The sequence below is a fragment of the Pseudomonas sp. TWP3-2 genome (assembly GCF_049897765.1).
GTDB lineage: Bacteria > Pseudomonadota > Gammaproteobacteria > Pseudomonadales > Pseudomonadaceae > Aquipseudomonas.
In genome coordinates this window covers 1-55787 of record NZ_JAFCWW010000018.1, presented here as the reverse complement: position 1 = coordinate 55787, position 55787 = coordinate 1, and the positions used below count along the sequence as shown (strand labels likewise).

Below are 55787 nucleotides of genomic sequence, written 5' to 3'. Positions count from 1 at the left end.
AGTCTTTTATTGGGGAGGTTAAGTCGGGAGCGATGTCCACCAATTTTGCGAAGGTTGCTAGCGAACCCGGTAATACGTGGTTGTACCAACTTGATCTAGATGGTGAGGCAATTAATTGCGAAAAGGCCAAAGTTGAAATTGGGTTAATGCCAGGTGTCATTCAAACATTAAATGTAAAAGCTTTCATCGATGATACTAAGGTTAGAGTTCGAGTAAGAACTACCATTGAACTGAATTTCTCGCTGTTAGGGGATATTTGCAATAAGCTCGGAGTAGGTGTTGTTGTAGGAACCCTGAGGACGGGCTCGGATCGTTGATTTTTAAAAGTTGAAGTCGCGATTCTACGCGTCATCGAAGGAGAAATTATATGCTCTACCCTAGATCTATATCGGTCTAGCTGACTCGATCGACATGCGCCGGGCTCAGCCATGCGCACTTTGGTCATTTCGATTGCGGGTGAATTCTCAATCAGCACACCGCTCGGCGCCAGCAAACTGCTCAGGGTTTGTCGCCCATAATGAATGGTCATTGCCGTATTGCCGCTTCGCTTCGATGCAGAACCCTGTCACGCGCTGCATAAATCGAGGCGGCCGCGAGCCGTTTTCAATCAGCGCCTTCCTGGTGACTGGAAATGCCATACCTTTGTTAACCGGAATAAGGTGACAGATTTATTTTAATAGGGCACCGCATCTTGATGCGGTCAACTTTGCGATTTGCAAATGGTCACTTCCCCTACGGGCGCCGCTCATTCTGTCTCGGGGCATTCAAAGTTCCACGAATAGATTTTCATGTCTTCGAGCTCTTCGCCCACCGTCCCGACTCCCAGGCACACACTGTTTTTTTTGTAATTAAAGCTGCAGTATCGAACGCCCTCTGTGCATGATTCGATTTCAATGAAGCCTTCTCGCATGAAAACGTTCTCGACCCCGTACTCTCCGGAATAAGTTGAGTTCGCTTTCCAGCCGTTTTCGATCAATGCCTGCCGGGCGACTGAAAATGACATGCCTCTCTTTATCGGAACGTCTGTCGCGTTGGCAAATGCGCTTGCACTGCATAAAAAGCTGATCAGAAGGGTGTGCAGTTTCATTTTTGGCGCGCCTGGCCTTGCTTGTGTTGGAGGGGGCCGGAATTATCCCCTAGAAGTGCCGCTCGTCGGCATCATCCACTGAAATAGTGTGGATATTTAACAGCTTACGGTTTTTATTAACCAGCCAGTTATCAAAAATACGTTGTTACACAACCAACATTTCAGTAATATCCGCCCCGCGTTCACCACCACGGTTTATGCATTTTTAAATCCCAAGCTTCCATCAGCTGCTTGGGATTTTTTTTGCCTGCGATTTGCCTCTCTCCGATTTTCGCTCCAGACCGACACTCAACGGCCGCGAGCGAATCCCTGCTTTTTCGACTACTACTCTCAGGCTGATTTCTAAGTCCGTCCGACGGGAGTCTATCGATGCTTTCTCATTGGTTTCTTGCAGCTATTCATCTGCTGGCATTTGCCTTGGGCTTCTGGGCCGTGCTGACCCGTGGCACTGCTTTCAGTCGCCTGGCGGCTGGGGCGGGGGAGGCTCGGCGTGTGTTGATCGCCGACAATCTGTGGGGGCTTTCTGCTTTGGTGTTGCTGGTGACTGGCGGCATGCGCGCCTTCGGCGGTTTTGAGAAGGGCACTGACTATTATCTACACCAGCCGCTATTTCATTTGAAGATGACTTTGTTCGTGTTGATTCTGCTGCTGGAGCTTGCGCCGATGATCACGTTGATCAAGTGGCGTATCGCACAGTCGCGCAGTGCACCGCTGGACATGCGGCGTTTGAAGCTGTTTGCGCGAATCAGTCATGTCGAAGCGCTGCTGATGGTGCTGATGGTGATTGCTGCTACGGGCATGGCGCGAGGCGTCACATTTGGGTAGGTGAGCGCGATTCCGAGCGATGTATCAGAAACGTCCGACAGCCAGTCATGGGAATGGCAGGTAACATCGGCTGCGAAAAGGGGAGTAGGGCGGGAGAGATGACAACGCAGGCGCCGTGACCTGTGGGGCGGGAAGCAGATGGCAATACGGCGCTCGAATCTTTAGCCAGTCATCACGCGAAGGCAAACGAACTGGCTACTGACTGCAGGTTTCAGGGGGTTTGTGGCTTGTCCGGAGCGGTCAGGCCAGCCTGAATGCGCTGGTAGATTTCTTCACGGTGCACGGCAACGTTTTTCGGGGCGTTGATGCCGATCCGAACTTGCTGGCCGCTGACGCCGAGAATGGTGATGGTGATGTCATCACCAATATTTATGCTTTCACCGACTTTGCGGGTGAGTATCAGCATGGTCTTCTCCTTGATTGCTTTGTAGGGCACCTGATTCAGACAGTGCAGAGGTCGGTGGTACGTATAGATTAGTGCGAAGTCTCACAATTTGGGTGCCTCATTCTGACGCGCAGATGCGGCATTAATTCCCAGCGCGTAACTATACAGGGGGAGCAATCATCAATCTCGTTGTTTTGTGCCCATTTTGCGGGGGCTTTGGCAGTATTTGCGATGTTAAGATCGCTGCTTTGAGAATTTCGAGGAAAACGTTGTGCGCAAACTGGTCTGGGTAATCGCGGCACTGGCATTGGCGGGATGTGGTGAAGGTAAAAGCGTGGACGCGCAGAAGCCGAAATCCGCAGCGGTAACGGCGCCTGCTGTCGCCGCAGGTCCGCAGTGGGATCTGGAAGTGCGTGGCGAAACTCCCCAGGCTGTCAGCGATCTCAGCGGTTGGCTGATCGAACATGGCTTTGTCACCAGTGTCATTCGCGATGCCAATGGCAAAACCCGGATTCTGGTCGGTCCGTTCAATTCGCAGGCGGATGCTGAAGCGCGTCAGGTGCAATTGAGCGCGGCGCTGATCAAGGCGAAAAAACAGAATATTGAATCGCTGATCCTTGAGCGTCCGGCCGCACAATAAACGGACCATTCAGCGGAGCTGACTAAAGCGGATTCCAAGCGGCTCGTTTTCATGGGAGTCACTGATGAATTCCTCAAGGAGCTCCGCATGGCCTCCGCCAATCCGTACAAGCTGTTTGACGTGATTTTGCGTCAGAAAACCCAGCTGACGCCGCATTTGATGCGGATCACGCTCGCCAGTCCGGCAGTCACCGAGATGGCGACTTGGGCGCCCGATCAACGAGTGAAGTTGTTTTTCCCCGCCACCGATGGTTCGCCTGCCAAACTTTCTCAGGGTGAGGGCTGGTATGCGCGTTTCCGCGCGATGCTGGCTGACCGCCGCCCCGCGATGCGCACTTACACCATCCGCCACTTGCGCGCCGCACAGGGTGAAGTGGATATCGATTTCGTTCTGCACGGTGAAACCGGCCCGGCGTCTCGTTGGGCGTTGCGCGCGCAACCTGGCGAGTCGATGCAAATCCTCGCGCCGGACAGGGATTTTTCTGCGCAGGACGCGGGTGGTTTCGAGTGGAAGCCGCCACAAGTTCTCAAGCAGCTTTTACTGGTGGCCGATGCAACTGCGCTGCCTGCTGCGATGGGTATTCTCGATGAACTCGCGGTGCTCGCTGAGCCGCCGCAGACCCAGGCGTTTTTTGAAGTCGAAAGCCACCAGGACATGCTCGCAGTTCCCGACTGGCCCGGGCTTTCGGTGCAGTGGCTGATTCGCGAGCAAGCGCTGGCTGGCTCGTTGATGGTGGAGGCGGTGCGGCAGGCAGCATTACCTGCCGGCGCATCATCTGTCCGTCAGGCAGTCGACTTGGCCGACGTCGATATCGATGAAGAAATTCTCTGGGAAACTGCCGGGGCGGCCACTGAGGGATTTTATGGCTGGATCGCCGGCGAGTCCGCTGCGGTCATGAATCTGCGCAAGTACCTGATCAAGGAGCGCGGGATCCCGCGCGAATCGCTCAATCTGATGGGCTACTGGCGTTACAACAAGGCTGGCAGCTAGACACAATAAAGGCCTCGTTTGAGGCCTTTGTTTTATGCGCTCGATCAGCCGCAGGATTTCATGTTCACCGGGCCGACGAACTCGTTGCCGCGTCCCATCACGCACGCCACGCTTTGATTACGCTGACGCTCCCAGTCTTGCACCGGATAGGTCTTGTTCCACGCTTCGTACAATTGCCGATCCTGTTTCGACAAGCGCAAACCGTATTGTTTGCTCATGTAGAAATAAGTGCGGGCGATCATGCCGCGAATCGAAGGGCGGGGCATGACCTTCTTCGCCTTGAAGTCGACCTGGGTCAGGCAGGAACCATACTGGCCCTGCTGCACCGGCAGCCAACCGAAACTGAAATTGCTGCGATCGCCGTTGACCTCGCCAATGCTCGGTACCAGGTTATGCAAGTCGGCTTCGGCTTTCTGATAAGTCGGATCGTAGCGCGTGCAGTTTTTGCGCCCACCTTCCTGCCAGCATTGACGCTGATGGCCGATTTGCCAGGCTGGAACGATGTGCTCCCATTCAATCCGTGAGGCGCGCTTGGCGTTCTTGCGCGGCACATAACCGCAAGCGGCCAGATCGACTCTGTTGCCGGTGTACTTGCACCCGCAATAAAACTCGGTGGACTGCGGCGCGTACAGCTTCCAGGCGACCTTCTTGGCTTCAGAGAATGTCCGGGGTGCGCCAGCGTTGGCGCCCATGGAAACGAACAGCAACAGCACAGCAATAAAACGCAAACTCATTAAATCAATCTTCCTTCGGCACAACCCAGAAAATCTGCACGCCGCCATCGTCGCGATAAGCGAGGGTGACGTTGTCGTTCTCGTCGATTTCTTCCAGCAACTGCTCCCATTCATCCACGGGTTCATCCGGCAGACGAAAGATCAACGCAGCCTTGGCTTTTTGTGCGGTGGGGGAATTGATGATTTTTTGCACGCGAATGCCCATGCGCGCATAGGTGTCAGGAGCATCAGAGGAGGTGGCCACGAGGTTATCCTTATTAAGCTGTACGTGCATACAGTATTTAACTGTAGGCATTTTCGCAACTGCTTAAAATTCAAGAAAATCCTCTGACAGCGGTTTTCCGCTTTTGATGTAACTCGAGTCCGATTTTTTTGCAGGATAGAGGTGAAGCGCTTGTAGGATTTTGCACCACTCGCCGGCGTGGCCAGTGGCGCAAAAAAAGCCCGATCAGGAGGCGATCGGGCGAGGATCAATCAATATTCCCAGAACATCCGCTGCAGTTCTTTGCTGTCGTTGGTCTTGGTCAGTGCGACCATCGCCAGGATGCGCGCTTTCTGTGGGTTCAGGTCGTGAGCCACAACCCAGTCGTACTTGTCGTCAGGCTGTTCAGCGTTACGCAGGACGAAACCACCGGCATTGACGTGGGACGAGCGAATGATCTGCACGCCGTCTTTACGCAGGGCTTGCAACGCCGGAACTACGCGCGAAGACACCGAACCGTTGCCGGTACCCGCGTGGATGATCGCTTTGGCGCCGGATTGCGCGAAGGCTTTGTAGGCGGTATCGCCCACGTTGCCGTAGGAATAGGCGATTTCTACATCAGGCAGACTCTTGATGTCTTTGATGTCGAATTCCGAATCCATGGTGTGGCGCTTGGCTGGCAGGCGGAACCAGTAGGACTTGCCTTCAACGACCATGCCCAGTGGGCCCCAGGCGCTTTTGAAGGCTTCGGTTTTGATGTTGATCATCTTGCTGACGTCGCGACCGGACTGGATTTCATCGTTCATGGTCACCAGCACGCCTTTGCCGCGCGCATCTTTGCTGCTGGCAACGGCTACTGCGTTGTACAGGTTGAGCATGCCGTCTGCCGACATCGCGGTGCCTGGGCGCATCGAGCCGACAACGATGATTGGCTTGTCGGTTTTCTCTACCAAGTTGAGGAAGTAAGCGGTTTCTTCCAGGGTGTCGGTGCCGTGGGTGATGACGATGCCATCGACGTCTTTGCTGTCGGCCAGTTCGGCTACGCGGCGACCCAGTTGCAGCAGGTTTTCATTGGTGATGCTTTCCGAGGCGATCTGCATGACTTGTTCGCCACGCACGTTCGCCAGTTTGTTCAATTCCGGAATGCCGGCGATCAATTGTTCAATGCCAACCTTGGCCGCCTGATAGGTGGCGCTGTTAGCTGCGCTGGCGCCAGCGCCGGCAATGGTGCCGCCGGTGGCCAGTACTACCACGTTGGCCAGTTTGGTCTGGGCTTCAACTTCTTTTGCTTGAAGAGCGGTGGGCAGGAGCAGCAGGAGGGCCAAAGCGCCCGGAATGAAGGTTTTGAAAGCAGATTTCATTATTTTTCTCTCTAGTAGTGAGACGGTGCTGATGCAGGTTCATCTAGATGCGCCCCTTCGCGATCTGAGGGGCGCAAGTAAGGGAGCAGGATCTGTACCATCCGTACTGTGCTTGAGGGAAATGTTTAACCTGATGATTTGCATCAATATTTTGTCGTTGGGTAAAACGTGGCAAGCATTAAGAGTCCGGTATTCCGAACAACAACGCCTTTCACGTTCGGCTCTCCGAAAAGGCCTGCATGATCAGTCGGACATACACGGTTGCCGATTGCGGATTCTCTGCTAAAGAAACCACCCGAATGGCCGATGTGCTCCCTAAGGAATCTATTTTTTTCAGGAGTTCATATGTCGTTGACCGTCGGTTTTCCTCATCCCAACACCATCACCATCGGTGGCAAGACGCCGGCTGCAATTGATGCCTTGAATGAGGCCGCTGCCAAGGAGTCGGACCAGTTGCTGGGCAAGGAAGAGGTCAAGACCAATCAAGTCAGAACCGGCGGCCCTGCGCAGGAAGAACCTCAGGTCGAGAGCGGTGGCAATCAAAGTATCACCGTGAAAATGCTGCTCAAGCGCATGCAGGAACTGCAAAAGCAACTGCAAGAACAGCAGCAGCAACTGGCCGCCGCGCAAGCTGCGAGTTATCCGACCCCTGAAGCCAAAGCTACCCAGGTGATGGCTATTCAGGGCCAGATCGCCGCCACCAGCGGTGCACTCGCCCAAGTAGCGGCGAGCCTGGTGAAGGAGCTGACCAAGAGCGCGGGCGGCGTGATCAACACTACGGCGTAAGATGCGCGGCGATTCTGGTGAATCGCTTAACCAAAAAAGCCGATTTTCTAACGTTGACAAATCTCGGCAGGATTCGCATAGTTCGGTCTACGCAAACGTTTGCGCGGCCTCCACGATGGGCTACAGTCATCGGGGACGCAGCGAAGCTTACGCCAGCGCAAGCGTTGCTCACAATAATCATAAGATCGGAGTGAACCCATGAAGCTGCCATTCGCTGGACGTCTTCTCGCTGTCGCCATGCTGGCTGCCGCATCCGCTGCACTGCCTGTCTCCTCGGCCTTCGCCGAAACCCCGGAAAAACCTAAAGTCGCGCTGGTCATGAAGTCTCTGGCCAACGAGTTCTTCCTGACCATGGAAGACGGCGCCAAGGCCTACCAGAAAGAACACGCCGCCGATTTCGACCTGATCTCCAATGGCATCAAGGACGAAACCGACACCGCCGGCCAGACCCGCATCGTCGAGCAAATGATTCTGGCCAAGGTCAATGCGCTGGTGATCGCGCCTGCTGACTCCAAAGCCATGGTGCCGGTGATCAAAAAAGCCATCGATGCCGGTATCACCGTGATCAACATCGATAACCAGCTCGACCCGGCCGTGGTCAAAAGCAAAAACCTCACTGTGCCTTTCGTAGGCCCGGACAACCGCAAAGGCGCGCGTCTGGTGGGTGAGTACCTGGCCAAGCAACTGAAGGCTGGTGACCAAGTCGGCATCATTGAAGGTGTATCGACCACCACCAATGCCCAGGCGCGTACCGCTGGCTTCAAGGACGCGATGGAAGCGGCGCAGATCAAAGTGGTCTCGCTGCAATCCGGTGATTGGGAAATCGACAAGGGCAACAAGGTTGCCGCTTCGATCCTCAGCGAATACCCGGACGTCAAAGCCCTGCTCGCCGGCAACGACAGCATGGCCGTCGGCGCCGTGTCCGCTGTGCGTGCAGCCGGCAAGGCTGGCAAAGTGCAAGTGGTCGGTTACGACAACATCAATGCCATCAAGCCAATGCTCAAAGACGGCCGCGTGTTGGCGACTGCCGACCAGTTCGCTGCCAAGCAAGCGGTGTTCGGCATCGAGACTGCACTGAAAATCGTCAAGGGTGAGAAGGTCGACACCGGCACCAATGGCGTAGTCGAAACGCCAGTCGAACTGGTCACCAAGTAAGCCTTCTGGCGACACAAATGGCGCTCGTCCGTCCGGGCGAGCCCATGGAGATTTCTTATGTCAGTTTCCGCTCCGAACGCTGTCCTCACGGTCAGCGGTATCGGTAAGACTTATGCGCAGCCGGTGCTCTCGGACATCGACCTGACGCTGATGCGCGGTGAAGTGCTGGCACTGACCGGCGAGAATGGCGCCGGTAAAAGCACTCTGTCGAAGATCATTGGCGGGCTGGTCACACCGACCACCGGCCAGATGCAGTTTCAGGGCAAAGACTATCGCCCCGGCAGTCGGACTCAGGCTGAAGAGCTTGGCGTACGCATGGTCATGCAAGAACTCAATCTGCTGCCGACGCTGTCGGTCGCAGAAAATCTGTTTCTCGACAATTTGCCGAGTAACGGTGGCTGGATCAGCCGCAAGCAATTGCGCAAGGCTGCAATCGAGGCAATGGCGCAAGTCGGTCTCGATGCGATTGATCCGGATACCCTTGTTGGCGAACTGGGCATCGGTCACCAGCAAATGGTCGAAATCGCCCGCAACCTGATCGGCGATTGCCACGTGCTGATCCTCGACGAACCGACCGCGATGCTCACGGCTCGCGAAGTCGAAATGCTCTTCGAGCAGATCACCCGCTTGCAGGCGCGCGGCGTTTCGATCATCTATATCTCGCACCGCCTCGAAGAACTGGCGCGCGTGGCGCAACGGATCGCCGTGCTGCGTGACGGCAATCTGGTCTGCGTCGAGCCGATGGCCAATTACAACAGCGAGCAACTGGTCACGTTGATGGTCGGTCGTGAACTGGGCGAACACATTGATATGGGGCCGCGCAACATCGGCGCGCCTGCATTGACGGTCAAAGGCCTGACCCGTTCCGACAAGGTGCGCGACGTTTCCTTTGAGGTGCGTGCCGGCGAGATCTACGGTATTTCCGGATTGATCGGGGCAGGGCGCACTGAGCTGCTGCGCTTGATTTTCGGCGCGGATATCGCCGACAGCGGCACCGTGGCGCTTGGTTCGCCAGCGCAGGTGGTGAGCATTCGCTCGCCGGTCGATGCGGTGCGCAATGGCATTGCCTTGATTACCGAAGACCGCAAGGGCGAAGGTTTGCTGCTCAGCCAGTCGATCAGCGCCAACATCGCGCTGGGCAACATGCCGGAGATTTCCAGCGGCGGTTTCGTAAACAATGCTGACGAAATATCTTTGGCGCAACGGCAGATCGCTGCCATGCGTATCCGCAGCTCCAGCCCGACACAACTGGTGTCCGAGCTGTCCGGCGGCAACCAGCAAAAAGTCGTGATCGGCCGTTGGCTCGAGCGTGATTGCTCGGTGCTGCTGTTCGATGAGCCGACCCGCGGTATCGACGTCGGTGCCAAGTTCGACATTTATGCCTTGCTCGGTGAATTGACCCGTCAGGGCAAAGCGCTGGTGGTGGTGTCCAGTGATCTGCGTGAATTGATGTTGATCTGCGACCGCATCGGCGTGCTGTCCGCCGGGCGCCTGATCGACACCTTCGAGCGCGACACCTGGACCCAGGATGACTTGCTTGCCGCCGCGTTCGCCGGCTACCAAAAACGTGATGCGCTGCTCAACGAAGCCGCGCCTAGGGATCTCCCATGAAAACTGCATCTTCCGCCAGCAAACGTAGTGGCAATTTTTACGGGCTGGGCACTTATCTTGGTCTGGCCGGAGCCTTGCTGGCGATGATCGCGCTGTTCTCGGTCATGAGCAGTCACTTTCTGTCGTACGACACGTTCAGCACGCTGGCCAACCAGATTCCCGATCTGATGGTGTTGGCGGTGGGCATGACGTTCGTGCTGATCATCGGCGGCATCGACCTGTCGGTGGGTTCAGTGCTGGCGCTCGCCGCATCGACAGTCAGCGTAGCGATTCTCGGCTGGGGCTGGAGCGTTTTGCCGGCTGCATTGCTCGGCATGGCCGTGGCTGCATTAGCCGGCACAGTCACCGGTTCGATCACCGTGGCGTGGCGTATTCCGTCGTTCATCGTCTCGCTCGGCGTGCTGGAAATGGCCCGTGGCCTGGCGTATCAGATGACCGGCTCGCGCACTGCTTATATAGGTGACTCCTTCGCCTGGCTGTCGAACCCGATTGCCTTCGGCATTTCGCCGTCGTTCATCATTGCCTTGCTGGTGATCTTCATCGCCCAGGCAGTGCTTACCCGCACGGTGTTCGGTCGTTATCTGATCGGCATTGGCACCAACGAGGAAGCCGTGCGTCTGGCGGGGATCAATCCAAAGCCCTACAAAATTCTGGTTTTCAGCCTGATGGGGTTGCTCGCGGGTGTCGCTGCACTGTTCCAGATTTCGCGTCTGGAAGCGGCGGATCCAAACGCCGGTTCCGGCCTTGAGCTGCAAGTGATCGCTGCGGTGGTAATCGGTGGCACCAGTCTGATGGGCGGGCGCGGTTCGGTCATCAGCACCTTCTTTGGTGTGCTAATCATTTCCGTACTGGCGGCTGGTCTGGCGCAGATTGGTGCGACCGAGCCGACCAAGCGCATCATCACCGGTGCAGTGATCGTCGTGGCCGTGGTGCTCGATACTTATCGCAGTCAACGCGCAAGCCGACGGGGCTGAACCATGGCAACAATCAAGGATGTGGCGGCGCTCGCGGGGATTTCCTACACGACCGTGTCCCACGTGGTGAACAAGACCCGGCCGGTCAGCCAGGAAGTGCGGCTCAAAGTCGAGGCGGCCATCAAGACCCTCGATTATGTGCCCAGCGCCGTGGCGCGCTCGTTGAAGGCCAAGACCACCGCGACAATCGGTCTGCTGGTGCCTAACAGCCTCAACCCGTACTTCGCCGAGCTGGCGCGGGGCATTGAGGATTACTGTGAGCGCAACGGTTACTGCGTGATCCTGTGCAACTCCGACGACAACCCGGACAAGCAGCGCAGCTACCTGCGCGTGCTGCTGGAGAAACGCATCGATGGCTTGATTGTCGCCTCCGCTGGCGGTGATCGTGGCCTGGCTGAAGGGCTGGCTGCAGTGAAAACGCCGATGGTCATTGTCGACCGCAGCCTGGACGGTGTGGATGCGGACCTGGTGCGGATCGACCACGAATACGGTGCGTACCTGGCCACTCGGCATTTGCTGGAGTTGGGGCATCGCGACATCGCCACCATCGGCGGTCCGGCAGATACCCGCGTGGCGCAAATGCGTCTCGCGGGTTTCCGTCGGGCGATGCAGGAGGCTGGTGTCGAAGTTGTGCCTGAGCGTGTGCTGGAAAGCGATTTCACCAGCACCGGCGGTTACAACGCAGCGGCATTATTGTTGGCGAACAACCCGCCCAGCGCGATCTTCGCCGGTAATGACATGATCGGTATCGGTGTGCTGCGCGCGGCTGCCGAACGCAATGTGCGGGTGCCGAGCGCACTGTCGGTGATCGGCTTCGACGACATCCAGATGAGCCGTTATGTGTATCCGGCACTGACCACGGTCGGCCAGTCGATCCTGCAACTGGGTGAGATGGCTGCCGAAGTGCTGCTGCGAAGGATCGCCACCCCGAGTCTGGCGACTGATCAGAAGATCGTGACCCCGAGTATTGTCCTGCGAGAATCGACCGCGCCGCTGTCCGGCGTGTTCACCGAGTACCGCTGAAACCGAATTGACGAGTAGTGATGAATGCCAGCAAAAGTAGTGGTAATAGGCAGCCTCAACATGGATCTGGTGACTCGTGCGCCACGCTTGCCTAGAGGTGGTGAAACGCTGATCGGCCATTCGTTCGCAACCGTGTCCGGCGGCAAGGGCGCCAATCAGGCAGTCGCCGCTGCGCGCTTGGGTGCAAAAGTGGCGATGGTTGGCTGCGTCGGTAACGATCCCTATGGCGTGCAATTGCGTGAGGCGTTGCTGGCTGACCACATTGATTGTCAGGCTGTCAGCGTGGTCGAGGATTCCAGCGGCGTGGCATTGATTGTGGTCGATGACAACAGTCAGAACGCGATCGTGATCGTCGCCGGTGCCAATGGTGCTTTGACGCCTGCGGTGGTGGATCGATTCGACGCGGTATTGCAGGCAGCGGATGTGATCATCTGTCAGTTGGAAATTCCCGATGCCACGGTTGGCCATGCGCTCAAGCGCGGTCGTGAGCTGGGCAAAATCGTCATCCTCAATCCAGCGCCGGCCAGCCGTCCGTTGCCAGCGGATTGGTATGCATCGATCGATTACCTGATTCCCAACGAAAGCGAAGCGGCTGCACTCAGTGGTTTGCCAGTGGACTCGCTGCAAACGGCAGAAGTCGCTGCCAGCCATCTGATCTCGATGGGCGCCGGCAAAGTGATCATCACTTTGGGGGCTGAGGGTTCGCTGTTCGCGAACGGCACAAGCTTTGAACATTTCCCTGCGCCCAAAGTGAAAGCGCTTGATACCACGGCGGCGGGGGATACCTTTGTCGGTGGTTTCGCCGCTGCGCTGGCGTCCGGCAAAACCGAGGCCGAGGCCATTCGTTACGGGCAAGTGGCGGCCGCGCTGTCGGTGACCCGTGCTGGCGCGCAACCTTCGATTCCCACTTCATCCGAAGTTCAGGCATTTAAACCCGTATGAAAAAGACTCCTTTGCTCAACGTCGCGCTCTCGCGGCTGATTGCCTCCCTTGGTCATGGCGACAAAGTGGTCATCGGCGATGCCGGCCTGCCGGTGCCGCCGGGTGTCGAGCTGATTGATCTGGCTCTGACCCATGGCGTACCGGATTTCGTCAGCACCCTGAAAGTCGTGCTCAGCGAAATGCAGGTCGAGAGTCATGTATTGGCCAACGAAATCTTCGACAAGAATCCGGGCGCGCTCACCACGCTGAACGAGCTGAATGATGCAGGTGCTCTGGGGCGACGCGATTTGCTCAGTCATGAGCAATTCAAGGTTCTCAGCCGACAGGCACGAGCGATTGTTCGTACAGGAGAATGTCAGCCGTACTGCAACATCGTGTTGGTCGCCGGGGTAACATTTTAACCGGGCGTCACGCCCAAATTTAATAAGCACAAGGAATGCGCCATGCACCGCTATGCTCAGAAACTGCACCAACTGATCCGGAGTCTGCTGCTTTTGTCCCTGATTACCGCGACCGGCGCCCAAGCGGCGGAAAAAATCGATCTGATCATCGACACTGACCCAGGTGCCGACGACGTGGTCGCTCTGCTGTTCGCTCTGGCTTCGCCGGAAGAACTGAACATTCGTGCGCTGACCACCGTGGCCGGCAACGTGCGTCTCGACAAGACTTCACGCAATGCGCGACTGGCTCGTGAGTGGGCAGGGCGCGAGGAAGTGCCGGTGTACGCCGGTGCACCCAAGCCGCTGATGCGCACGCCGATCTACGCCGAGAACATCCATGGCAAGGAAGGCCTGTCGGGTGTCACCGTGCATGAGCCGAAAAAAGGCCTGGCCGAAGGCAATGCGGTCAACTACTTGATCGACACGCTGAAAAACGCCAAGCCGCACAGCATCACCATCGCCATGCTCGGTCCGCAGACCAATTTGGCGCTAGCGCTGATCCAGGAGCCGGAGATCGTTAACGGCATCAAGGAAGTGGTCGTCATGGGCGGCGCTCACTTCAACGGTGGCAACATTACGCCGGTGGCCGAATTCAACCTGTTCGCGGATCCGCAAGCGGCTGAAGTGGTGCTTAAAAGTGGTGTGAAGATGACTTACCTGCCGCTGGACGTTACGCACAAGATTCTGACCAGTGACGCACGCCTCAAGCAAATCGCTGCGCTGAACAACAATGCGGGCAAGATCGTTGGCGATATCCTCAATGAGTACGTCAAAGGCGATATGGAGCACTACGGCATCCCGGGTGGCCCGGTACACGACGCGACTGTCGTGGCTTATCTGCTCAAGCCTGAGCTGTTCACCGGTCGTTCGGTGAATGTGGTGGTCGACAGCCGTGAAGGCCCGACCTTCGGCCAAACCGTCGTTGACTGGTACGACGGCCTTAAAGCGCCGAAAAACGCCTTCTGGGTGGAAAATGGCGACGCACAAGGCTTCTTCGATCTGTTGACCGAGCGTCTGAAGCGCCTTAAGTAATCAGGTCGACAACCCGCAGGTGCCAGCTTGCGGGTTTTTTCTGGCCGATCTAGTCGGTCGGATATCTCTCGAAGATCTGCGCGATGAACTGCTGGGCCGCTACGGTCCCCAGTTCTTTCACCAGTAGATCGATGCCTATAAGCGCCAATTCTTCTGTGCTCCCCGGGCTATAAGAGCTGTGTCCGTCTGCCCATTTGGCTTTGATGTCGGCGTCGATGCTTACGGTGGTCATGATCGTGCTCGAAAAGTCGGAAGGTCTGGGTTTCGAGTTAACCATTTTGTCAGGCGTTTGGCACTGCGACTTAGGCATGAGCGCAGGGCTATGCGACACTTGGTCATTGACGAATAGACCCAGGATTGAGTTGTGCAGATCGATTTGAATTCTCCCGATGGCCTGACGCTTGAGTCGGTGCGCCAGTTACTGGCATCGGCCAGCGATGATGAACACACCCAGCTGCGGGTGACCAAGGGTGGTATCGCGTATCTGTCGTCTGGGGTGACTGGCGGCCAGGATATCGACGAATTGCTGTTTCGCCTCGAAACGTGGGCCAAGGGTTCGGGCTATGTGGGAAATGTCGCGGCCAGCGACGAGGTCTGGGTCATGCAGATCTACAATGCGCTCAAGGACAATTGGCCGAATCCGCCATTCGACTACATCGACGTCTATTGAGTCGCGTTAATATTCAGTGACGATTGTGTGGTTAAGCATCTGTCGCTGGTCAGGCACACTCGCCATTTTTCCGATCGTGGGGCAGGGTGATGGCTCTCGCCGCGAAGCCAAACGCCGAAGTGGCGGTCGCACGATCTCAGTTCATCTATTGAAAGAAGGAGGCTTCATGCCTTGGAAGCTCGCGTCACTGGGTACTTTTATGGCCGTTGCCCTGCTGGCCGGTTGCAGTACTAGCTCGAGTGAGTCGGCAAAGGATCCAGTGGCGACCGAATCCGGTCACAGCCGCTGCGAAGCACAGGCTGCGCAATTCGCTGTTGGCAAAAAGGCTTCGCCCGAATTGCTGGAGCAGGCACGTACCAAAGCCGGCGCGCAAAATGCCCGTTTTCTCAAGCCTGATGACATGGTTACCCTGGAATATCGGTCCGATCGCCTGAATCTAAACACCGATAATGCATTGATGGTCACGCGCATCAATTGCGGCTGATCGCTGGCAGGCTTTTTTAGCAGGCATAAAAAACCCCGTCACATGGACGGGGTTTTTTTAGTGCGGCTGAAAATTACTCAGCGCGTACTTGTGCAGCTTGCATACCCTTTTGGCCTTTCTCAGCCACGAAGGAAACGGTCTGGCCTTCTTTCAGGCTTTTGAAACCGTCGCTTTCGATAGCTTTGAAGTGTACGAACAGGTCGTCACCGCCACCTTGAGGAGTGATGAAGCCGAAGCCTTTTTCATCGTTGAACCACTTAACGGTGCCGGTTTGGCGATTAGACATGGTGTATCTCCAAGAAACATATATTTTTCAGTACTGTGCTGCTCAGGCCAACTGGGCACACGGGGATATCATAGTCGAAATGTTCGCTTTGGTAGCCCCCCGGACGTGCTGTTTGCCAATCAGTCGTGTTTTCTTCATTGCCTGTTTCGGCTGAAAGCCCCGGTTTTAAAGGCTTCCAGCGAAACGTAAAGACTATAAAAAAACCTGTAAAACCTGCATAAATCGAGTGAAAAAGCTCAAATCAGGTGCTTTTTCTCGCGTTTCGGCAGGTTCAAAATGAATTTTTTGTCACTTTTTCGCCGGGGTATTGGCCTTGCATTTGGCAATCTGGCCCAACGCTTTCTGTTGCAATTCAGGCGTGGCCTTGTTGTCCATCAAAGCCTGAATGTCACTGGCCGGATAGGATTTGATGGCGTCAGCGCCACATGCGCAGTGAGATTTCGCCGCAGCAGCGCCGATTTGCGCAGTGGCCGCCTGCGTGCATTGGGCCATGTATTTGTCACGCTCGCCCTTTGGCCAGTCGGCGTGGGCGCTCAATGGCAGCAGGAGGGCGAAAGGGGCGACTACTGCAAACAGGGTATTCAGACGCATGCGAGGATGCTCCTTGTGGGTCAATGTCTTGTTATCTGAGGGCTGAAGGGCCGATCAAGTTCAGCACTGTGGCATAAAACAGATGATTTGCCTTCCAGCAGAAGTCGAGCACATCGGCGACCGTTCATCTGTGCTAGCATGCCCGACTCGGGCGTTTGCAGGCTCCGGATGACCTTCAGTCCCGGTAGCGGCAACGTACGAAAACCCCGATTTGAATCCCAGTCACTCTGGTTCGATTTTCCGGTTGGCCGCAAGGCTCCTGCCGCTGTAAGGCAGGCGTTCGTCATTGAATGGCCTGGATCGGATCTTGTACTGGCTCATCCCAACCCACGTGACCTTTGGTAGGGGTCACCACTAGGAGAGGAGGCGCCATGCCAACTATTACTCTTCCCGACGGCAGTCAACGTTCATTCGATCACCCGGTTTCCGTAGCCGAGGTCGCCGCATCCATTGGTGCCGGTCTGGCCAAAGCCACCGTAGCCGGCAAAGTCAATGGTCAGCTGGTCGACGCCAGCGACATCATCGACAGCGACTCAACGCTGCAAATCATTACGCCAAAGGATCAAGAGGGGCTGGAGATCATTCGCCACTCTTGCGCCCACCTGGTTGGCCACGCGGTCAAGCAGCTGTACCCGACGGCCAAAATGGTCATCGGCCCGGTCATTGACGAAGGCTTCTATTACGACATCGCCTTCGAACGTCCTTTCACGCCGGACGACATGGCTGCCATTGAGCAGCGCATGCAGCAACTGATCGAAAAAGATTACGACGTGATCAAGAAAGTCACTCCGCGCGCCGAAGTGATTGAAGTGTTCAAGGCCCGTGGCGAAGACTACAAGCTGCGTCTGGTCGAGGACATGCCGAACGAACAGGCCATGGGTCTGTACTATCACGAAGAATACGTCGACATGTGCCGCGGCCCGCACGTGCCGAACACGCGTTTTCTGAAATCCTTCAAACTGACCAAGCTGTCCGGCGCCTACTGGCGTGGCGATGCCAAGAACGAGCAGTTGCAGCGCGTTTACGGCACGGCCTGGGCTGACAAGAAACAGCTGGCAGCCTATATCCAGCGCATCGAAGAGGCTGAAAAACGCGATCACCGCAAGATCGGCAAGCGTCTGGGCCTGTTCCACACTCAGGAAGAATCCCCGGGTATGGTGTTCTGGCACCCGAACGGCTGGACTCTGTACCAGGTGCTTGAGCAGTACATGCGCAAAGTGCAGCGCGATAACGGCTATCTGGAGATCAAAACTCCTCAGGTCGTTGACCGCAGTCTGTGGGAGAAATCCGGACACTGGGCCAACTACGCCGACAACATGTTCACCACTCAGTCGGAAAACCGCGACTACGCCATCAAGCCGATGAATTGCCCGTGCCACGTGCAGGTGTTCAACCAAGGCCTGAAGAGCTACCGCGAGTTGCCGATGCGTCTGGCCGAGTTCGGTGCCTGCCACCGTAACGAGCCGTCGGGTGCGCTGCACGGCATCATGCGTGTGCGTGCGTTCACTCAGGATGACGCCCACATCTTCTGCACAGAAGAGCAGATGCAGGCCGAATCCGCCGCGTTCATCAAGCTGACCATGGACGTGTACGCCGATTTCGGTTTTAAAGACATCGAGATGAAGCTGTCCACTCGTCCGGAAAAACGCGTTGGTTCCGACGAATTGTGGGATCGCGCCGAAGCTGCACTGGCCGCCGCCCTCGACAGCGCGGGCCTTGCGTACGATCTGCAGCCGGGCGAGGGTGCGTTCTACGGTCCGAAGATCGAGTTCTCGCTCAAAGATTGCCTTGGCCGCGTCTGGCAGTGTGGTACTCTGCAGCTCGATTTTAACCTGCCGATCCGTCTGGGAGCCGAATACGTCTCCGAAGACAACAGTCGCAAGCACCCGGTAATGTTGCACCGGGCGATCCTCGGATCCTTCGAGCGTTTCGTCGGAATCCTGATCGAGCACTACGAGGGCGCGTTCCCTGCGTGGCTTGCTCCGACCCAGGCAGTGATCATGAACATCACTGACAAACAGGCCGATTTTGCCGCCGAGGTTGAAAAAACTCTCAACGAAAGCGGATTTCGTGCCAAGTCTGACTTGAGAAATGAAAAGATCGGCTTTAAAATCCGCGAGCATACTTTGCTCAAGGTCCCCTTTCTCTTGGTTATCGGAGATCGGGAAGTCGAGATGCAGACTGTCGCTGTGCGTACTCGTGAAGGTGCTGACCTGGGCTCGATGCCCGTCGCCCAGTTCGCTGAGTTTCTCGCGCAAGCGGTTTCCCGGCGTGGTCGCCCAGATTCGGAGTAATTACTATTAAGCGTGAAATGAGACAAGATAAACGAGCTGCACCGAAAGCCCCGATCAACGAGAATATCTCGGCACGCGAGGTTCGGTTAATTGGGGCTGAAGGTGAACAGCTTGGGATTGTGTCAATTGAAGACGCGCTTCTTAAGGCTGAAGAGGCCAAACTGGATTTGGTGGAAATTTCCGCCGATGCAGTACCCCCTGTTTGCAAACTGATGGATTACGGCAAATCGATCTTCGAGAAGAAGAAGCAGGTTGCCGCAGCCAAGAAAAACCAGAAGCAGATTCAGGTTAAAGAAATCAAGTTTCGTCCAGGGACGGAGGAAGGGGATTACCAGGTAAAACTGCGCAACCTGGTACGTTTCCTGAGTGATGGGGACAGGGCCAAGGTATCCTTGCGATTCCGCGGCCGTGAGATGGCCCACCAGGAGCTGGGGATGGAACTCCTCAAGCGAGTTGAAGGTGACTTGCTCGAGTACGGTTCGGTCGAACAGCATCCTAAGATGGAAGGACGCCAACTGATCATGGTCATCGCCCCGAAAAAGAAGAAGTAATCATCAGGGCACGGCAGGCCTTCTGATTATGTTTATCAACTGAATGCGGAGTATCCGAACATGCCAAAAATGAAAACGAAAAGTGGTGCTGCTAAGCGGTTTCTGAAAACTGCTAACGGTATCAAGCACAAGCACGCTTTCAAGAGCCACATCCTGACTAAAATGTCGACCAAGCGTAAGCGTCAACTGCGCGGTAGCAGCTTGCTGCATCCGTCTGACGTGGCAAAAGTCGAGCGCATGCTGCGCCTTCGTTAATTTTAGTCAAGAATAGAGGAAGTAACTCATGGCTCGTGTAAAGCGTGGCGTCATTGCCCGTAAGCGTCACAAAAAAATTCTGAAACTTGCTAAAGGCTACTACGGTGCACGTTCGCGCGTATTCCGTGTTGCCAAGCAAGCGGTAATCAAGGCAGGCCAATACGCCTACCGTGACCGTCGTCAGAAAAAACGTCAGTTCCGCGCTCTGTGGATCGCTCGTATCAATGCTGGTGCTCGTGTTAACGGTCTGTCCTACAGCCGTTTCATCGCTGGCCTGAAAAAAGCGTCCATCGAGATCGACCGTAAGGTTCTGGCTGATCTGGCAGTGAACGAAAAAGCGGTGTTTGCCGCGATTGTCGAGAAAGCTAAAGCCACTCTGGCTTAAGTACCCCCGACAATCACCCGGCCTCACTTCCGTGGGGTCAGGTGGTAAACGTCATAAATAGGGGAAGAGCCTTCAAGCTCTTCCCCTATTTTGTATCTGGAGTCTGTACATGGAAAACCTGGATGCGCTGGTCTCTCAAGCACTAGAGGCTGTGCAAAGCGCTGAAGACATCAATGCCCTGGAGCAAATCCGGGTTCATTACCTTGGTAAAAAAGGTGAATTGACTCAGGTGATGAAGACCCTGGGGAATTTGCCGGCAGAAGAGCGCCCACAAGTCGGCGCGCTGATCAACGTTGCCAAGGAGCGTGTTACGGACGTTCTCAATGCGCGCAAGGCACTGTTTGAAGAGGCCGAGCTGGCCGCCAAACTGTCCGCCGAGTCCATTGATGTGACCCTGCCTGGTCGTGGTCAGACCTCTGGTGGTCTGCATCCGGTAACGCGGACTCTGGAACGCATCGAGCAGTTCTTCACCCATATCGGCTACGGCATTGCCGAAGGCCCTGAGGTCGAAGACGACTATCACAACTTCGAGGCGCTCAACATCCCAGGCCATCACCCGGCCCGGTCGATGCACGACACCTTCTATTTCAATGCGAACATGTTGTTGCGCACCCATACCTCGCCGGTACAGGTCCGCACCATGGAATCGCAGCAGCCGCCGATCCGCATCGTCTGCCCAGGCCGCGTGTATCGCAGCGACTCCGATATTACCCACTCGCCGATGTTCCACCAGGTTGAAGGCCTGCTGGTCGATCGCGACATCAATTTCGCCGACCTGAAAGGCACCATCGAAGAGTTCCTGCGGGTGTTCTTCGAAAAAGAACTCGCAGTGCGTTTCCGTCCTTCGTACTTCCCGTTCACCGAGCCGTCCGCTGAAGTCGATATGGAATGCGTGATGTGCAGCGGTAAAGGCTGCCGCGTCTGCAAGCAGACTGGCTGGCTGGAAGTCATGGGCTGCGGCATGGTGCACCCGAACGTGCTGCGCATGTCCGGCATCGATCCGGAAGAGTTCTCGGGCTTTGCTTTCGGCATGGGTGTCGAGCGTCTGGCCATGCTGCGTTACGGCGTGAACGACTTGCGTCTGTTCTTCGACAACGACTTGCGGTTCCTCGCGCAATTTCGCTAGTCGTAACGAATTTTTAGGAGAGCAGGATGAAATTCAGTGAACAATGGCTGCGCGGCTGGGTTAGCCCGCAGGTAGATCGCGACGCGCTGGTTGCCCGTCTGTCGATGGCCGGTCTTGAGGTCGATAGCGTTACGCTGGCCGCCGGTGTATTCAGTGGCGTAGTGGTAGGCGAGGTGTTGAGTACCGAGCAGCACCCGGATGCCGACAAGTTGCGCGTGTGCCAGGTCAGCAATGGCGTGGAAACTTTCCAGGTCGTGTGCGGAGCGCCAAACGTGCGTCCGGGCCTGAAGATTCCGTTCGCCATGATCGGTGCCGAGCTGCCGGGCGACTTCAAGATCAAGAAGGCCAAGCTGCGTGGCGTTGAATCCAACGGCATGCTGTGCTCGCAAGCCGAGCTGCAAGTCGGCGAAGGCAACGACGGCTTGATGGAGCTGCCGGCCGATGCGCCGGTGGGCGAAGATTTCCGCGTCTACCTGGATCTGGAAGACGCCAGCATAGAAGTCGACCTGACCCCTAACCGCGGCGACTGCCTGTCCCTGGCCGGTCTGGCGCGTGAAGTCGGCGCTCTGTACGACGCGGTAGTGACTCGTCCGGTTGTGGTTTCGGTCGCTGCAGCGCATGACGAAGTGCGCCCGGTTGAAGTGTTGGCGCCGGCCGCGTGCCCGCGCTACCTGGGGCGTGTCATTCGTAACGTTGACCTGTCCAAGCCGACTCCGCTGTGGATGGTCGAGCGTCTGCGCCGTGCCGACGTGCGCAGCATCGACGCTGCTGTCGACATCACCAACTACGTGATGCTTGAGCTTGGTCAGCCGCTGCACGCCTTCGATCTCGCCGAAATCAACGGCGGCATTCGTGTGCGCATGGCGGAAGAGGGCGAGAAGCTGGTGCTGCTCGACGGTCAGGAAGTCAGCCTGCGTAGCGATACGCTGGTAATTGCCGACCACACTCGCGCTCTGGCTATTGCCGGTGTGATGGGTGGCGAGCACAGCGGCGTGTCTGCAACGACTCGTGACGTATTCCTGGAAAGTGCCTTCTTTGACCAGATCGCTGTGGCGGGCAAGGCGCGTTCTTACGGTCTGCACACCGATGCTTCGCATCGCTACGAGCGTGGCGTGGATTGGCAGCTGGCCCGTGAAGCCATGGAGCGCGCCACTGGCCTGCTGCTGGAAATTACTGGCGGTGAAGCTGGCCCGATCATCGAGACCGTCAGTGAGCAACATCTGCCGTCGATCGCGCCGATCACTCTGCGTGCGCAACGCATCACGCAGATGCTCGGCATGGAAATGGATTCGGCTGAAATCGAGCGTCTGCTCAGTGCTTTGGGTCTGAAGATCTCCGCTGACGGAGCAGGGCAGTGGCGCGTAGAAGTGCCAAGCCATCGCTTCGACATCAGCCTGGAAGTCGATCTGATCGAAGAACTGGCGCGTCTGTACGGTTACAACCGTCTACCGGTTCGCTATCCGCAAGCGCGTCTGGCGCCACAAGCCAAGGCTGAAGCGCGCAGCGACCTGCCGGAACTGCGTCGTCTGCTGGTAGCCCGTGGTTATCAGGAAGCGATCACCTACAGCTTTATCGATCCGAAGCAATTCGAGCTGTTCAGTCCCGGCGTTGAGCCGCTGTTGTTGGCGAACCCGATCTCCAACGATATGGCCGCCATGCGCTCGTCGTTGTGGCCGGGCCTGGTCAAGTCGTTGCAGCACAACCTGAACCGTCAGCAAGATCGCGTGCGTCTGTTCGAAAGCGGTTTGCGCTTCGTTGGCCAACTGGACGGTTTGAAGCAAGAGCCGATGCTCGCTGGTGTTGTTTGCGGTAGCCGTCTGCCAGAAGGCTGGGCGCAAGGTCGCGACACGGTCGATTTCTTCGACGTCAAGGCTGATGTGGAAGCGGTACTCGGTTTCGCTGGTGCGCTGGATGCGTTCACATTTGTACCGGGCAAACACCCGGCGCTGCACCCGGGCCAAACCGCGCGCATCGAGCGCGATGGTCGTGAAGTCGGGTACGTCGGCGCAATTCATCCTGAACTGTCGAAAACTCTGGGTCTTGACCGTCCAGTCTTCGTTTTCGAGCTGGTTCTGGCTGAAGTGGCGTCCGGTAAAATGCCTAAATTCCAGGAGTTGTCGCGCTTTCCTGAAGTGCGTCGTGACCTTGCACTGATTGCACACACAGATGTTGCAGCCTCGGCTGTATTGGACGTAATCCGTGAAAATGCAGGCGAATGGCTGACAGACCTCAGGCTATTTGACGTGTATCAGGGTAAAGGTATTGATCCTGATAGAAAAAGCCTTGCAGTCGGCTTGACCTGGCAGCATCCATCGCGCACTCTTAATGACGATGAGGTGAATTCGACGACGCAAAATATCCTCACCTCGCTCGAACAAAGGTTGAACGCCACGTTAAGGAAGTGACGTATGGGGGCTTTGACGAAAGCTGAGATGGCGGAACGTCTGTATGAAGAGCTGGGCCTGAACAAGCGGGAAGCCAAGGAATTGGTAGAACTGTTTTTCGAAGAAATCAGGCACGCTCTTGAAGACAACGAGCAGGTCAAATTGTCCGGTTTCGGCAATTTCGACCTTCGGGACAAACGCCAGCGGCCTGGCCGCAACCCGAAAACGGGGGAAGAAATCCCGATCACGGCTCGCCGTGTGGTCACCTTTCGTCCAGGGCAGAAGTTGAAAGCCCGAGTTGAGGCTTATGCTGGAACCAAGTCATAACGACGAACTACCCGTCATCCCGGGCAAACGCTACTTCACCATTGGTGAAGTCAGCGAGCTGTGTGCCGTAAAGCCACACGTGCTGCGCTACTGGGAGCAGGAGTTTCCTCAACTCAACCCCGTCAAACGCCGCGGAAACCGCCGGTATTATCAGCGCCAGGATGTGCTGATGATCCGGCAGATCCGCGCGCTCCTTTACGATCAAGGGTTCACCATCGGCGGTGCGCGACTGCGCTTGTCCGGCGATGAAGCCAAAGACGACACCACTCAATACAAGCAAATGATTCGGCAGATGATTGCCGAATTGGAAGACGTACTCGTGGTTCTCAAGAAATAATTTTCTGCTTTTGAATCCTTCCAGTTTTCAAAAGCTTGCGCTATATTCTTGAGCGTTCTTCGAGTTGAAGAGCGAGTTTCACGCCTAGTCGGGGCGTAGCGCAGTCCGGTAGCGCACTAGCATGGGGTGCTAGGGGTCGAGTGTTCGAATCACTCCGTCCCGACCATATAATTCAATGACTTAGGCCAGTGTTCGCAGCATTGGCCTTTTTCATGCGCGTGACGTTTGCGTGACTTCTCCATTTTTCACGCCTGCTTCCTGTGAGTTCGCGCCGCTTTTGGCCCTTTTTTGCGCTGCCATTGGCACCAATCCTGTCTGATATTTCTCTTCCTTTCTCAGCTTTTTCGCAAGTCAGATAGCCTTGCCAAAAGCCCTGTTTTCGAGCGATTAGGGCGTTTTTTCTCACCGGCTCCGCGGCGCTAAACCCTGGAAGCTCAGTTCCGATTCTTCGTTCTTAAAGGTCACCATCCAACATCCGCGAAACAGGCTGTACGTCACGCGGGCCGTGCCTTTGAAGACGGACTTCCGATTGTGCGCTAGGAAGCGGAACAGAGCGCGGGGAGGGCGCATCTGTTCGAATTGATTGCTGACGGGCTGTGGGCCTTCTGAAGACCCTTTGATCACAAGGCCCAGGGGCCGATTTTGAAGCAAACAATCGCGTCCGAGAGCCTGCCTCAATACCTCCAAATTCGACGTTTTTGAGCCCGAACCGCAGTGCCAAACAGACCGCAAATTCACCCGACTTCTTGCTGTTTTGGTGACAAGCCATTTTGCAGGTAGTTGGCACCGATTGAGTGCCGCTGAACCCTCGAAAGATCCGTCGGCCGCGACTTCTAGCGGTCGGCTCGGAATCTCTTGCAAGGTTCTGGTCGGTGCCAAATCCGCTGCTAACTCACAAACAGTTTTTAACTGGCACTGGTCGATTCCGAGGATCTGACCATGCCGTGGCGAGAGCTGAAACCTATGGACCTGAAAGTGATGTTCATCGCCGACTATTTGTCTGGTCGGCTCAACTTCAGCCAACTCTGTGCGGCCCACAGCATCAGTCGCAAGACTGGTTACAAGTGGGTAGCCCGCTACAACGCGGATAGCATTAATGGCTTGGCGGAGTGCAGTCGTAAGGGCAACTCTCAAGCGCAGGCTGTGCCGTTTGCGATCAAAGAGGCCATTCTTGAGCTACGGCGCCAAGGGTAAACCACGCCAGGCCCGAAATTTCATATTGTCATCCTTGACTTCAGCCAGTTGCGTTCTGGCTAGGTCAATTGTCTATTGCTAACGGCTCAAGTTGCGTAGTGCGCTCATTTTTCGCATGGCGTAGAGATTTTAGAACGTACGGTGCAACGTATTGTGAGCCATATATAGATAGATGGTTCGTGTCCTTGTATAGAGCTTTTCCGCCCTTTGCGGCGTAGCAATTGTCGGAGTCGCAGAGCTGCAATGACAAGTCAATTATATGTACATTAATAAAGTCTTTGGCTACGCGTTGAACAATTTCGTTATATGCGGAATTTACACTATCCTGATCGTAAACCTTTCTTGGGAATGAGCAGTCCTCATTCTTTTCGGTAATTCTAAAAGGTCTTGCGACACATGCCGATGGGTCAAATGGCAGGTTTGGATTGTCTAGAACTACCACGATATTTTTGTTTGCGTCAGATAGCATTTTAAAGGATCTTCTCATGCCTGATTCCAGGACTTTTCTGAAATCTTTCTCGCTAGGGTTTCGAATGTCGACGGCGTCGTCGTAAGAGCACCGTGGGTTATGAGCAAGAAGTACGTTTACTACGGTGCTGTCTTTCGAAGCGTAATCATATGCCTCATTGATGAGACGATAGGCATTCGCGCGAACCTTCGTGGCGGTTTTATCCTTTTGTGCAGTAGACGTATCATAAAATGGCGCAGCACAACTGGCCGGAAAAACAGCTAAGCCCTGCTCAGCTGTGGAGTAGGTGCTTAGACCGGCAAACAGATGTGCTGCATGTGAGTCGCCTATAACCGCGCTAGTGATTGTGCCGTCCTGGATCAGGCATGGGTTATCAGTCATATTGGTCCAGTCAGGAAATCTAGTTGCGCAGTTCGCCAGCGAAATTGCAGTATTTTTCTCGATTGCTCGGGCTATTTCGTTTTTAGTCTCCAGCGGGGTAGCAGCTGGGTATTTGTATGATGCAAATCCGCCAAGCACGATAACTATCATCAATCCGACAAAAGCAGGGGTTTGACGTGGCTGCTTTAGTATTCTGGCGCGAAGCGGCTTTTCAACTAATGAATAAGTAATCCAAGCTAGTAATAGTGATGCAGCGACCGCTGCCGATCTTATCTCGATACCAGGTGCTTCACTTTGAACTATGCGGGCAAATGCGAGCAAAGGCCAATGCCAGAGGTACAGCGGAAAGCTGATCAAACCTATTGCTACAGCTGTCCGTGTTGAAAAAATTCTTCTGTTGATTATAGAAGAAGGTCCTGCGGCTATCAGGAGGACGGAACCAAGCACAGGAAGTATTGCGCGCCACCCGGGGAAGTGATCGCTCGACTTGTAGCTAAATAGTGCGAAAAATATGAGTGCGAGCCCGGCAGCGCTTAGCACTTCATTGAGCCGGGAATGCTGTCCTTCGACCTTCGATACCCACCACGGCTGCAAACATGTCCATGCCAGCAATGTGCCTGCCAAAAGTTCCCATGCGCGGGTCGGCAGTAAGTAGAATGTGGCATTTGGATCTATACCTATAAAGTAAAGATTCAAAATCAGTGATAGTAATCCAATCGCGAGGATTAGCCTGATAGCGCTAAATCCTATCTTCCAGGCCGCCCAAAGTATAATAGGGAATAACAGGTAAAATTGCTCTTCAATTGCCAGAGACCATAGGTGTAATAATGGTTTCAGTTCTGCTGCGGTGTCGAAATATCCGCTTTCGTACCAGAGTGTGAGATTTGCGACAAATCCTGCACCCGCTGCGATGTGCTTGGATAGTTCGGTCATTTCATCCGGTAATAGGACAAACTTTCCAATTATCCAACAAGATATTAGTACTAGGGTTAAGGCTGGAAAGATTCGGCGTATCCTTCTGGCGTAAAAATCTGAAAAGCTAAACGTACCTCGGTCAATGCTTTTAAGTAGTATTGTCCCGATTAAAAAACCAGATATTACAAAGAATATATCAACGCCTACGAATCCTCCTGGCACCAGAGTCGGGAACGCATGAAAAATCACAACAGAAATAACAGCCAGCGCGCGAAGGCCGTCTATATCACGTCTGTATTTTATATTGGGGTTTGTCATTGACATTGGCTCAAGTTGTTACTAGCTGCAAAGCAGAGGGGCAGAAGGTCGCGATAGTGCCATTATTCTGCTTCTAAGGGAACTCCGATAAACTCGCCGTAACGGGCAGCAAATTGAAAACAGCTGTGGCGTTTAGCGATATTTGCTGCGAAAGGGAATTTTGTTCGGTCGGCGGAACCGCACGACCGACGACGAAACCGGCCAAGAGCCAGAGCGTGACATCAGGTGCCGCTGCCGGCGGACGATGATGTGCCGATCGAGGAAGAAATGACGGATGTGGACGCCGCCAAATCTGTTTCGGGAGAACATCCCTAGTCGTAGAAATCAGGTCTGTCACGAGAGTGGATCAGCGAGATCAATGCAATGCAGGCATGAGAGTCTCATGCCCTGAGGTTGCACAGACAAAGAAAAGCCCGCGTGGGGAGCGCGGGCTAAAGTGATCATTAAGGAGCTGTCTGCACTTTATGCGACTGCAGATGAAAAAAGTGTGAAAGCCCTTACGGAATATACCTTCAACTGCCCTCAACTGCAGATCGACGGTTTCATGCCAGTGAACATCGAAAAAACTCCTGCAATGCGGCAATCTGCTGGCCCCTTAAAATTCTTCCTCCCGGCAAAATCGCCTTTTTTCAAAAGGTTAGGCTGGCTATATGCGGACGACTGTCATAACCGTTGCAATGCTTTCGCTGGCTGTATTTTCGCTGAGCGCCCACGCTCGAGAACTCGATAAGAGACACCGATTTGCCTGTACCTGGGGCGCGGATATTGCGGCGGGCGCGCAGCAAGCCAAGCTCTCGGGCGTGTCCTTGTATGGCGCTCGCAAGCGTCTGCAAGTGCGTAAGTTTCAGCAGCCGTGGATGCGCATGACCGCCATGGGCATCACCGAGCAAACTTACGACAGCAGTTCGCGGCTGAAACCGGCGGAGGTCAGGCAGACCTATTACGAACAATGCGTCAGGCATGAACTTGCGCAGCGATAAACACCAAGCCCAATCTGAACCGGTTGGGCTTTTTCATGGGTAGAGCAAATTACGCTGATGTGTCGCTGTCGCAGTTGACCATCCATGCCACGCCAAAGCGATCCGCCAGCATGCCGAAGCGCGCGGCCCAGAAAGTAGCTTCCAGCGGCATGTCGATGCGACCGTTCTCGGCCAGTGCGTTAAACACCCGCTCGGCCTCGGCGATGCTGTCGACGTTGAGCGAAATCGAGCAGCCGCTCATGCCTTGGGTCGGGCGGTCGGGGGTGGTGTCCGAGGCCATAAGCATCTGATCGCCAACCATCAGGCAGGCGTGGATGATCAGGTGATGGTGTTCTTTGGGCACGTGTTCAGCAGCGGGTGACTCGCCAAACGGCATCATCGCTTCGAGTTTGCCTTGCAGGCATTGCTGGTAAAACGTGAAAGCTTCGCGGCACTCGCCGTTGAAGATCAGGTACGGGTTGATTTTCATGTTGCTGCTCCCGGCAGTCAGGCGCGGAGAGGGCGGTGGTTCGCTGGGCTCCGCTATGGGCTGTTAAAACATAGCAGAGCGTTTGACGGCGGGATTGGCAGTGTTTATCCAGATGTTTTTTCATGGATAAAACCGAGGTTATCGCTCGGCCGATCAGGGGCCGGCAGGATGTGGCCAACGCAAGGTGTGAAATTCAATTACCGGGCCGGAGTACCATGGCGCCAATCCGCTTTCTACCGAGTCCGATGCTCTATGCCCGCTCTGTCACGCTTCACCACGCTGCTCGGTCAGGCCAGCCGCGCCCTGCAATTGGTCTGGGGCACGTCGCGCGCGTTGTTTCTCGGCCTGGTGCTGGCGACGTTGGTCGCCGGGGTACTACCGGCACTGGCGGCGTGGCTGGGGCAGCGAATTGTTGATGCGGTGGTCGCGGCGATGCAGTTGCACGCGCAGCAGGGCAGTGCGCCGTTGTGGCCGGTGTTGCGTTATGTGCTGCTAGAGGCGGGGGTGCTGGCGTTGCTGTCTGGGACGCAGCGGGCATTGTCGGTGCAGCAATCGCTGCTGCGAGTGCAGCTGGGGCAGAAGGTCAACACGCTGATTCTGGAGAAGGCGCAGACCCTGTCGCTGGTGCAGTTCGAGAACTCGGAGTTCTACGACAAGCTGGTGCGGGTGCGGCGAGAGGCGTCGACCCGGCCGCTGGCATTGGTGATGAAGTCGCTGGGACTGGTGCAGAACTTGATCATGTTGATCAGCTTCGGCGTGCTGCTGGTGCACTTTTCGCCGTGGGCGCTGCTGTTGCTGGTGGTTGGCGCGCTGCCGGTGTTTTTCGCCGAGGCGCATTTCTCCGGTGATGCTTTTCGCCTGTTTACCCGACGCGCTCCCGAGAGCCGCCAGCAGAACTATATCGAAACCCTGCTCTCGCATGAGGCCTATATCAAAGAGGTCAAACTGTTCGGTTTCGCGCAGTTGCTCTTACAGCGTTACCGCGACACCTTCACTCGGCTGTATGCCGAAGACCGCAACCTGACGTTGCGCCGCGACGGCTGGGGTTTTGTCCTTGGTCTGCTGGGTACGGCTGCGTTTTACCTGGCCTACGCGTGGGTGGTGATCGACGCGATACACGGTGAGATCAGTCTCGGGCAAATGACCATGTACCTGGTGCTGTTCAAGCAAGGACAGAGCGCAGTCAGCAGCAGCCTGAGCGCAATCAGCGGTCTGTACGAGGACGGCCTGTACCTGTCGAGTCTTTATGATTACCTCGCCGAACCGGTACTGGCAGACAGCGGTCATCTCACCGAGGGTGCGCTGCCGGGCGACGGGCTGCGTTTGCACAATGTCGGGTTCCGCTACCCCGGCGCCAGTCGTGCGGCGCTGGAAGGCATTGACCTGCATCTGGTGCCCGGTCGCAGTCTGGCGCTGGTGGGCGAGAACGGTTCAGGCAAGACCACGCTGATCAAGTTGCTGACCCGGCTGTACCGTCCCGATCAAGGCGTGATTCTGCTCGATGGCAGCGATCTGCAGGACTGGGAAGAAACCGCTTTGCGTCGCCGCATCGGCGTGATCTTTCAGGATTACATCCGCTATCAGTTCACCGTTGGCGAAAACATTGGCGTCGGCGACACCCTGGCGTTCAACGACGAACAACGCTGGAAAGACGCTGCCGCCGAGGGCATGGCCGCGCCATTCATTGAAGGGCTGGATCGAGGCTACGCCACGCAACTGGGGCGCTGGTTTGCCGGTGGTCAGGAGTTGTCCGGCGGGCAGTGGCAGAAAATCGCCCTGTCCCGAGCCTACATGCGCCGCGACGCCGATATTCTGATTCTCGACGAGCCAACCTCGGCACTTGATCCTGCTGCGGAAGCGGCGGTGTTCGAGCATTTCAGCCAGAACACCCAAGCACGTATGACCCTGCTGATCTCCCATCGTTTTTCGAGCGTGCGCAATGCCGATCACATCATCGTGCTGGCGCAGGGGCGAATTCTGGAGCAGGGCGCTCACCAAGGCTTGATCAACGCCGGTGGACATTACGCGCAGCTGTTCGATCTGCAAGCGCGCGGTTACCGTTAGGTATCTCGCGCACTGCGCGCTGTCGCAGGTCCTGCTACTCGCGGCGCAGGTTTGGTCTGCATCAGCGCATCGATGGCCTTGCGATAGTTCCGCCCACCCAGCGCCATGCTGTTGTTGTGTGTCCCGCCGGGCACCAGCAACAGGCGTTTCGGCTGCTGCGCGGCAGCAAACAGTTGCTCACTGAAGCGCGGCGGCACGAATGCGTCGGCCAAACCATGCACCACTAATAGCGGCATATGAATGTCGGCGATCTTGTCGATGGAGTCGAATTTCTGCGACAGCAACCAGCGCACCGGCAGTGAGGTGTTGGCCACCGATGCCGCGACATCCGCCAGCGTGGTGAACGTCGATTCGATGACCAGGCCGCGCACTGGCAGCGGGGTATGCTCGCGAACGGCTTTTTGTCCAAGTTCTGCGGCCAGATCGACCGCCACGGCGCCACCCAGCGAGTGCCCGTAGATCAAGCGTTTGGCCGGGTCCGGTTGCAGCAGCTTGAAGCGCTCCCATGCCACTCGAGCATCTTCGTACACCGTGCTTTCCGACGGCAGATCGCCGTGGCTCTGGCCGAACCCGCGATAGTCGATGGCCAGCACCGAATAGCCCGCCGCACGCAACTGCTCGATACGGAACAACTGCCCGGTGAGGTTCCAGCGTACCCCGTGCAAATACAGAATCGCCGGGGCGTTGGGTCGTTCCGCCGGCCACCACCACGCATGAATGCTTTGCCCGGCCTTGAAGCTCTTCGGTTGCAGATCAAGTTCCTGCACGCTGCCGGGCAAACCGTGATACCAGCCAGCATTGCCCGGTTCGATGCGAAACAGCAGTTTGCGCTCAGTGTGTTCCAGCACGGCACAACTCGTCGGCACGCCGATAATCAACGCGGCCATGCAAGCGAACGCCAAGCGGCGGCGTCGGAGTCGGGTCATGAAGGCAAGCAACATTAAACGTTTCACCAAGGTGCGGACAAAGAACGCTTTGTATCAGAAGCCCACGCCCGTGCGTGACATTTTCGACCACCGTGCGCCTGCAACAATTACAAAATGCTGCGGCGGCTCAATCCACCTTCAGCACAATCTTGCCGATGTGATCGCCAGCCTCCATGTGCGCATGGGCCTGAGCCGCATCGGTCAGCGCGTAGACCTTGTCGATGATCGGCAAGCAGCGTCCGCCAGCCAATGCGGGCCAGACGTGCTCGCGTAGCTGATCGGCGATGGCAGCTTTTTCCGCAGCGCTGCGTGCCCTTAAAAGTGAACCGGTGATTACCGCCCGTTTGGCCATGATCGCCAGCAGATCAACGTCGTTGGCCTTGGCGCCGCCGAGGAAACCGAGCATCACCAGGCGCCCGTCCATCGCCAGCGCGTTGACGTTAGCGTTGAGGTACGAGCCGCCCATGATGTCCAGAATCGCGTTGACGCCTTGGCCGTTGGTCTTCTCGGCGATGACGCTGGCGAAATCCTGCTCGCGATAGTTGATTGCTTCAGCGCCCAGTTCCCGGATTGCCGCGCATTTGTCGGTACTGCCGGCGGTGGCGAAAGCCTGGATGCCGAATTCGCGGCAGAGCATGAGAGCGGTGGTGCCGATGCCACTGGTGCCGCCGTGGATCAACGCGCGCTGGCCTTTGCTGGCGCCACCGAGGCCGAACAGATTGGCCCACACTGTGAAGAACGTTTCCGGGATCGCTGCGGCCTGCACCCAGTCCAGCCCTTCAGGAATTGGTAGCGCCTGGCCCGCCGGGACGGCGCAGTATTCGGCGTACCCACCGCCATTGGTCAGCGCGCAAACTCGGTCACCGACTACGAACGCGGTTACGCCAGTACCGAGAGCCACCACTTCACCCGCCACTTCAAGGCCGGGGATCGGATTCATGCCCGGTTTCATCGGATATTCGCCGGCGCGTTGCAGAGCATCCGGACGATTGATGCCAGCGGCATGTACGCGAATCAACACTTCGCCATCGCCAGCCACTGGCAGCGGCACGCGTTGCGGTTGCAGAACTTCCGGGCCACCGGGTTCGGTGATTTCAACTAGGGTCATTTCTGTAGGCAGGGTCATTTTCGATTCCTCTGGAGCAATTGATCGTCCGTAGATGGGAACGTGATCGGGCGTTAATGATTCCCGTCAATTCACGCAGCAACGCTGTTCGGTTCTTGCGGGCAGTAATTTCATGGCTTGCTCAAGCAACAGCGCTACCACGATTGCGCCAGCGGCGATCATGAACAGCAGCGCGTGCTGGCCGCCACTGGCATTGAACAGCGCCGAGTAGGCAAATCCGGCCAGCGCCTGGAACGTGGCGAACGACACGGTGGCGCGACTCCAGGCGACCTGCTGGCGCTTATGCTCCGGCACCAGTTCATGCACTCGCGCCAAGGCCAGTGGCACGATGCCCGGCGGGAACGAGCCGAGGATCACCGCCAGCAACGCCAGGGCGAGGAACGAGTGAGATATCGCCAGCAAACCGAGGGCAATCGCCTGTACCACCAGCACCAGTCGAATGCCGGTTCGCGCACCGAGGTGGTCAGCCAGAAAGCCGTAACTCACCGGGCCGACAATCGCCCCCAGACCGTACATGACCCAGATCAGCGCCCCGACATGCGCCCCGGCACCGAGGCCGCGCGCCACGTAATCGACGAGGAACACCATGGCCGGCACCAGACCTGCGGCCATGAAAGCGTATTGCGCAAACAACAGGTAAACAGCCGGCGGCGTCGACTTGCCGGATTTGGAATCTGCCTCGCTGGCCGCAACATGCGGCAGATCCGCCGGCCAGCCAAACCAGCTCAGCGCCGTCAGCAACACCGACAGTGCGCCCAATCCCAGCCAGGTCGCTTGCAGGCCCAGACTCAACAGCGGCGGCACCAGCGTGCCGGAACCGGCGATCCCCAGGCCGATGCCGAGAAAAATCGCCCCGCTGGCCAACCCTTTACGTGACGCAGGCACATGCGGCAGTACCGTCGCGGCGACCAACACCATGATTGCGCCGCCAGCGATCCCCGACAGCAAACGCCAGCCGAAATACCAGCTCACCGACACCGGGAAGGCGCAGGCAAAAAATGCCAGCGTCACTGCGATCATCATCAGTCGCAGAGCATTCTTGTTGCTCAGGCGACGGGCCATCGGCCGGCCGAGCAGCGCACCGATCAGATAACCGACCAGATTCGCCGCGCCGAGATAGACCACATCGTGGGCGGAAAACCACTGCGCCTGAATCAGCGCGGGAATCAGCGGTGTGTAGGCGAACCGCGCCAGACCAATACTGACGAGGCTGGCACAGAGACCGGCGAAAATTGGCAGCCAGATGCCGGAGGGCACGGTGTCGAGCGAGGAAGATGATGTGCGCATGATTGCGCTCCAATGTGAAAGGTTCATGGCGTGCAGCTTATCGGTTATGGTTGCTGCATTCGCGCAGCGATTGCGCGTCAATCCGATGCAAATCTGCATCATCGGGAGACTGGATGAACTGGGATGATGCGCGGGTGTTTCTCGCAGTTTGTCGCGAGTCGACGTTGCGCGGCGCCGCGCGCGTGCTGGGTGTGGATCAGGCGACAGTCGGACGGCGCGTAACGGCGCTGGAAAAGTCTCTTGCTGCAACTTTGTTCCTGCGCACTTCCGACGGTTACGCGCTTACAGCGGTCGGTGAAGCGGCGCTCAAAGCGGTGGAAAAAATGGAGCATTCAGCGCTGGAGCTGGAACGGCAGATCCAGGGTCTGGATGATCGCCTGACCGGCAACGTGCGGGTGAGTACCACCGATTCCATGGCCATTGATTTCCTGATTCCGGCCATCGCTCGTTTGCACCAGCAGCATCCGGACGTACGCGTGCAACTCGATGCCTCGACGCAAATGCTCAACCTGGCCAAGCGCGAAGCGGACATTGCAGTGCGCAATACGCGTCCCGACAACCCTGACCTGATCGCCCGACGTATCGCACGCTGGCCGGTGGGGTTGTTCGCCTCGCAGGCCTACGTCGACGCCCATGGTGAACCCTCGCCAGGCAGCGCATTCGAGGGACACGATCTGGTGGTTTATCAGCCCTATTTTCAGTCGCATAAGGACATGACGCTGGTATCCGAACCGATCACCCGTGGGCGGATCGTCGCCAGCCTGAGTTCAAGTCTGTTGGTGCGCCGCTCGATTGCTGCTGGTCTCGGTGTAGGAGAAATCCCTGTCTACATGGGCGAACGCGACGGTCTCGTGAGGCTCTGGCCGCAACGCACGCGGCCGCTGCCTTACGAAGTGTGGCTGGTGACCCATGCGGATTTGCGCCATACGGCGCGGGTGAGGGCGGTGATCGAGCGGATTGTCGAAGCGTTTGCGTCGGAGAATGAATAGATAAATCAAATCCGTGTAGGACGGCTACAGCGACCGGCGATATTGCCTACATCCGTACCAGAATCCGCTGGCTTGTGAGTTTTTCCGCCGGGTTCTATCGTTGTTCACACCTTGGATGAGCGGTTAGAGCGCTGCAAGGTGATCAATCAGGGAAGCATTGATAAGCGCAGGGGTGGGAAATTGATTGCAAGGGAATTCAGCCAATTTCAAGAATGTGACATGGCCGGCAAAACCGATGGTAGCGAGTCTATGAACTACGTAACGCGAGACGAATTCAGCGCCAGGATCGAGCTTATCGAGACCCGGATAGATGCCCGGATCGAGTCCATGTCAGCAAAAATCGACGGGTTTCTGGTCGAGCAGGCTGAGCGGGACAAGCTTCGGCTGGAAACTGAAGCACGGCAGGAGACCGCCCGGCAGGAGCGAGACAACTCTCAGGAGCAGATCCGATTGGAACGATTGCAGTCTCAGGAAAAAATCCGCTTGGCACAGGAGCAGGTTCACCTGGAGCGTGACAAACGATATGCGCTGGTGGGAGATCGTTCGGACAGTAATCTGCATAAAATCGAGGAGGCAACCAGAAACCTTAAACCGCACTATTGGGCTGCTACGACCGTACATTTTCTCGCGATGGTCGCGATGCTCGTCGGCTGTTTCTACGCGAACCAGGCGAACGTACTGGTTACCATGCAGACGACACTCGCAATGATTCAATCGGTTAAAGAGGGCGGCGCTCCTACGCTGGCAGCCCCGAACGCAATTCTCGAAGAATGAAAAACGGCCCTCAATGAAGGCCGTTTTTTGTGGGCGATGCAAGCACGCCTCATGGCATTTCGGGCAGCTCTTGCGGGCGCAGGTCGAACACCAGTACTTCGGCGTCCACGCCGTTGCTCAAGGTCAACGCCTGTTCTTCGCGAACCCGTACGCCGTCACCTTCCTGCAACTGCACGCCGTTCAACTCGACGCTGCCACGGGCTACATGCACGTACGCATAACGATTGGCTGGCAATTTCAGCGTGGCGCTTTCCTGGCCATCGAACAGCCCGGCATACACTCGCGCATCCTGGCGAACTTTCAGCGAACCGTTGCTGCCCTCCGGCGAGATAATCAGTTGCAGACGACCGCGTTTTTTCTGCGCGCTGAAGTGCTCCTGCTGATAGCGTGGCTTGGCGCCGCTGACATCCGGCACGATCCAGATTTGCAGGAAGTGCACCGGTTTGCTCGCCGAGTGGTTGAATTCGCTGTGCGCCACGCCGCTGCCGGCGCTCATCAGTTGCACGTCGCCCGGGCGGATCACCGAGCCAGTGCCCAAGGTATCCTTGTGTTCCAATGCACCTTCGAGCACGTAGGAGAAAATCTCCATGTCGCGATGCGGGTGCTGGCCGAAACCTTTGCCGGCGGCGACGCGGTCGTCGTTGATCACCAGCAGATCGGAGAAACCCTGCTCCCGCGGGTCGCGGTAGCTGGCGAAAGAAAAGGTGTGGAAAGACTTCAACCAGCCATGATTGGCCAGACCACGGTCAGAAGCTTTGCGAAGGGTCAGCATGATGAAATCTCCTTTCAGGACGTTGATTCGTCCGAGTGAGGAGAAGCTTACTGGTTACCGTCAGATGCAATAAGTAGATGAAAATTGAAATACTGTCCTGCTCAGGTTGACAGTTTCGTGGGCCAGTTCACGCAAATTCATGGGCCAGCCTTGATGTTCCTCGCCATAATGCTGCGCTTATATCAGTTCGTCGATTTCAGTGATGGTTTCCCATGAAAACCGTGGCAATGGTGTTGTTCCCCGATTTCTTACTGCTGGATATGGCAGGGCCAATGGAGGTCTTTTCAGTCGCCAATCGCTACCTCAAACCCGAATGCCACTATCAGTTGACAACGCTCGGCACTGAGCGCGGTGCGCTGCGCGCGTCCAACGGCGTAATGGTCCATACCGACCGCCATATCGAGGATGCCAGCGCAGCTTATGACTTGCTGCTGGTACCCGGCGGTCCGGGTGCCTACAACGAAAAACATCCACCGCTGCTCGCCTGGCTCAAAGGTGCGGTCAAACGCGCCGAGCGCTACGGCTCAATCTGCACCGGCGCCTTCGTGCTCGGGCATGCCGGGTTGCTGGATGGCTATCGCGTGACCACCCACTGGAACTACACTGAACGCCTGACCACAGCTTTTCCCAACGCCAAAGTCGCGACCGATCAGATCTACGTCGAGGATCGCAACCTGATCACTTCCGGCGGGGTAACGGCCGGCATCGATATGGCCTTGGCCGTGGTCGCCGGCGATCACGGCAAAAAACTCGCACAGGACGTGGCCAAAGTGTTGTTGGTGGTGATGAAACGTCAGGGCGGGCAGGCACAGTTCAGTCCGTTGATGGCCGCAGTAGCACCACACGAAACGCCGATCACCCGCGTACAGAATCATGTGCTGGAGCATCTCGACGAAGCCTTCAGCGTCGAGCGCATGGCCGGGCTGGCGAACATGAGCGCGCGGCACTTCGCGCGGATGTTCACCCGTGAAGTGAACATGACGCCGATGGATTTTCTGCAAAGTGCGCGCATTGATTGCGCACGCAATCTGCTCGAAACCAGCGATCTGCCGCTGAAAACCGTGGCCTACAAAAGTGGTTTCGGCAGCGTTCGGCACATGCGCATTTTGTTCGGTGAAAAGCTCGGCCTGACCCCTGCGCAGTACCGCGAACAGTTCAGCTAGAGCGCTTCTGTCCGTTCTGCGCACTTGTATGTCCGTGCTGCGCCCTGCGTGGTGGTTGTAGCGTCATCGAGGCCTGCCAAGATAGTTGATATGAACAGCGTCCTCGATTTGAACTCAGCGTCGGTCCTGCATTTCGGCCCGTACGCGTTTCATTTGCGCCAACGGCTGATCCTCGATGGGGATCGCCAACTGCGTATGGGCGGGCGTGCACTGGACATTCTGCAAGTGTTGGTCGAGCGCGCCGGTCGGGTGGTCAGCAAGGAACAATTGATCGCGCTGGTGTGGCCGGCTTCGGTGGTTGAAGAGATCAATCTCAGGGTGCACATCGCCGCCCTGCGTCGGGCGCTAGGCGACGGCGAGAACGGCCAGCGCTATATCGTCAATGTGCCGCAACGCGGTTACAGCTTTGTTGCCCCAGTGCGAGGCGATAGCACCGCGCAAGTGGTTTTTGAAACACTGCAAACGCCTCAACATAATTTGCCGGCGCGCCTGACGCCGGTCACTGGCCGAGATTCGCTGGTTGGCAGTCTGGTGCGGCAATTGCCACTGTCGCGGCTGATGACCGTGACCGGGCCTGGCGGTGTCGGCAAAAGCACCGTGGCTCTGCGGGCGGCAGAACTACTTCTGCAGCATTTTCGTGACGGCGTGTGGCAGGTGGATTTTTCGTTGATCGACGAGTCCACACCGATACTCGATCATCTGTTGCAAACCCTCGATACAAACCTGGCTACGTTGACCACGCGCCACGCCTTGCTGGTGCTGGATAACTGCGATCACTTGCGCGAACCCTGCCGGCACTTGCTGGAAAAACTGCTGGATGCAGCTCCACGGCTGTCGATCCTCGCCACCAGTCGTGAACCGTTGCGGGTAGGCCTTGAAACCGTACAACAGCTGCCGCCTCTGACGATTCCCAAAGCCAGCGCACTGAACAGTGTCGCTGAGGCAATGGGCTATTCGGCGGTGCAATTGTTCGTCAGCCGTGCACGGGCGCGTCAGCAGGGTTTTAAGCTGCGCGAGCAGGATTTGCGAGCCGTGTGCGACATCTGTCGGCGACTGGATGGGTTGCCGTTGGCGATTGAATTGGCGGCGGCACAGATTGATGCATTGGCGATCATCGGTGTGCACGCGCAGCTGGATAACGGTCTGCAGCTGCTGAGCCACGGTCGAAGGACGGCGGTGCCTCGTCATCAGTCCATGACCGCCGCACTGGAATGGAGTTATCGGCATCTGAGCCATCAGGAGCAACAAGTGCTGCGGCGGCTTTCAGTGTTTCAAATGGCGTTCAGTCTGAAGGCAGTTATTGATGTGCTCGGTTGTGAGCTGCTGCCAGCGTCGGTACTGGCAGCGGTGATCGAACGGCTGACGGCCAAGTCGCTGCTTGGCGTGGAGCGCGGCGGTGAGCGTTATCGGATGCTCAATACCATCCGTCGTTTTGCCCGCGAGCTGCTGGAACAGACCGGCGAATCGAAAGAATTTGAACGCCGGCACGCCCGATACATCGCCCATACCCGCAGGGCTTCAGATGTGCAGTTGGCCGTCTAACTCGTCGAGCAACGCACGCACCTTGCACAAGTCAGGCGTGGCATAGCCTTCGGTGAAACGTTGGTAAATCGGCTGCAATAATTCCAGTGCTTCGCGATAGCGCGACTGACGCTGCCACAGCTGCGCCAGTGAAGTGGCACTGCGCAGTTCCCAGGCGAGTGCGCCTTGAGCTTGGGCGATGCACAGCGCCTGCTGCAGAACGGTTTCGGCCGATTGCAGGCAAGGCGCCTCTTGCGCCAGCGATCTATCTGCTTTGGCGCGCAGAATCTCCGCTGTGCTCCAGCCCGCTGCACCGCCCTGTGCCCGCTCCACCAGGGCATCGTCAACAAAAGAGCCGTCCAGCGTGACCATGATTTCCCGAACCAAGCCGCTGCCATCCGGCAACAAGTCTGTCGCCGAATCGGCATCGATCACCTGCGCATAATGCCGCGCCCATCTGTAGAACAGCAGCACCGAATGCTTCTGCGCCTGTTCCAGCAGCAATCGCAGCATTGCGCGGGCGTTCTGTTGGTCGCCGTTGTAATGCGCGATCAGGCAACTCGCCAACGCCAGCGTGTAGCAGATCGAGGTGCCGTGGTTTATCTGCACTGCGATGTCCAGCGCCTGGCGCGCAGTACGCCATGCCTGCTCGGGGAAACCTTGCAGCCACAGTACACGGGCGAGGACGGTCAGCGAGGCGACGCTCTGATCGTATTGCACGCCAAAGCCGTGGGTGAAGCGATTGAGGTTACCGCTCTGCGCCATACGCTGAATGACTTGCTCGGCGTGAATTCGCGCCTGTTGCTGATCGCCAGCGTAATGCAGCGCCAGCACGCGCAGGCGATGGGTGCTCAGCGACAATTGCGGATCGCCATGCACGCCGAGGCGATCAAATTGCTCACTTTGCTCCAGCGCCATCTGGTAGTGGCCGCAGCTGAGATTGACCGCCATATGCCCAGATACTGCGCGCAATTGCGCGGCCATGTTGGCGTGTTGTCGGGCAAGATCGTTGGCGTCGACAAACGCTTTGATCGTCTCCGGCGTGCCACCCCAGGTGTGATAACACGCGCTGCCGAGCGCCAGTTTCAGAGCGATTGTCAGCTGTGGGCAGGGTTGCGCAGATGCATCGAGCAGCCGCAGCGCATGACGTACATGTCCGCCGTATTCCTTGAGCAACGACAACTCTTGCCACAATGGCGCGGAAGTCGCGGTCAGGCGCACGCCGGTTTCCCGCGAGCCGTCCGCGTTCAACGTCCAGTCGAGCGCCGCGCGCAAGTCTTCCAGGCCCCGCGCATAGCGCTCGATCCACAATCCGGTCGGTGTGGTCTGCCAATCGCTTTGCGCCTGATGCATCAATGTCAGGCAGCGCTCGGCGTGGCGTTCGCGGGTGTCACTGAGTTCGACTGCGTGATCGAGTTTTTCCAGCGCATAGCGGCGGGTGGTGTCGAGCAGGCGATAAAAAACCTCTTCATCACCGACTTCGACGTTGAGTAACGATTTGGCGACCAGTTGCGTGATCGAAGCGAACACTTCACCCGGCGCAATGTGCTGGCCGACGATCACCGCCGCGGCGGACTCCAGCGTGAAACCGCCGCGAAACACGCTCAGTCGGCGCAGACAGGTCTGCTCGCACTCGGTGAGCAGATTGAAGCTCCAGTCGAGCGTGGCGCGCAGGGTTTCATGGCGCCCGAACAGGCTTTGTGTGGCAGTCGGCAATCGGCCCTGCAACTGCGTCAGCACACCGTCCAGACCGAGGCTGGCGACCTGCGCTGCCGCCAGTTCCAGCGCCAGGGGAATGCCATCCAGCCGGCGACAGATTTCGACAACCAGCGGCAGTTCGGCATCGTTGAATTCAAAGTGTTCGTTGGCGGCCATCGCCCGCTCGACGAACAATTGCAGTGCGGAAAAGCGCATGGCCTGTTCGCGCTCGAGCACGGCAATCGGCGGTGGGCAATCGAGCGATTCCAGGCGCTGCACAAACTCGCCTTCGGCGCGCAGACTTTCGCGGCTGGTGGCCAGAATATGCACGTGCGGGGCGCCGCGCAAAATGCTCTCACTGAGTAGTGCGACGGCGTCGATCAGGTGTTCGCAGTTGTCGATCACCAGCAGCATCTGCCGCTCGCGCAGGCTGTTGATCAGACACGGCAGTGGTTCACCGTCGTGCAGTGACAAATCCAGCAGGCCCGCGAGGTGCGAGCAGATCAGCTTCGGATCGCTGAGCGGTGCGAGATCAAGCAAGCGAATGCCGTCGCGGTAACGGCCGATCAATTGCTCGGCGACGCGCAGGGCGACCGAGGTTTTGCCAATCCCGCCGGGGCCGACCAAGGTGATGCAGCGCTGGCGCGGCAGTTGCAAAATCAGGTTGTCGACCAGCGGCTGGCGGCCGATCATCCGCGCGCGGCGCAGCGGCAGGTTGTGCCGGCCAGTTACATCAGCCGTCGCACGAGGTTCGATGGATTGCAGCGCGATTGGCGCGACAAAACTGTAGCCGCGCTGCGCCACGGTGACGATGAAACGCTGCCCGGCCTGACCGTCGCCGAGCGCCTTGCGCAACGCCGCCATGTGCACGCGCAGGTTGATGTCTTCAACCACGCTGTCGGGCCAGACCCCGACCATCAATTGCTGCTTGCTCACCACCTCGCCAGCGTGTGCCAGCAGGATCAACAGAATATCCATGGCGCGCCGACCCAGACGCAGCGGCTGCTCGCCTTCAAGCACCAGCCGTTGTCCGGGATGGATCCGATAGGGGCCAAAACCGATGGCCTGATTCGGGGAAAAACTCAACCGCTCACTCCTGCGCTGCTTTCTATGATCCTGGCCTGGCGTTGCGACGAACGTGTGACGGGCAGGGCGGACAGCGACTTGAGGGTCACGCCAGCCGTCTGCGCCGCGGTATCCGGGCATATTCCTCAGGATTGGCCGGGAGTGCAATGCATCGCTTTCGCAACAGCGCCCAAGCCAAGTCCGCCTCGAGCGTCGCGCCACTGTATTTAAAGGCGCAAACCGGCGGCGTTCAAGCAATCCATGGAGGCGACCGCGGGGGGTTATCTGGTCCGACCCTGACGCGACAAACTCGCGGCAGGCTTCACCCATTCCGGCAGCCTGTGCGGGGGACAAGCTCAACACCTTGCTGCAAATGGCGGTGTTTGCGGCGCAACATTCGATGGCTGCGATCTCTTGATCTTCAAATCCCGAACCTCCCGGCAACGCCACGCAAACGGATTGATCCCTTCGCTGCGGGTGAAGATATGGCAGAAGTGCGCCTGATCACAGAAGCCGCATTCCTGGCTGATGTGCGTCAGGCTCAGGTCGGTATGCTGGATCAACAGCTTGGCGCGGGCGATGCGTTGAGTGCGGATCCAGTCCTGCGGTGAGAGCCCGGTGCTGCATTTGAAGGCGCGCGAGAAATGGCTGCGCGACAGCGAGCAGGCGCGGGCCAGTTCGGTGACTTCGAGACTGTCGCCGAGGCGATCGAGAATCAACTGTTTGACCAACCGCTGGCGCTGCGGACTTAGCCCGCCGGTACTGTTGCGGCGCGGTTCGCAGGCGGAGGCGAGGGCGACGTTTTGCTGTGTGTGAGCCATGGCCAGAGTCCGTATCGGGGGGAGTGCACCGGCGGTGCTGTCCCTCGGGGCAAAAAACAACGCTGCGCAGAGGCATTCATTGTTGGACGGGGGCCTGAGGCTGACGAGTTAAACGTTGTTAATTCCATCGCCACTGCGTGAACTCAGCACACCGTTGCAAGTCTGGGCGCCGAGGTTCGGGCAGGATGACGACAATATGGGCGGGCCACCGGGGGTCGCGAAAACGGGGTAAAACATGAAGAGTCTTGTTAACGGCGCAATTACCTTGGCACTCGCGCTGGGCGTGTCCAACGCGATGGCACAAGCACCGCAAGTCGTCACGCAGGCGCCCGGCTATTTCCGCCTGGCCGTCGGCGATTACGAAGTAACTGCATTGTTCGATGGCTATAACGACCTGTCGCCCAAGCTGTTGCAAGGCATGAGTCAGAGCCAGATCCGCGCATTGCTGGCGCGGCGCTCGATTGAAACGCCGGGCGTACAGACCGCGTTCAACGCGTTCCTGGTCAACACCGGCAAGCAACTGATTCTGGTCGACACCGGCGCTGGCCAGTGCATCGGCGCCACCGCCGGTCAGCTCTCGGCGAACATGCAGGCAGCGGGCTACAAGCCTGAGCAGGTCGACACGATTCTGCTGACGCACCTGCATCTGGACCACGTTTGTGGCCTGGTCGACGGCGAGCAAAAACCGATCTTCGCTAACGCCACGGTCTACGCCGCCAAGGCTGAAGCCGATTACTGGCTCGACCCGCAAGCCCTCGCCAAAGCCCCGGACGGCGCCAAAGCGTTCTTCAAGATTGCCCAGGATTCAACTGCGCCGTACGTTGCGGCCGGGCGCTTCGAAACCTTCGCCACCGGCCAGTCACCGCTGCCGGGCCTGGTCGAAGCCACGCTTGAGGCCGGGCACACGCCGGGCAGCACCACCTACGGCTTCACCTCGCAAAACCAGAGCATCGTGTTCATGGGCGATCTGGTGCACAACCTCGCCGTGCAGTTCGAGCATCCCGAAGTGTCGATCAGCTTCGACGTCAACAGCCAGCAAGCAATCAAAAGTCGTAACGTGGTGTTCAGCGCAGCGGCGGCCAGCAAAACCTGGGTGACGGCTGCGCATCTGCCGTTCCCCGGTATCGGCCACATCACTGCGGTCGACAAGCATTTCCAATGGGTGCCCGTGGAATACGGCCCGTACAAACGCGCGGCCAAAGTGCCGTTGATCGAGTAAAGTGCCCACATCTTACGCTCGGCTCAAACAAGGAAACCGTGCCCATGAACCGTAACGATCTGCGCCGCGTCGACATGAATCTGCTGGTGATTTTCGAAGCATTGATGTTCGAAAAGAACCTGACCCGCGTCGCCGAAAAACTGTTCATGGGCCAACCGGCGGTGAGCGCCGCATTGGGCCGCTTGCGCGATCTGTTCGACGATCCGTTGCTGCTGCGCAACGGTCGCGGCATGGAACCGACGGCGCGGGCGCTGGCGATTCTGCAGGAACTGCAACCGGCGATGGACGTGATTTCCGGCGCTGTCAGCCGCGCCAAGGAATTCGATCCGGCGACCAGTTGCGACGTGTTCCGCATCGGCCTGTCGGACGACGCCGAGTTCGGTCTGTTTCCGCCGCTGTTGCGCCAGTTGCAAGAAGAGGCGCCGGGCATCGTCGTGGTGGTGCGACGCGCCAACTACCTGCTGATGCCGGCATTGCTCGCTTCTGGCGAAATCTCCGTCGGCGTCAGCTACACCACCGATCTGCCGGCCAACGCCAAGCGCAAAAAACTGCGCGACATTCCCTGCAAAGTCCTGCGCGGCGATGATCGTCCGGGGCCGCTGACGCTCGATGAATACTGCGAGCGTCCGCATGCGATGGTGTCGTTCTCGGGCGACCTGAGCGGCAATATCGACATGGACCTGGCCAAGCTCGGCCGCACCCGCCGCGTGGTACTCGGCGTGCCGCAGTTCAGTGGCTTGCGCGCTTTGCTGGCGGGTACCGAGATGATCGCCACGGTGCCGGATTACGCGGCGTGTGCATTGGTCGACGGTTGCGCGTTGCGCGCGGAAGATCCGCCGTTTCCCATCGATGCGGCGCAACTGTCGATGGCGTGGAGCGGGGTGCATGACAACGATCCGGCGGAAAAATGGCTGCGGGCGCGGATCAGTCAGTTCATGTCGGTGACGCTGGATATTCCGGTGGTGTAAATTGCCGTTCGTCCGAAACTGTGCCGTACCTGTAAGTTCTGACAGTGGTGAATTCTCTCCATCCCGTGTCTGATGGGCCCATGCCGAAAATGGCCAGCACTCAAGGGATGGGGATATGCACGCGCCTACTCATGCTCTCGTCACCACCGAACTGCCGCCCCCATCAATACAGGAAAGCCCGCAGACGCAGGAAAGTCGTTCATTCGGCTTGCTGGATCCGGCCCGATTAAGGCACACGCTGACCATTCTGGTCAGATACGACGGGCAGTCATCAGGCAGTTTTACCGTGACTTGGCAAGGCGCACCGGGAACAGGGGTCGAGGGGTCGCACACCACGTCGCGCATTCCTTTTTCCGGGCAAGCCCCCCAAGAAGTGCGTCTGGATACCGAGTTGGTGACCTTCAATCTCGGCCAGTCCGTTAACATCTTCTACACCATCTACCCTGATGGCGGGCTGCCGGTGGCATCGCAGCCGCTGATTGCCTATGTACTGCCCATCGCGCTAGGCGACCTTCCCCGACCATTGATCAAACAAGCGGATAACGCCGGTCACGGGCTGGTGCTGGATCTGAACAATCTGACTGATTTCAGTTTGCGAATCGATGCCTGGCTGTTGCACAGCATGGGGCAATTCTTCTGGCTCAAACTCAAAGGCACCAACGCCGATGATAGTGTTTTTGAGGCGTCGTTCTGGCAAGCACCGGGCAACGTGATCAACGATGAATTCATCCGCTTCGGTTTCTTCGAGCAGAGTTTTCCTGCTGCAGCACTGCTAGGTCTGAAACATCGCAGCGTGCTGACGCTGGAGTTCATGGCGGCGCTGGAGCGCAGTACAGATCCATCCCGCGCCCAAACATTTGCCCACCGCAACTATGTGCTCCTGACAGAATCAGCCAATGCGCCGAGGATATTGTCGGTTACCGATCTTGATGGAGAAATTCTCGATGGTGCGGACACTCGCTACACCAGTGTCACTCTGAGCGGCAGCACCTCCGGCCCAGTGGATGTATCCGATGGATCGACCTACCTCGATACGGTTAACCCCGTTGCCGGCGTCTGGACGTATGTCGTCGCTGCGCTCACGGGTGGACTGCATGTGTTTACAGTCAAGTTGGCGGATGGCAGCGGCGGCGCCTCAAGTCCACGGCGAATCAACGTCGTACTGCAAAACCTGGAACTGACGATTGCCGAGGCGCCCGACAACGGCACTATTGATCCAATGGCGGCATTGACCAGTCTGACGGCTGTCCTGGATTACGACATGCAGCCCAACGACCGGATCAGAGTCCGCTGGACCGCTGCGCCGGGTACTCCAGCGGCTGGCTCCCACACCACCAACACCATCACGGCCGGCACCACGCGTCCGAGGCGAATCCCGCTGCCGCTCACGCTGGTTGCGTTCAGCTTAGGCAAACGGGTGACGGTTAGCGCCGAATATGATCGCGGCACCGCCCAGCCAGTGCCTTTAGGGCCTATTCACTTGAACGTGGGAACGATCCCGGCGGATCGGTTCGTTGCGCCAGTCTTTCTCGAGGCGAATGGTACGACGGACTTGATCCTCGCCAATGTGCAAGCCGGCGCTACGCTGCGATTTGGTGTGTGGCCGCATATCGTGCGTGCGCAGGCACTTTGGCTGGACTTTGAGGGTGAAGATGCCAATGGCGGCCCGCACAACCAGGCGATGTGGATGGGCAACGTGGTGGTGAATCAGAGCTGGGTGTTCAATGGCGGTTACAGCGTCACCGTGTTGTTCAGCTATCTGAAGGATCTGCGCCCCGGCAGCACATTGACTCTGCGGTTCAGGGTCAACCTCGACACAGTGGCTAACGCCGCAACGGCTCAGGTTTTTGCCCCGCGCCAGTACACGATTCGGTAGCGCTCGCGAGTGGTTTATGACGTTTAGCCCACGGTGTTTAAGGACGTTTATCGTTACTTGATGAAAGCTACAGCGCCTTGCGCCTTTGCCTACACGTACGCCAGAATCGGCCGGCTTGTGCGCCTTGGGGGCGGGGCTTATTGTTTCCGGGTCGCTGACGAATCAGCGATCGGGTTTCGCAGCCCGGACCAATCAAGGCGCCCAGCGCGCCGTTTCCGTTCAGTCACTCTGGCTGATCGTGTTATGGCGGTTGTGCGCGGGATACCTTCGGGTATGCCGGGTTCCTTGATTCCCGGTCTGCGAACCCGCGTACAGCTGCCACCTTCATTCGTTTCGCAGCGAACGGTGGTAGCTCCATTAATCAGGGAGTAATTTCATGATCAAACCAACACCCAACCCACCCGAAACCGACACCACCTCGCCCTACGAATCCCTCGATTCCAAGAAATTCCACGAAGCCGCCGAGCGCGCGCTCGATCATTACCTCAACCCGTTCCTGCCGCGCAGACCTGCGCTCAAGCCCAACACCATCTACAAAATCGCCCCCGGCATCGACAGCGAAGAACTGCTCGCCAATGCCTGCGAAACCCTAACCTCGGCGAAGGTCATGGCCAACGACTTCGCCGGGATGCTCGACGCGTCGCAGCGGCATGTGCTGTTGGGGATAGCGCAGTTGATCATGCTCGGTGAACTGGCGGTGAATCGGGTGCTGGATAATCTGGAGTTGAAGGCTGACACAGCCCCGTAGCCTGACGAGCTTTTGTGGCGAGGGAGCTTGCTCCCGCTGGGTTGCGCAGCAGCCCCAAAAGTATTGCGAGCGCTTCGCACTCGAGCGGGAGCAAGCTCCCTCGCCACAGGTTTCTGCCTGACACAAAAAACCCGCGTCCCGTTTGATCGGGGTGGCGGGTTTTGTTGTTTCACGCTCAGGTCAGACCGTGTCCACCTTCAACGAATGATCATTGAGGATGCCGCTGAAGTCCTTGACGACCGTTCGTCTTGAAACCCTGTGCACCTGTCAGATCTGACAGGTGCCGACTCTCCGATTTTGCGGTGTGATAGATCACCGCAAAAAGCACTTGAGCGCTACTCCAGGAGAGCAAGATGGACATCCAGTCCTCTACATTGAATTCGTTATTTGTATTGGTGCCAGTAATCATCCAGGGCTGGGTATCACCGGTCAAACCTGGCGATCTTGCGCATGGTGGTATTCCTTGGTCGATTTACGACGAACAGCCCAAGGGACTTGAGTGTCTGATCGATCCCTGGACAGAACAGAAAGCACGTGGGGCAACGTTGGTCGTCGATGATCGCGTTGACTTGTACCTCAATAATGACGCCAACGCTGTGACAGGTCATACGGTCAAGGAAGGGGAGGAGCAGCAGCGCATCCTTTTGTATGTGCCTAAGGGACGACTGATTCACGGTGTAAACAGATTGCATTACAGGGTGAAGCGCGCTGGCGGGAATATCGGCGAGAACTCGCGGGATCTATTCGTGCTCTACCACCTTCGACCCGCCGATACGTTGGACTTGGTTATCCCGCCGAAGAACATCGCCAGCGGAATCGGTCCCGTCGACGGGGTGCAAGGTGTCGAGTTCGGATTTACTTATAACAACCGCCGGGCATTCGACAGCATTTTGTTTCTGCTGGGCGATACATCTGTCAGCTTTGATGTTCCCGCTGCACCGGCGCCCATTACCTGCAAGTTGTTCACCGATACGTTCGAGAAGGCGGGTGACAACCCGCGTGCAGTGGCCGAGTTCCAGGTTACCGATCAGTTGGGTAACGTTGTTAAGTCGCCAGCCAAGTCGCTGGACATCCATATCCGCCGGCTGGATTTGCCAGCGCCCACCGTTCAGGGGCAGACGGGCAACAATTTCACCCCGACCCAGCAGGATGTGAAAGTGCTGGTGCCTCTGGGCACGCTGCTGCCCACCGACAACATGTACGTCACGTGGAAAGGTGCGATCAGCACGCCGGCGGCCTCATTCACCAGTCCGAAGCGCTTGGTCAGTGCCGGTCTGGAGGTTGTGGTCCCGCGTTCGGTGCTGGCTTACAGTTTGAGCAAAGTTGTCGAGGTCATCTACGTCATTGAGCGTAATGGCGTGTCAACAACTTCGAAACCTCTGCTTCTGAATATTCTGCCTCTGCCGGTCACGGCATTGATCCCGCCGAAGATTCTGGAGGCGGATGCAAACAACGTACTGGACGTCACCGCACTGGGCGCCAGCAACGCCACGATTCACGCTTTGCTCTTTACATTGATTGAGGACTACCAGCCGTGCTGGTTATCAGTCGAAGGCAAGAAGTCAGACGGGACGGCGCATAAACTTGATTTGTGGAAAGGTTTACCGTGGCGGGTCAATCCAACATGGCTCACACAAGGTTTCTGGCCGCAAGCGCTGGCCAACACCTTTTTGAAACAACTGGGGGACGGCACTCAACTCACCATCAAGTTCAAGGTGTCGATGAACAAGAGCAATGTCGAGGCGACAGCGCTGGTGTTTCCGGATCGGGTCTACAAAATCAGGGCTGTGGCACTTGTGGTGCCGACGCTGGAAAAAGTGCTTGCGGGTACTACCGAAGTTCTGGAAGGCGAGAGTACTGTCAGCACGTCATTGAAAATCAGCGGCACAGCGAGTGCGCACGGTGAGGTGGAGGCGTTTCAGGGGCGCGGTACGACTGCGGTTTCCCTGGGTAAGGCGACTGCTGATAAGTCGGGATACTGGGAGCGTCCGATAGCCCTGCAACTGGGCGCCCGGCGCGTGTATGTCAAGTCGTTATACCATCCACGCCCTGACGTATTCTCCAACGTTCGAAACTTCAACGTGGTAGCGAACAGCGTGCCGCAATTGCTTTTGATTACCGATACCGCCGGTGTGGAAATTCTGCATAACGGTACGACTACTGGCGCATCAATTATCGTGAGCGGAGTTGGCCCGCCGAATACAACACTCGATCTTGTAAACGGTGGCGCGTTTATACCGGGAGGCGCTGAGATTCAGGTTAATGGGCGGGGTATATGGACGTTTGAACTGGAGAATCTTGTGGTCGCTACTTACAACCTGCGGGCGAGGAGGAAAGATGGGCCGGTATCCAATGCGCGGAATGTGATTGTCGTTGCGGCCACTGCGCCCACCATCACCTCGATCAAGGGTTCGCCGAGCAATGTTGAAATTCCACATGGCAGTACTACCGTGGAAAACAGCGCTACCCTCAGCGGTGTCGCCGCCAAGGGGCTGAAGGTTGATGTGCTGCTGGGCATTGTTTCCAAAGGTCAACCAACGGCTGATCCGGTGACGGGTATCTGGACGCTACTGGTTAGCGGATTGACCGTGGCACTGCACAGCTTTACCGCCAAAGCGTTGTACGCGCCGGGTGCGGTATCGGCAGCGCGCACCTTCAGCGTGACGGCGGCCACCGCGCCCACCATCACCTCGATCAAGGGGTCGCCGAGCAATGTTGAAATTCCACATGGCAGTACTACCGTGGAAACCAGCGTTACCCTCAGCGGTGTCGCCGCCAAGGGGCTGAAGGTTGATGTGTTGCTGGGCACCGTTTCCAAAGGGCAGCCAGTGGCCGATTTGGTGACGGGTATCTGGACGCTGGTGGTTAACGGTTTAGCTGTTGCACTTCACAGCTTCAAGGCCAAGGCCTTGTATGGTTCAGGGGCAGAGTCTGCAGCGCGGACATTGGAGGTCATCACCATCGCCCAAATCCTTGAGGTGCGGGCTAATGCCCAGATACCAAATGGTCGAATTATCCAATCAGGAGGTAGCGTTTCCATAAGTAGAGAATTCGGCGTCAGATTCTATTTGAGCAATGTTCCTTCCACTCACACCCGATACGTGGTGTTTAGAAATGGAGTACGTTCAGGTACTGGCCCTTTGGGCAGCCCACCACATGCTAGTGCTTGGAAAAATCTTCCCAGCACCGAGAGCTTTCGTATCGCTACTATGGGCGCTCAAAATCCCAATCCTCCGTTACCTGTAGTTAGTGATTTCGTGATTCATTGGGTACCCTGATATTTTTTAGCGATAAAAAGCGATAAAAAGGGGGGCGCATTTGTTTACCAGTCCCAACCAAGAAAGCCGCACTCCTGTTAAAAAGGGCGTGCGGCTTTTTCTGTTTAAGCCAAATTCGCTGAAATCGTTGAATAGTGTTTATGCCTATGTCTGCAAAGCCACGCAGCCTTGCGCCTTTGCCTACACGTACGCCAGAATCGGCCGGCTTGTGCGCCTTGGGGGCGGGTTCTATTGTTTGCGGGTCGCTGATTGACAGCGATCGGGTTTAGCAGCTCGGTTAATCTCAAGGCACGTCGGTTTCGCCAGTGTTGTTTTATGGCGGCTAGCGTGGGGCACTTCGGTGCGCCGGGATCCTTGAGCCTGGTCTGCTAACCCGCGTTCAGCCGCCACCTGATTCGTTTAGCAGCGATGGATGACGGCTCCATTCTCAAGGAGTTTCACCATGATCAAACCAACGCCAAACCCACCAGAAATCGACACCACCTCGCCCTACGAATCCCTCGATTCAAAGAAATTCCACGAAGCCGCCGAACGCGCGCTCGATCATTACCTCAATCCGTTCCTGCCGCGCAGACCTGCGCTCAAACCCAACACCATCTACAAAATCGCCCCCGGCATCGACAGCGAAGAATTGCTGGCAAACGCCTGCGAAACCCTGACCTCCGCCAAGGTCATGGCCAACGACTTCGCCGGCATGCTTGATGCGTCGCAGCGGCATGTGCTGTTGGGGATTGCGCAGTTGATCATGTTGGGGGAGCTGGCGGTGAATCGGGTGCTGGATAATCTGGAACTGAAGGCTGACGCGAGCCCTCAGTAACGCGAGGTCCTGTGGCGAGGGGACTTGTCCCCGTTGGGTTGCGAAGCAGCCCCAAAGCCATTCAACTCGGTATTCCTGATACACCGCGTTTGCTGGTTTTACGACTGCTGCGCAGCCGAACGGGGACAAGTCCCCTCGCCACAGGGGATGGTGGGCAGCAGTTGGAGGTTGCGTAGCGTTCGGCGTTCAAGAGAGCACACCTGTTCAATTTCCCCCTGATCGATCGTTGCACCATAACGGGCAATGATCGATCACGGGTGGCCCCATGCAATCTTCCCAACGCAATGACCAGGCGCACAGCCTTGGCTTGCTGTTCCTGCGGGTCACCGGCGGACTGTTTCTGCTGTGGATCCACGGCCTGCCCAAGCTGCTGGACTTCACTGCGCAACTGCAACTGATCGAAGACCCGTTCCACCTCGGTGCCCACCTCACGTTGATCCTGGCGATTTTCGCCGAAGTCCTGTGTCCGCTACTGATCGTCGCCGGGGTTCTGGCGCGATTGGCGTGCTTGCCTATTCTCTTTGTGCTGCTGGTGGCGCTGTTGGTTGTGCATCCGCAATGGAGTGTGGCCGAAGGGCAGTTCGGCTGGTTGTTGCTGATTATTTTCACCACTGTGTTTATCGCCGGGCCTGGACGGCTGGCGCTCAATGTTCGTTTGCCCGGAGTGTTTCGTTATGCCTGATGCCCAATCCCTGAAAAAACCGGGGCCCGATGAGACGGTCACGTTGATCGTCAAGCACCGGGTCAAGGCCGGTTTCGAGGCGCCGTACGAAGCCTGGCTGCGCAACATCGTCAGCGTGGCGGGGCGTGAGGAAGGGCATTTGGGCGTGGACGTGATGCGCAGTCAGCAGGGCGGACTCACTTTGTTCACTTGCGTGTTGCGCTATTGCTCGACCGACGCGATGCAGCGCTGGCTGGATTCGCCACAGCGTCAGGCGCTGGTCGATGAAGCCGCGCCGATGCTCGCCGACGGTGATGTGACGGAGGTCAACGCCGCCAATGAATTCTGGTTCACGCCGCAGACCGATGCCGCTTTGCCGCCACCGCCGCGCTGGAAGCAAGCCGTGGTCACGCTGTTTGTGATTTTGCCCCACACCTTGCTGGTGCCGCTTATCTGGGGGCCGTTGCTGCGCCTGAATGCCGTTTTGTCCAACTACGTGATCGCCACGTTTCTCATCACCGTGACCATCGTGGTTTCGGTGGTGTACGTGTGCATGCCGCTCGCCACTCGGCTGTTCGCCCCGTGGCTGCAAGCCAAAAAACCTGACTCCAATACCAATCCGCCGCGCTGATCCGGCGGATTCCGGCTTTGTTTCACTTTTACCGAAGGAACTGCGATGAACGCCAATGCTGATCTGATTCTGTTCAATGGCCAATTTCATACCGTAGACCGCACCAAACCCCTCGCCAGTGCCGTGGCGATCAAGGATGGCCGCTTCGCCGTCGTCGGTAACGATGCGCAAGCCATGGCCCTGCGCGGGTCGGGCACGCAAGTGGTCGACCTCAAGGGCCGCTGCGTGATCCCCGGTCTCAACGACTCGCACTTGCACCTGATCCGTGGCGGTTTGAACTACAACCTCGAACTGCGCTGGGAAGGCGTGCCGTCGCTGGCCGATGCGCTGCGCATGCTCAAGGATCAGGCTGACCGCACGCCAACTCCGCAGTGGGTGCGCGTGGTCGGTGGCTGGAATGAATTTCAGTTCGCTGAAAAACGCATGCCGACTCTGGAAGAAATCAACCAGGCCGCGCCGGACACGCCGGTGTTCATCCTGCACCTGTACGACCGCGCACTGCTTAACCGCGCGGCGTTGCGCGTGGCCGGTTACACCCGCGACACGCCGAACCCGCCGGGCGGCGAGATCGTGCGTGATGCCAACGGCAACCCGACCGGCATGCTGGTGGCGCGGCCGAACGCGATGATTCTGTACTCGACGCTGGCCAAAGGGCCGAAGCTGCCGCTGGAATATCAGGTCAACTCGACCCGGCAGTTCATGCGTGAGCTCAATCGTCTCGGTCTGACCAGTGCAATCGATGCCGGCGGTGGTTTCCAGAACTACCCGGACGATTATCAGGTGATCGAGCAGTTGGCCAGGGATGAGCAACTGACCATCCGCATCGCTTACAACCTGTTCACCCAGAAGCCCAAAGAAGAGCTGAGCGATTTCCAGAACTGGACCGGTAGCGTCAAGTTGCACCAGGGCGACGACTTCCTGCGCCACAACGGCGCTGGGGAGATGCTGGTGTTCTCGGCAGCCGACTTCGAAGACTTCCTCGAACCGCGCCCGGACCTGCCGCAGACCATGGAGCAAGAGCTGGAGCCGGTAGTGCGGCACTTGGTCGAGCAGCGCTGGCCGTTCCGTCTGCACGCGACGTACAACGAATCGATCAGCCGCATGCTCGACGTGTTCGAGAAGGTCAATCGCGACATTCCGTTCAACGGCTTGCCGTGGTTCTTCGACCACGCCGAAACCATCACCCCGCAAAACATCGAGCGCGTGAAAGCGCTGGGCGGCGGCATCGCGATTCAGGATCGCATGGCGTTCCAGGGCGAATACTTCGTCGACCGCTACGGCAAACAAGCCGCCGAAGCCACGCCACCGATCAAACGCATGCTCGCTGAAGGTGTACCGGTTGGCGCCGGCACCGACGCCACGCGGGTCTCCAGCTACAACCCGTGGACTTCGCTGTACTGGATGGTCAGCGGCCGCACCGTTGGCGGTCTGGCGTTGTACGAAGAAGGTCTGCCGCGCACCACCGCGCTGGAATTGTTCACCCACGGCAGCGCCTGGTTCTCGTCCGAACAGGGCAAGAAAGGCCAGATCAAAGTCGGGCAACTGGCGGATCTGGCAGCGCTGAGCGCGGACTTCTTCCATGTCGAGGAAGAAGCGATCAAGTGGATCGAGTCGGTACTGACCGTGGTTGGCGGCAAGATCGTCTATGCCGCTGATGACTTCGAAAAACTCGGCCCGGCCAGCGTGCCGGTACTGCCGGACTGGTCGCCAGTGGTGAAAGTCCCGGGCCACTGGCGGCCGAATTCGCCGTTGCAGGCAGCAGTGCACCAGTGCAGCGGCCCGTGTGGCGTGCACTCGCACAGCCATGAAAAGGCGCGTCTGTCGAACGCGCCGGTCAGCGACTTCGCCGGGTTTTGGGGCGCGTTCGGTTGCTCCTGCTTCGCTTTCTGATTGCTTTTAAAAGCGTCGGCCCGCTTGGTCGGCGCTCAGCGCAATAACCATCCATCGAGGAGTTTCACATGAGCAACGTTCCTTACAAGCGCCTGAACAAAGACGATGCAGTTGTGCTGTTGGTCGATCACCAGACCGGTCTGATCTCGCTGGTGCAGGACTTCACACCGAACGAGTTCAAGAACAACGTGCTGGCACTGGGCGACATCGCCAAGTTCTTCAAACTGCCAACCATCCTCACCACCAGTTTCGACGCCGGCCCGAACGGCCCGATCGTGCCGGAACTGCGCGAGCAATTCCCGGACGCGCCGTTCATTCAGCGTCCAGGCCAGATCAACGCCTGGGACAACGAAGATTTCGTCAAAGCGATCAAGGCGACTGGCCGCAAGCAACTGATCATCGCCGGTGTGGTGACTGACGTTTGCGTGGCGTTCCCGACCCTGTCGGCGCTGGCGGAAGGGTTTGAAGTGTTTGTGGTGACGGATTCGTCGGGCACGTTCAACACCACCGTACAACAAGCGGCGTGGGCGCGGATGTCGGCGGCCGGTGCTCAACTGTTGAACTGGTTCTCGGTGGCTTGCGAGCTGCAGGGCGACTGGCGCAACGATATGGAAGGCCTGGCGAATCTGTTGTCGAACCGCCTGCCGAACTATCGCAATTTGATCAACAGCTATACCAAGTTCACTGAGAAGTGATTGGGTGAAAGGGGAGATGCCTGCTGAAGAGCGGGCATTTTTTTGGCTGTTGGATCGGTTTCAGATTGGGATCGCTGACCCTCACTGTAGAGACCGGCACATCCTTTACACATTAGACCGGGGACATCGTTTACACCTTTACAGGCTTGATACGCGTTTGGCATCGCGTTCAAGCCTGCCTAAACAGAAGTTGCA

Annotated in this window: 54 protein-coding genes, 1 tRNA gene and 2 pseudogenes (1 of these 57 running past the window's edge); 41 read left to right on the top strand and 16 right to left on the bottom strand. The window is 57.5% G+C overall.

The features are described 5' to 3' along the window. Positions 1 to 317, top strand: partial view of a hypothetical protein gene (locus ACP7EE_RS21820; RefSeq protein ID WP_426236691.1) — the 3' end only. The gene continues 565 nt to the left of window position 1, outside the view; 317 of the gene's 882 nt are visible here — the last part of the coding sequence; its start codon lies off the left edge, out of view; its stop codon occupies positions 315 to 317. Between the two features lie 428 nt (positions 318 to 745). Here the strand turns inward: ACP7EE_RS21820 and ACP7EE_RS21815 are convergent, their stop codons facing one another. Beyond that, complete coding sequence (locus ACP7EE_RS21815) at positions 746 to 1087, bottom strand: hypothetical protein (protein WP_426236689.1); 342 nt, start codon at positions 1085 to 1087, stop codon at positions 746 to 748. A gap of 369 nt (positions 1088 to 1456) precedes the next feature. Here ACP7EE_RS21815 and ACP7EE_RS21810 point away from each other — a divergent pair, with 369 nt between their 5' ends. Next, a complete protein-coding gene (locus ACP7EE_RS21810; RefSeq protein WP_426236687.1) occupies positions 1457 to 1912 on the top strand; it encodes a DUF2214 family protein in 456 nt (151 codons plus the stop codon). Positions 1913 to 2123: 211 nt separating this feature from the next. Here ACP7EE_RS21810 and csrA read toward each other — a convergent pair whose 3' ends face one another. Then, positions 2124 to 2318 (bottom strand): carbon storage regulator CsrA, encoded by a 195-nt coding sequence (csrA, locus tag ACP7EE_RS21805; protein WP_003179932.1) that lies wholly within the window; start codon positions 2316 to 2318, stop codon positions 2124 to 2126. Positions 2319 to 2568: 250 nt separating this feature from the next. Here csrA and ACP7EE_RS21800 point away from each other — a divergent pair, with 250 nt between their 5' ends. Both ACP7EE_RS21800 and ACP7EE_RS21795 read left to right on the top strand, forming a co-directional pair. After that, on the top strand, positions 2569 to 2937 hold the full coding sequence (locus tag ACP7EE_RS21800) for an SPOR domain-containing protein (RefSeq protein WP_426236685.1): 369 nt from the start codon (positions 2569 to 2571) through the stop codon (positions 2935 to 2937). A gap of 87 nt (positions 2938 to 3024) precedes the next feature. Next, positions 3025 to 3927, top strand: a complete 903-nt coding sequence (locus ACP7EE_RS21795) for a siderophore-interacting protein (RefSeq protein WP_426236683.1) — start codon at positions 3025 to 3027, stop codon at positions 3925 to 3927. A gap of 44 nt (positions 3928 to 3971) precedes the next feature. On the opposite strand, the gene ACP7EE_RS21790 is transcribed toward ACP7EE_RS21795, so the two are convergent. From ACP7EE_RS21790 to ACP7EE_RS21780, 3 genes are all read right to left on the bottom strand, one after another. Continuing rightward, positions 3972 to 4661 (bottom strand): endonuclease, encoded by a 690-nt coding sequence (locus ACP7EE_RS21790; protein WP_420648681.1) that lies wholly within the window; start codon positions 4659 to 4661, stop codon positions 3972 to 3974. 4 nt (positions 4662 to 4665) lie between these two features. Then, complete coding sequence (locus ACP7EE_RS21785) at positions 4666 to 4956, bottom strand: DUF1654 domain-containing protein (RefSeq protein WP_420648680.1); 291 nt, start codon at positions 4954 to 4956, stop codon at positions 4666 to 4668. A 179-nt stretch (positions 4957 to 5135) separates the two neighbouring features. Next, complete coding sequence (locus tag ACP7EE_RS21780; protein ID WP_426236680.1) at positions 5136 to 6224, bottom strand: asparaginase; 1089 nt, start codon at positions 6222 to 6224, stop codon at positions 5136 to 5138. Between the two features lie 345 nt (positions 6225 to 6569). On the opposite strand from ACP7EE_RS21780, the gene ACP7EE_RS21775 reads away from it, so the two are divergent. The 8 genes from ACP7EE_RS21775 to ACP7EE_RS21740 all read left to right on the top strand — a co-directional run bounded on the left by ACP7EE_RS21775 (position 6570) and on the right by ACP7EE_RS21740 (position 14187). After that, entirely contained in the window at positions 6570 to 7010 is a 441-nt protein-coding gene (locus ACP7EE_RS21775) for a hypothetical protein (RefSeq protein ID WP_426236678.1), read from the top strand. Between the two features lie 198 nt (positions 7011 to 7208). Then, entirely contained in the window at positions 7209 to 8165 is a 957-nt protein-coding gene (locus ACP7EE_RS21770) for a sugar ABC transporter substrate-binding protein (protein ID WP_426236676.1), read from the top strand. A 57-nt stretch (positions 8166 to 8222) separates the two neighbouring features. Continuing rightward, positions 8223 to 9776, top strand: coding sequence for a sugar ABC transporter ATP-binding protein (locus ACP7EE_RS21765; protein ID WP_426236674.1), 1554 nt, complete (start codon positions 8223 to 8225; stop codon positions 9774 to 9776). Then, on the top strand, positions 9773 to 10750 hold the full coding sequence (locus ACP7EE_RS21760; protein ID WP_420648675.1) for an ABC transporter permease: 978 nt from the start codon (positions 9773 to 9775) through the stop codon (positions 10748 to 10750). Before ACP7EE_RS21765 ends, ACP7EE_RS21760 begins: the two co-directional genes overlap by 4 nt. A 3-nt stretch (positions 10751 to 10753) precedes the next feature. Then, positions 10754 to 11773, top strand: a complete 1020-nt coding sequence (locus ACP7EE_RS21755) for a LacI family DNA-binding transcriptional regulator (RefSeq protein WP_426236672.1) — start codon at positions 10754 to 10756, stop codon at positions 11771 to 11773. Between the two features lie 24 nt (positions 11774 to 11797). Next, positions 11798 to 12715: a ribokinase gene (gene rbsK / locus ACP7EE_RS21750; protein WP_426236670.1), complete on the top strand. Its 918-nt coding sequence runs from the start codon at positions 11798 to 11800 to the stop codon at positions 12713 to 12715. After that, positions 12712 to 13116 carry a D-ribose pyranase gene (gene rbsD / locus ACP7EE_RS21745; protein WP_420648672.1) on the top strand — a complete coding sequence of 135 codons (405 nt, stop codon included), beginning with the start codon at positions 12712 to 12714 and terminating at the stop codon, positions 13114 to 13116. The genes rbsK and rbsD overlap by 4 nt, the downstream gene beginning before the upstream one ends. A 42-nt stretch (positions 13117 to 13158) precedes the next feature. Beyond that, positions 13159 to 14187 carry a nucleoside hydrolase gene (locus ACP7EE_RS21740; protein ID WP_426206328.1) on the top strand — a complete coding sequence of 343 codons (1029 nt, stop codon included), beginning with the start codon at positions 13159 to 13161 and terminating at the stop codon, positions 14185 to 14187. 49 nt (positions 14188 to 14236) lie between these two features. On the opposite strand, the gene ACP7EE_RS21735 is transcribed toward ACP7EE_RS21740, so the two are convergent. Beyond that, entirely contained in the window at positions 14237 to 14419 is a 183-nt protein-coding gene (locus ACP7EE_RS21735; protein ID WP_420648670.1) for a hypothetical protein, read from the bottom strand. A 132-nt stretch (positions 14420 to 14551) separates the two neighbouring features. Here ACP7EE_RS21735 and ACP7EE_RS21730 point away from each other — a divergent pair, with 132 nt between their 5' ends. Both ACP7EE_RS21730 and ACP7EE_RS21725 read left to right on the top strand, forming a co-directional pair. Continuing rightward, positions 14552 to 14857, top strand: coding sequence for a hypothetical protein (locus tag ACP7EE_RS21730; RefSeq protein ID WP_426236668.1), 306 nt, complete (start codon positions 14552 to 14554; stop codon positions 14855 to 14857). A 166-nt stretch (positions 14858 to 15023) separates the two neighbouring features. Further along, a complete protein-coding gene (locus tag ACP7EE_RS21725) occupies positions 15024 to 15341 on the top strand; it encodes an I78 family peptidase inhibitor (RefSeq protein WP_426206326.1) in 318 nt (105 codons plus the stop codon). 73 nt (positions 15342 to 15414) lie between these two features. Here the strand turns inward: ACP7EE_RS21725 and ACP7EE_RS21720 are convergent, their stop codons facing one another. Together ACP7EE_RS21720 and ACP7EE_RS21715 are read right to left on the bottom strand one after the other, a co-directional pair. Continuing rightward, entirely contained in the window at positions 15415 to 15627 is a 213-nt protein-coding gene (locus ACP7EE_RS21720; protein WP_007905882.1) for a cold-shock protein, read from the bottom strand. Between the two features lie 288 nt (positions 15628 to 15915). Beyond that, the gene (locus ACP7EE_RS21715) at positions 15916 to 16218 is read right to left on the bottom strand and encodes a hypothetical protein (protein WP_426236667.1); all 303 of its coding nucleotides are present in this window, start codon (positions 16216 to 16218) and stop codon (positions 15916 to 15918) included. Between the two features lie 371 nt (positions 16219 to 16589). Between ACP7EE_RS21715 and thrS the strand changes: the two genes are divergently transcribed. The 10 genes and pseudogenes from thrS to ACP7EE_RS21665 form a co-directional block, all read left to right on the top strand. Beyond that, complete coding sequence (gene thrS, locus ACP7EE_RS21710) at positions 16590 to 18512, top strand: threonine--tRNA ligase (protein WP_426236665.1); 1923 nt, start codon at positions 16590 to 16592, stop codon at positions 18510 to 18512. Beyond that, positions 18512 to 19063, top strand: a complete 552-nt coding sequence (gene infC, locus ACP7EE_RS21705) for a translation initiation factor IF-3 (RefSeq protein WP_176469887.1) — start codon at positions 18512 to 18514, stop codon at positions 19061 to 19063. The genes thrS and infC overlap by 1 nt, the downstream gene beginning before the upstream one ends. Positions 19064 to 19123: 60 nt before the next feature. Beyond that, positions 19124 to 19318, top strand: a complete 195-nt coding sequence (gene rpmI, locus ACP7EE_RS21700) for a 50S ribosomal protein L35 (RefSeq protein ID WP_002553160.1) — start codon at positions 19124 to 19126, stop codon at positions 19316 to 19318. A gap of 28 nt (positions 19319 to 19346) precedes the next feature. Next, entirely contained in the window at positions 19347 to 19703 is a 357-nt protein-coding gene (rplT, locus tag ACP7EE_RS21695) for a 50S ribosomal protein L20 (RefSeq protein ID WP_007913489.1), read from the top strand. 109 nt (positions 19704 to 19812) lie between these two features. Next, positions 19813 to 20829 (top strand): phenylalanine--tRNA ligase subunit alpha, encoded by a 1017-nt coding sequence (gene pheS / locus ACP7EE_RS21690; protein WP_426206323.1) that lies wholly within the window; start codon positions 19813 to 19815, stop codon positions 20827 to 20829. Between the two features lie 26 nt (positions 20830 to 20855). Then, positions 20856 to 23234, top strand: a complete 2379-nt coding sequence (gene pheT / locus ACP7EE_RS21685) for a phenylalanine--tRNA ligase subunit beta (protein ID WP_426236662.1) — start codon at positions 20856 to 20858, stop codon at positions 23232 to 23234. Between the two features lie 3 nt (positions 23235 to 23237). Next, positions 23238 to 23540, top strand: coding sequence for an integration host factor subunit alpha (ihfA, locus tag ACP7EE_RS21680; RefSeq protein WP_002553164.1), 303 nt, complete (start codon positions 23238 to 23240; stop codon positions 23538 to 23540). After that, complete coding sequence (locus ACP7EE_RS21675) at positions 23521 to 23877, top strand: MerR family transcriptional regulator (protein WP_003179985.1); 357 nt, start codon at positions 23521 to 23523, stop codon at positions 23875 to 23877. Before ihfA ends, ACP7EE_RS21675 begins: the two co-directional genes overlap by 20 nt. A gap of 89 nt (positions 23878 to 23966) precedes the next feature. After that, positions 23967 to 24043, top strand: a tRNA-Pro gene (locus ACP7EE_RS21670). A gap of 773 nt (positions 24044 to 24816) precedes the next feature. After that, positions 24817 to 25068, top strand: a pseudogene (locus ACP7EE_RS21665) (helix-turn-helix domain-containing protein); the annotation flags it as partial. A gap of 67 nt (positions 25069 to 25135) precedes the next feature. Here the strand turns inward: ACP7EE_RS21665 and ACP7EE_RS21660 are convergent. After that, positions 25136 to 27154, bottom strand: coding sequence for an acyltransferase family protein (locus ACP7EE_RS21660; protein WP_426236660.1), 2019 nt, complete (start codon positions 27152 to 27154; stop codon positions 25136 to 25138). Between the two features lie 650 nt (positions 27155 to 27804). Between ACP7EE_RS21660 and ACP7EE_RS21655 the strand changes: the two genes are divergently transcribed. After that, positions 27805 to 28134 carry a hypothetical protein gene (locus ACP7EE_RS21655; RefSeq protein ID WP_420649578.1) on the top strand — a complete coding sequence of 110 codons (330 nt, stop codon included), beginning with the start codon at positions 27805 to 27807 and terminating at the stop codon, positions 28132 to 28134. A gap of 49 nt (positions 28135 to 28183) precedes the next feature. Here ACP7EE_RS21655 and ACP7EE_RS21650 read toward each other — a convergent pair whose 3' ends face one another. Further along, a complete protein-coding gene (locus tag ACP7EE_RS21650) occupies positions 28184 to 28603 on the bottom strand; it encodes a VOC family protein (RefSeq protein WP_426236658.1) in 420 nt (139 codons plus the stop codon). 252 nt (positions 28604 to 28855) lie between these two features. Here ACP7EE_RS21650 and ACP7EE_RS21645 point away from each other — a divergent pair, with 252 nt between their 5' ends. Then, positions 28856 to 30667 carry an ABC transporter ATP-binding protein gene (locus ACP7EE_RS21645; RefSeq protein ID WP_426236656.1) on the top strand — a complete coding sequence of 604 codons (1812 nt, stop codon included), beginning with the start codon at positions 28856 to 28858 and terminating at the stop codon, positions 30665 to 30667. On the opposite strand, the gene ACP7EE_RS21640 is transcribed toward ACP7EE_RS21645, so the two are convergent. The 3 genes from ACP7EE_RS21640 to ACP7EE_RS21630 form a co-directional block, all read right to left on the bottom strand. Beyond that, positions 30664 to 31608: an alpha/beta hydrolase gene (locus tag ACP7EE_RS21640; RefSeq protein WP_426236654.1), complete on the bottom strand. Its 945-nt coding sequence runs from the start codon at positions 31606 to 31608 to the stop codon at positions 30664 to 30666. The genes ACP7EE_RS21645 and ACP7EE_RS21640 overlap by 4 nt on opposite strands. A gap of 112 nt (positions 31609 to 31720) precedes the next feature. Further along, positions 31721 to 32719, bottom strand: a complete 999-nt coding sequence (locus ACP7EE_RS21635) for an NAD(P)H-quinone oxidoreductase (protein WP_426236652.1) — start codon at positions 32717 to 32719, stop codon at positions 31721 to 31723. Positions 32720 to 32785: 66 nt separating this feature from the next. Beyond that, positions 32786 to 34006, bottom strand: a complete 1221-nt coding sequence (locus ACP7EE_RS21630) for a YbfB/YjiJ family MFS transporter (RefSeq protein WP_426236650.1) — start codon at positions 34004 to 34006, stop codon at positions 32786 to 32788. Between the two features lie 113 nt (positions 34007 to 34119). Between ACP7EE_RS21630 and ACP7EE_RS21625 the strand changes: the two genes are divergently transcribed. Next, positions 34120 to 34995, top strand: a complete 876-nt coding sequence (locus ACP7EE_RS21625; protein WP_426236648.1) for a LysR family transcriptional regulator — start codon at positions 34120 to 34122, stop codon at positions 34993 to 34995. Positions 34996 to 35214: 219 nt separating this feature from the next. Next, positions 35215 to 35769 (top strand): hypothetical protein, encoded by a 555-nt coding sequence (locus tag ACP7EE_RS21620; RefSeq protein WP_426236646.1) that lies wholly within the window; start codon positions 35215 to 35217, stop codon positions 35767 to 35769. A 49-nt stretch (positions 35770 to 35818) separates the two neighbouring features. Here the strand turns inward: ACP7EE_RS21620 and ACP7EE_RS21615 are convergent, their stop codons facing one another. Beyond that, positions 35819 to 36541: a pirin family protein gene (locus ACP7EE_RS21615; RefSeq protein ID WP_426236644.1), complete on the bottom strand. Its 723-nt coding sequence runs from the start codon at positions 36539 to 36541 to the stop codon at positions 35819 to 35821. Positions 36542 to 36753: 212 nt separating this feature from the next. Here ACP7EE_RS21615 and ACP7EE_RS21610 point away from each other — a divergent pair, with 212 nt between their 5' ends. Then, positions 36754 to 37704 carry a GlxA family transcriptional regulator gene (locus ACP7EE_RS21610; protein ID WP_426236642.1) on the top strand — a complete coding sequence of 317 codons (951 nt, stop codon included), beginning with the start codon at positions 36754 to 36756 and terminating at the stop codon, positions 37702 to 37704. Positions 37705 to 37794: 90 nt separating this feature from the next. Beyond that, positions 37795 to 39246, top strand: a complete 1452-nt coding sequence (locus tag ACP7EE_RS21605; RefSeq protein ID WP_426236640.1) for an ATP-binding protein — start codon at positions 37795 to 37797, stop codon at positions 39244 to 39246. Here the strand turns inward: ACP7EE_RS21605 and ACP7EE_RS21600 are convergent. Then, positions 39223 to 42009 (bottom strand): ATP-binding protein, encoded by a 2787-nt coding sequence (locus ACP7EE_RS21600; protein ID WP_426236638.1) that lies wholly within the window; start codon positions 42007 to 42009, stop codon positions 39223 to 39225. The genes ACP7EE_RS21605 and ACP7EE_RS21600 overlap by 24 nt on opposite strands. 222 nt (positions 42010 to 42231) lie before the next feature. Here ACP7EE_RS21600 and ACP7EE_RS21595 point away from each other — a divergent pair. Next, positions 42232 to 42391 (top strand): annotated as a pseudogene (locus ACP7EE_RS21595) (NADPH-dependent FMN reductase); the annotation flags it as partial. Here the strand turns inward: ACP7EE_RS21595 and ACP7EE_RS21590 are convergent. Continuing rightward, positions 42345 to 42809: a helix-turn-helix domain-containing protein gene (locus tag ACP7EE_RS21590; RefSeq protein WP_426236636.1), complete on the bottom strand. Its 465-nt coding sequence runs from the start codon at positions 42807 to 42809 to the stop codon at positions 42345 to 42347. The pseudogene ACP7EE_RS21595 and the gene ACP7EE_RS21590 overlap by 47 nt on opposite strands. Before the next feature lie 235 nt (positions 42810 to 43044). On the opposite strand from ACP7EE_RS21590, the gene ACP7EE_RS21585 reads away from it, so the two are divergent. The 10 genes from ACP7EE_RS21585 (at position 43045) to ycaC (ending at position 55592) form a co-directional block, all read left to right on the top strand. Further along, positions 43045 to 44028 (top strand): MBL fold metallo-hydrolase, encoded by a 984-nt coding sequence (locus tag ACP7EE_RS21585; RefSeq protein ID WP_426236633.1) that lies wholly within the window; start codon positions 43045 to 43047, stop codon positions 44026 to 44028. Between the two features lie 44 nt (positions 44029 to 44072). Beyond that, positions 44073 to 44996: a LysR substrate-binding domain-containing protein gene (locus tag ACP7EE_RS21580; RefSeq protein ID WP_426236631.1), complete on the top strand. Its 924-nt coding sequence runs from the start codon at positions 44073 to 44075 to the stop codon at positions 44994 to 44996. A gap of 115 nt (positions 44997 to 45111) precedes the next feature. Next, positions 45112 to 46872 (top strand): hypothetical protein, encoded by a 1761-nt coding sequence (locus tag ACP7EE_RS21575; protein WP_426236629.1) that lies wholly within the window; start codon positions 45112 to 45114, stop codon positions 46870 to 46872. Positions 46873 to 47248: 376 nt separating this feature from the next. Next, positions 47249 to 47620, top strand: coding sequence for a DUF6124 family protein (locus ACP7EE_RS21570; protein ID WP_426236627.1), 372 nt, complete (start codon positions 47249 to 47251; stop codon positions 47618 to 47620). Between the two features lie 353 nt (positions 47621 to 47973). Further along, positions 47974 to 50898 carry a hypothetical protein gene (locus ACP7EE_RS21565; protein ID WP_426236625.1) on the top strand — a complete coding sequence of 975 codons (2925 nt, stop codon included), beginning with the start codon at positions 47974 to 47976 and terminating at the stop codon, positions 50896 to 50898. Positions 50899 to 51340: 442 nt separating this feature from the next. Further along, positions 51341 to 51715: a DUF6124 family protein gene (locus ACP7EE_RS21560; protein WP_426236623.1), complete on the top strand. Its 375-nt coding sequence runs from the start codon at positions 51341 to 51343 to the stop codon at positions 51713 to 51715. A gap of 265 nt (positions 51716 to 51980) precedes the next feature. Further along, a complete protein-coding gene (locus tag ACP7EE_RS21555; protein WP_426236621.1) occupies positions 51981 to 52397 on the top strand; it encodes a DoxX family protein in 417 nt (138 codons plus the stop codon). After that, positions 52390 to 53007, top strand: coding sequence for an antibiotic biosynthesis monooxygenase (locus ACP7EE_RS21550; protein WP_426236619.1), 618 nt, complete (start codon positions 52390 to 52392; stop codon positions 53005 to 53007). Before ACP7EE_RS21555 ends, ACP7EE_RS21550 begins: the two co-directional genes overlap by 8 nt. Positions 53008 to 53052: 45 nt before the next feature. Next, positions 53053 to 54897, top strand: a complete 1845-nt coding sequence (locus tag ACP7EE_RS21545) for an amidohydrolase (protein WP_426236617.1) — start codon at positions 53053 to 53055, stop codon at positions 54895 to 54897. A 68-nt stretch (positions 54898 to 54965) separates the two neighbouring features. Then, positions 54966 to 55592, top strand: a complete 627-nt coding sequence (gene ycaC, locus ACP7EE_RS21540) for an isochorismate family cysteine hydrolase YcaC (RefSeq protein WP_426206296.1) — start codon at positions 54966 to 54968, stop codon at positions 55590 to 55592. Positions 55593 to 55787: the final 195 nt, after the last annotated feature.

Coding starts and splice junctions, on each gene's coding strand:
- ACP7EE_RS21715 (WP_426236667.1), bottom strand. CDS start 16,218: ATGCGTCTGAATACCCTGTTTGCAGTAGTCGCCCCTTTCGCCCTCCTG.
- rbsD (WP_420648672.1), top strand. CDS start 12,712: ATGAAAAAGACTCCTTTGCTCAACGTCGCGCTCTCGCGGCTGATTGCC.
- ACP7EE_RS21810 (WP_426236687.1), top strand. CDS start 1,457: ATGCTTTCTCATTGGTTTCTTGCAGCTATTCATCTGCTGGCATTTGCC.
- ACP7EE_RS21605 (WP_426236640.1), top strand. CDS start 37,795: ATGAACAGCGTCCTCGATTTGAACTCAGCGTCGGTCCTGCATTTCGGC.
- ACP7EE_RS21640 (WP_426236654.1), bottom strand. CDS start 31,608: ATGTTGCTTGCCTTCATGACCCGACTCCGACGCCGCCGCTTGGCGTTC.
- ACP7EE_RS21775 (WP_426236678.1), top strand. CDS start 6,570: ATGTCGTTGACCGTCGGTTTTCCTCATCCCAACACCATCACCATCGGT.
- ACP7EE_RS21760 (WP_420648675.1), top strand. CDS start 9,773: ATGAAAACTGCATCTTCCGCCAGCAAACGTAGTGGCAATTTTTACGGG.
- rbsK (WP_426236670.1), top strand. CDS start 11,798: ATGCCAGCAAAAGTAGTGGTAATAGGCAGCCTCAACATGGATCTGGTG.
- ACP7EE_RS21575 (WP_426236629.1), top strand. CDS start 45,112: ATGCACGCGCCTACTCATGCTCTCGTCACCACCGAACTGCCGCCCCCA.
- ACP7EE_RS21620 (WP_426236646.1), top strand. CDS start 35,215: ATGGCCGGCAAAACCGATGGTAGCGAGTCTATGAACTACGTAACGCGA.
- ACP7EE_RS21585 (WP_426236633.1), top strand. CDS start 43,045: ATGAAGAGTCTTGTTAACGGCGCAATTACCTTGGCACTCGCGCTGGGC.
- ACP7EE_RS21735 (WP_420648670.1), bottom strand. CDS start 14,419: ATGACCACCGTAAGCATCGACGCCGACATCAAAGCCAAATGGGCAGAC.
- ACP7EE_RS21650 (WP_426236658.1), bottom strand. CDS start 28,603: ATGAAAATCAACCCGTACCTGATCTTCAACGGCGAGTGCCGCGAAGCT.
- ACP7EE_RS21655 (WP_420649578.1), top strand. CDS start 27,805: ATGCGGACGACTGTCATAACCGTTGCAATGCTTTCGCTGGCTGTATTT.
- ACP7EE_RS21720 (WP_007905882.1), bottom strand. CDS start 15,627: ATGTCTAATCGCCAAACCGGCACCGTTAAGTGGTTCAACGATGAAAAA.
- ACP7EE_RS21565 (WP_426236625.1), top strand. CDS start 47,974: ATGGACATCCAGTCCTCTACATTGAATTCGTTATTTGTATTGGTGCCA.
- ACP7EE_RS21555 (WP_426236621.1), top strand. CDS start 51,981: ATGCAATCTTCCCAACGCAATGACCAGGCGCACAGCCTTGGCTTGCTG.
- ACP7EE_RS21725 (WP_426206326.1), top strand. CDS start 15,024: ATGCCTTGGAAGCTCGCGTCACTGGGTACTTTTATGGCCGTTGCCCTG.
- rpmI (WP_002553160.1), top strand. CDS start 19,124: ATGCCAAAAATGAAAACGAAAAGTGGTGCTGCTAAGCGGTTTCTGAAA.
- pheT (WP_426236662.1), top strand. CDS start 20,856: ATGAAATTCAGTGAACAATGGCTGCGCGGCTGGGTTAGCCCGCAGGTA.
- ACP7EE_RS21755 (WP_426236672.1), top strand. CDS start 10,754: ATGGCAACAATCAAGGATGTGGCGGCGCTCGCGGGGATTTCCTACACG.
- ACP7EE_RS21740 (WP_426206328.1), top strand. CDS start 13,159: ATGCACCGCTATGCTCAGAAACTGCACCAACTGATCCGGAGTCTGCTG.
- ihfA (WP_002553164.1), top strand. CDS start 23,238: ATGGGGGCTTTGACGAAAGCTGAGATGGCGGAACGTCTGTATGAAGAG.
- rplT (WP_007913489.1), top strand. CDS start 19,347: ATGGCTCGTGTAAAGCGTGGCGTCATTGCCCGTAAGCGTCACAAAAAA.
- pheS (WP_426206323.1), top strand. CDS start 19,813: ATGGAAAACCTGGATGCGCTGGTCTCTCAAGCACTAGAGGCTGTGCAA.
- ACP7EE_RS21645 (WP_426236656.1), top strand. CDS start 28,856: ATGCCCGCTCTGTCACGCTTCACCACGCTGCTCGGTCAGGCCAGCCGC.
- ACP7EE_RS21770 (WP_426236676.1), top strand. CDS start 7,209: ATGAAGCTGCCATTCGCTGGACGTCTTCTCGCTGTCGCCATGCTGGCT.
- ycaC (WP_426206296.1), top strand. CDS start 54,966: ATGAGCAACGTTCCTTACAAGCGCCTGAACAAAGACGATGCAGTTGTG.
- ACP7EE_RS21660 (WP_426236660.1), bottom strand. CDS start 27,154: ATGACAAACCCCAATATAAAATACAGACGTGATATAGACGGCCTTCGC.
- ACP7EE_RS21630 (WP_426236650.1), bottom strand. CDS start 34,006: ATGCGCACATCATCTTCCTCGCTCGACACCGTGCCCTCCGGCATCTGG.
- ACP7EE_RS21625 (WP_426236648.1), top strand. CDS start 34,120: ATGAACTGGGATGATGCGCGGGTGTTTCTCGCAGTTTGTCGCGAGTCG.
- ACP7EE_RS21765 (WP_426236674.1), top strand. CDS start 8,223: ATGTCAGTTTCCGCTCCGAACGCTGTCCTCACGGTCAGCGGTATCGGT.
- ACP7EE_RS21570 (WP_426236627.1), top strand. CDS start 47,249: ATGATCAAACCAACACCCAACCCACCCGAAACCGACACCACCTCGCCC.
- ACP7EE_RS21560 (WP_426236623.1), top strand. CDS start 51,341: ATGATCAAACCAACGCCAAACCCACCAGAAATCGACACCACCTCGCCC.
- ACP7EE_RS21580 (WP_426236631.1), top strand. CDS start 44,073: ATGAACCGTAACGATCTGCGCCGCGTCGACATGAATCTGCTGGTGATT.
- ACP7EE_RS21675 (WP_003179985.1), top strand. CDS start 23,521: ATGCTGGAACCAAGTCATAACGACGAACTACCCGTCATCCCGGGCAAA.
- ACP7EE_RS21635 (WP_426236652.1), bottom strand. CDS start 32,719: ATGACCCTGCCTACAGAAATGACCCTAGTTGAAATCACCGAACCCGGT.
- ACP7EE_RS21550 (WP_426236619.1), top strand. CDS start 52,390: ATGCCTGATGCCCAATCCCTGAAAAAACCGGGGCCCGATGAGACGGTC.
- ACP7EE_RS21815 (WP_426236689.1), bottom strand. CDS start 1,087: ATGAAACTGCACACCCTTCTGATCAGCTTTTTATGCAGTGCAAGCGCA.
- ACP7EE_RS21780 (WP_426236680.1), bottom strand. CDS start 6,224: ATGAAATCTGCTTTCAAAACCTTCATTCCGGGCGCTTTGGCCCTCCTG.
- ACP7EE_RS21795 (WP_426236683.1), top strand. CDS start 3,025: ATGGCCTCCGCCAATCCGTACAAGCTGTTTGACGTGATTTTGCGTCAG.
- ACP7EE_RS21785 (WP_420648680.1), bottom strand. CDS start 4,956: ATGCCTACAGTTAAATACTGTATGCACGTACAGCTTAATAAGGATAAC.
- ACP7EE_RS21790 (WP_420648681.1), bottom strand. CDS start 4,661: ATGAGTTTGCGTTTTATTGCTGTGCTGTTGCTGTTCGTTTCCATGGGC.
- ACP7EE_RS21545 (WP_426236617.1), top strand. CDS start 53,053: ATGAACGCCAATGCTGATCTGATTCTGTTCAATGGCCAATTTCATACC.
- ACP7EE_RS21615 (WP_426236644.1), bottom strand. CDS start 36,541: ATGCTGACCCTTCGCAAAGCTTCTGACCGTGGTCTGGCCAATCATGGC.
- ACP7EE_RS21590 (WP_426236636.1), bottom strand. CDS start 42,809: ATGGCTCACACACAGCAAAACGTCGCCCTCGCCTCCGCCTGCGAACCG.
- csrA (WP_003179932.1), bottom strand. CDS start 2,318: ATGCTGATACTCACCCGCAAAGTCGGTGAAAGCATAAATATTGGTGAT.
- ACP7EE_RS21610 (WP_426236642.1), top strand. CDS start 36,754: ATGAAAACCGTGGCAATGGTGTTGTTCCCCGATTTCTTACTGCTGGAT.
- thrS (WP_426236665.1), top strand. CDS start 16,590: ATGCCAACTATTACTCTTCCCGACGGCAGTCAACGTTCATTCGATCAC.